Genomic DNA, 47,672 nt, shown 5'->3' with positions numbered 1-47,672 from the left:
TATCAAGGACCCGACGCAGAACATTGTGTGGGTCCCGCCGGAAGGTGGCGGCGGACCCAACTATCCGAATATGTGATTGTTCGGATTTGAGGCTTCAGGAAATGGCGCCAGTTCGTATGCTCAGAACCGGCGCCATTTTATTTGGCGATATGCGCGGCAATATGAGGCGTTGCCGTCACCACGTCGCCGTTCTGCGCGCGATGCCGCAACGCATGATCGATCAACACGAGTGCGAGAAGCGCTTCAGCGATTGGCGTCGCCCGGATGCCAACGCACGGATCGTGGCGGCCGAAGGTTTCGACCGTCGCGGAATGACCGGCTTTATCGATGGATTCGCGCGGCGTGCGGATGCTTGACGTCGGTTTGATCGCGATCGATACAGTGATGTCCTGACCGCTCGAAATACCGCCCAGCACGCCGCCGGCATTGTTCGCCGCGAACCCCTCAGGCGTCATTTCGTCGCCGTGAACCGAGCCGCGCTGCGCGACGCTCGCGAACCCCGCGCCAATTTCAACACCTTTCACCGCGTTGATGCCCATCATCGCTTTCGCGATGTCGGCGTCGAGGCGGTCGTAAAGCGGCTCGCCCAGCCCGGCCGGCACGCCCGTCGCCATCACGCCGATGCGCGCGCCGATCGAATCGCCATCCTTGCGCAGCGCGTCCATGTACTCCTCGAGGCGCGGCACGATTTCCGCGTTCGGCGCGAAAAACGGATTCTCCCGGACGTGTTCCCACGCAACGAACGGAATAGGGATTTCGCCGAGCGCGCTCATGAACCCGCGTGTTTCGATACCCATGCGCTCACGCAGCCATTTCTTTGCTACAGCACCGGCGGCCACGGTCGGCGCCGTCAACCGCGCTGATGACCGCCCACCGCCGCGATAATCGCGGATACCGTACTTCTGCCAGTAGGTGTAATCGGCATGCCCGGGACGAAACGTCTCGGCGATATTGCCGTAATCCTTGCTGCGCTGATCCGTATTCCGGATCAGCAACGCGATCGGCGTGCCGGTTGTTTTACCTTCGAACACGCCCGAGAGAATTTCGACCTGGTCGGCTTCCTGACGCTGCGTCACATGCCGCGACGTACCCGGTTTGCGTCGATCCAGTTCGATCTGGATATCCGCCTCCGAGAGTTCCATTCCCGGCGGGCAGCCGTCGATCACGCAGCCAATCGCGGGACCGTGCGACTCGCCGAAGTTCGTGACGGTGAAAAGCGTACCGAGTGTATTGCCGGACATGAGCGTCGTCCTGAAAAAAGCGAAAGAGCCAATATTATGCCAGCCGGGCGCGCTTTGAGCCCCCTTGAGCCTTCTTGAACCGGCTCTCCAGGGCTTATTTGCGGGCGCCTCGCAGTGTGGTGACCACCTCTTGCAGATGTTCCGGCGTGGCATCGGCAGGATCGATTGGCTCGCCTACCGCCAGCGTCAGGCGGCTCATCACGCCGCGTTGAACGGGACGCGGCCAGCGATTGTCGTCATGGCGTGAAAAAACGCTGCCCCAGAGACCGCGTAAAGCAATGGGTACAACCGGGGCGCAATGGCGCCGGAGAATTTCCGTGATGCCATGGCGGAACGGATTGATATCGCCGGTCCGGGTGAGCTTGCCCTCCGGGAAGATGCACACCAGATCGCCGTCGGCGAGCGCGCGGCCGCAGGCATCGTAGGCTTTTTCCAGCAGTTTTGCGTCTTCGTGAGCCGGTGCAATCGGAATGGCCTTGACGTGACGGAACAGCCAGCCGACCAGCGGCGAGCGGAAAATCCGGTGATCCATCACGAAGCGAATTGGCCGCGGACTTTCCGACATGATCACGATGGCATCGACGAAACTGACGTGATTGCAGACCAGCACAGCCGCCCCGTGCTCAGGAATGCGCTCGGCGTTCACCAGCCTGATCCGGTAGAACGTATGCACGAGAATCCAGGCAAGAAAGCGCAGCAGGAACTCGGGCACAAGCGAATAGATATACGCGGCCACCACGATATTCAGCAACGCCGTGGTGAGAAACAGTCCGGGAATACCCACGCCCGCCGACGTCAGGCCGACCGCCATCAACGCCGACACGATCATGAAAAACGAGTTGAGGATGTTGTTCGCGGCAATGATGCGCGCGCGGTGCGTCGGCTGGCTGCGCGACTGGATCAGCGCGTAGAGCGGCACGCTGTAGAAACCGCCGAACATGGCGAGCAGGAACAGGTCGGCCAGGATGCGCCAGTGCACGCCCATTTGAAGAAACTCGCCGACGCCCATCAGATGACCCGCCGGCGCGATGCGGTGACTGGCAAAAAACAGGTCAATGGCGAAAACGCTGATACCGATCGATCCGAGCGGCACGAGGCCGATTTCGACACGGCGTTTCGAGAGCTTTTCACACATCAGCGAACCGATGCCGATACCAATCGAAAACGTGCCGAGCAGCACGGTCACGACGTCCGGATTCGCCGACAGGACGTCCTTCGCGAAGTTGAAGAACGACGTGAGAAACGTCGCGCCGACAAACCACAGCCACGAAATCCCGAGCAGGCTCAGGAACACGGTCCGGTCCTGACGAGCGAGCGCGAGGTTGCGCCACGTCTCGCTGAACGGGTTCCAGTTGATCTTGAGATCGGGCTGCAGCGCCGCGGTTTTCGGTACGAAACCCGACGCGACACGCCCGATCAGCGCAACTGTCACGCAGCACACGGCAAGCAGCATGGCGCCGTGCTCGGTCAACCCGGCCGCCGCGCCGCCAATGATCGTCCCGATCAGGATGGCGACGAACGTCCCCATTTCGACCAGTCCGTTGCCACCAACAAGCTCCGACGGCTGGAGATGCTGCGGCAGATACGCGTATTTCACCGGACCAAAGATGGTCGAATGGACACCCATGAGGAACGTGCAGGCGTACAACAACGGCGCGCTGTGCAGCATGAAACCCGCGCCGCCGATCAGCATCACCACGATTTCGAACGTCTTCACGAAGCGCGTGAGCGTGGCCTTGTCGTATTTATCGGCGACCTGGCCTGATGTCGCGGAAAAAAGCACAAAGGGGATGATGAAGATGGCGGAGATCAGGAAAGCGGCGGTTTTCGGATCGACACCTGAAAAGCGGGCGGCCTGAAACGTGACCAGCGATGTAAAGCCGACCTTGAAGACGTTGTCGTTGAGCGCGCCGAGAAATTGCGTCCAGAAGAACGGCGCAAAACGACGTTCGCGCAACAGGCGAAACTGACTGTCGCCATGTTGGGCGCCGGCCTTTTTCGCTCGGGTCGATGCAGATGTTTCGCTCATGGATTATTGGAATTGGTAGCTGAGAGAGGATGGATCCGTTGAAGGTACGAAAAAAATGCGCGCCGCTCGGGCGCGCATTTTATGCGTGACGTTGTAATGCGCTTCGACCGGGTCAGCGCGAATCGCGCGACGCCCCGGTCAACGCGCTTCTTCCTGCTGCTCCGGCCAGTCACGGATATAGGCCTTGAGCATCTTGTTCTCGAAACCCTGCTCTTCCACCACGGCCTTGGCCACGTCGTAGAAAGAAATCACACCCATCAACACGTTCTTTTCCATGACCGGCAAGTAACGAACGTGATGCTCAAGCATCATGCGACGCACCTCGTTCACGTCCGTTTCCGGCGTGCACGTGATGGGGTGATCGTCCATGACCTTGCGGATAGTGGAGGTGCCCACGCTGCCGCCGTTCTCGCTCAGCGTGAGGATGATCTCGCGGAACGTGAGCATGCCGGCGAGATCGCCGTATTCGATCACCACAAGTGAACCAATGTCGTGTGACGCCATTGTGTTGATTGCTTCGTGCAGCGGCGTATCGGGTGTTACCGTGAAGAGCGCGTTGCCCTTGACGTTCAAAATGTCGCTGACTCGCATGATTGTCTCCTCGCGAAAAGCCTGAATATCTGTCGATCCTAGCGGAAAGGCAGTTAAAAAGAAAGCGCGCAAGAACCCCGTGTTTTGTCTGCAAAAGCACGCGGGGCGGGCTTTTGCACCGGGTCGGAGCATACCGCGCCAAGGCTGCCCTTGCGCGGCACGGTGCCGCATCGGGCAAACGCCGGCGCTGGCGTCTACCCCAAGTTTATCGGGCCACACCCGATGTTACGATAATTGACTCTTTTCCCATGGTAGCCCGTCCACGATGCCCGCCAACCGCTTCGACACGCTCGTGCTGCACGCCGGCGCAGCGCCCGACCCTGCCACCGGCGCCCGCGCCACGCCGATCTACCAGACCACGTCGTTCTCGTTTCGCGACACCGACCACGCTGCGTCGCTCTTCAACATGGAGCGCTCAGGACACGTTTATTCACGTATTTCGAACCCGACCGTCGCCGTATTCGAGGAGCGCGTAGCCGCGCTGGAAGGCGGTGCGGGGGCAATTGGCACGGCCAGCGGGCAGGCCGCGCTGCATCTGGCGATCGCTACGCTGATGGGCGCGGGTTCGCACGTGGTCGCGTCAAGCGCGCTGTACGGCGGCTCGCACAACCTGCTGCATTACACGATGCGGCGCTTCGGGATCGACACCACGTTCGTGCCGCCGCACGATCCCGACGCTTGGCGCGCTGCCATCCGGCCCAACACGCGGCTGCTGTTCGGGGAAACGCTGGGGAACCCCGGTCTCGACGTGCTCGATATTGAGACGATTGCCGGGATCGCGCATTCGAACCACCTGCCATTGCTGGTGGATTCGACCTTCACCACACCCTATTTGCTGCGCCCCTTTGATCATGGCGCCGACTTCGTCTACCACTCGGCGACCAAATTCCTGGGTGGCCACGGCACGACGATTGGCGGCGTGCTGGTGGACGGCGGCACGTTCGACTTCGCCGTCACGGATCTTTTCCCCGAGTTCACCGAACCCTACGACGGTTTTCACGGCATGGTCTTCGCCGAAGAAAGCACCGTTGCGCCGTTCCTGCTGCGCGCCCGCCGCGAAGGGTTGCGTGACTTCGGAGCCTGCCTGCATCCGCAAGCTGCATGGCAACTCCTGCAGGGTATTGAAACCTTGCCGTTGCGGATGGACCGGCACGTCGCCAACACACGCAAGGTGGTTGAATTCCTGCTCGCTCACCCTGCCGTGGAAGGCGTGGCTTATCCGGAACTCGAGAGCCATCGCGACTACGCGCTCGCTCAGCGCCTGCTGCCGCGTGGCGCGGGCGCCGTATTCAGCTTCGACCTGCGTGGCGACGTAGCGGCAGCGCGGCGCTTCATTGAAGCGTTGACGCTGTTCTCGCACCTTGCGAACGTTGGCGATGCGCGCTCGCTCGTCATCCACCCCGCTTCAACCACCCATTTCCGCATGGATGCCGCGGCCCTCGCCGCAGCGGGCATTGCGCCGGGACGTATCCGGCTGTCGATCGGCCTGGAAGATCCTGACGACCTCATCGATGACCTCAAACGCGGCCTCAAGGCGTCGCAGAAGGCTTCGTCAAGCGCTGCGCGCAGCAGCGACGGGAGCCGCGCATGATGCTCGAAGTCGAGGGCGCTTCAGCCTACACCTACACCGGCGGCCACCCGTTCGAGCCGGATCGTCCGGTAGCCGTGTTCGTGCATGGAGCCAAGCACGATCACAGTGTCTGGGCTCTGCAGACACGCTACTTTGCCCATCACGGCCTGAACGTGCTTGCCGTCGACCTTCCCGGTCACAACCGCAGCGCAGGCCCGGCGCGGCGAAGCATTGCAGCGCTCGCGGACTGGCTTGTCGCTGTGCTGGATGCCGCCAAGGTCAAGGAAGCCATGCTGATCGGCCATAGCATGGGCTCTCTGATAGCGCTCGATTGCGCCGCGCGCTATCCGTTACGCGTCACACGTCTTGCGCTGCTCGCCACTGCCTTTCCGATGACCGTCTCCGACGCCCTTCTCGATGCCGCGCTCAATCGCGAACCCGAGGCCATCGACATGGTCAACCAGTGGTCGCACTCGTCAATCGCCGCCAAGCCGTCGTGCCCCGCGCCGGGCTTCTGGCTGCATGGCGCCAACCAGCGCCTGATGGAGCGCGTGGCCGCACTTGGCGAGCCCCATCTCTTCCATACCGATTTCAGCGCCTGCAACGCATATGCGGACGGACTTGAACGGGCGGCGGCGCTACGTTGCCCGGTACAGATCATTACGGGCCGCCTTGATGCCATGACGCCGCCCCGCGCCAGTCGCGCGCTGACCGATGCGATGAAGCAAGCGGATGTCTCTGTCGAAACAGTCATGCTGGACGCCGGGCATGCACTGATGAGCGAGCAACCCGATGCGACCCTCGCCGCGTTATTCAGTTTCGCGACGCGGCCGGTTTAGGTGACGGATCGCTTTGCGGTACATGCGGTACATGAACCAAGCTCATCAACCAAGCTTACCCGCCCTCTCCTCACTCCGCTATTAGCCGGATGGGAGGGGCTGTCCAGCTGTTTCCGGATCAGAAGTAAACGCAGTTGCACAGCGGGCTCAATCGCCGGAGAATGAATGCTGCCGAGCCAATGCTGCAACCTGCTCGAAGGAGACTGTCATGGCCCAAACCACGCATTCCGATCACTTCGCGAGCTTCGCCGAGTTCTATCCTTACTACCTCGAAGAGCACCGTAACGTGGTGTCACGCCGGCTGCACTTCATCGGTTCGCTGGGCGTAATTGGCTGTCTTGCAATGGCTATCGCCACCGGCGACTGGCTCTGGCTTCCCGCTGCGGTTATTTGCGGCTACGGCTTCGCCTGGGTCGGCCATTTCTTCTTCGAGAAAAACCGCCCGGCGACCTTTCGCCATCCGCTCTACAGCCTGATGGGCGACTGGGTCATGTTCAAGGACATCTGCATCGGCAGGATTTCGCTTTAACGCGCTTCGGGACGCCAGGCGCTTCAGGCGGGTTGATGTGGCATGGACGTCACCCCTTGCGCCGCGCGAGCACCTTCCTGGCGAGAGGCCGCGCGCGCCGCCAGCAGCGTAGCCAGCGTGACTTCGAGTTTCTCGTTGCTCAGCGCGTTCATCAATGCGGCACGGTCAATGTGCGAGGAATCGAGGCGTAACTGATAATCCAGCTCTTCGCGCTCGATCACGAACAAATCGAAGAGGCTCGACACTGTGATCTGTTGCGGATTGGCGATCAGCACATAGCGCGGCACCCTGAGATTCTCCAGCCTCGCAATCCATTCCAGAGAGTCGAGCTTGCGAACCAGGCGCATGGAGGTATCCATGTCACACCGCAGCATCCGTGCAAGCTCGAGGCCGGTGTAACCCGGCAACCCGGCTTCACGCGCCTCCGCAAGTCGAGCGAGCAATTCGAGAGCATCGAGCAGATCGCTCCCCGGAAAATCGTTTCGATGAAACTGGCCGATCCGGATTGCCGGCAACGCCGACGTGAGCATCGCGCCGATGAGCGTGATCATCCAACACAAATAGACCCATAAGAGGAACACGGGCAACGCCGCAAATGCACCGTACACAGCGGTGTATGTCGGAATACGCCGCACGTAATAACCGAAACCGCGCTTCGCCAGTTCGAACGCGATAGCCGCGACGAGTCCGCCAACCAGTGCATCGCGCCACTCGACTTTGCAGTTTGGCAGGAACACATAGAGCATCGAGAACGCAAGCACCGTGAACGGCAGCGATGCGCTGGCCAGCGTCCACTCGACCACCGGCGGCAGGAGATTATGTGAGCCGGCAAATGCAACGGACTGTGCAAACAGGTACGACGAGATCGACAAGCTCACGCCGAACAGAATAGGACCGAGCGTGATGATGGCCCAATACACCAGGACGCGTTGAGCGAACGGCCGCGATTTGCGCACGCGCCAGATCACGTTGAACGCGGATTCGACCGTCATCATGGTCATCACCGACGTGACGAACAAGATGATCATGCCGACCGTGGTCAGCCCCTTCGCCTTCGACGCAAACTGGTTCAGGTACTTGAATATCTGGCTGTTGATCTGCGAGGGCATCAGGTGCGCGGCCAGAAAATCCTGTAACGACATCTGGAACGAAGCGAAGATGGGAAACGCCGTGAAGAGCGCGAACGCAACCGTCGCAAGCGGCACGAGCGACAGCACGGTGGTAAATGTCAGGCTGCCGGCCACCTGAGGCACGCGATCCTCGCCCGTACGACGTGCAACGAAGCTGGCAAGCCGCTTCGCTGTGTCGAGATCGATGGGAAACTTCAGCAAGAATCTCTCTCCTTGAAACACTGCAACAGATCCGCGGCGCGGCTTGAATGGCGGGCTGAAGCATGCCGAACGCACGCCGAAATACACCCCAAAACCCCCGCCCACGTACCCGATCCTTATAATACCCGTTCACCGAAAAGGCTCATGAACGACATTCTCGTGCTCTACTACAGCCGCAACGGCGCCACCCGCGCACTCGCCCAGGCGATTGCTCAAGGCGTCGACAGCGTACCCGGCATGCAGGCGCGCGTGCGCACCGTGCCTCCTGTATCCACTGTTTGCGAAGCCACGCAGCCGGATATTCCCGCCGACGGCCCGCCCTATGCCGAAGTGCGCGACCTGGAAGAATGCGCCGGGCTAGCGCTCGGGTCGCCCACGCGGTTCGGCAACATGGCGGCCCCGCTGAAATACTTCCTCGACGGCACCTCGCCCCAATGGCTGTCCGGCGCGCTGGCAGGCAAACCCGCCAGCGTCTTCACCTCCACGGGCAGCCTGCATGGCGGACAGGAAACCACCCTGCTTTCCATGATGCTGCCCTTGCTTCACCACGGCATGCTGATCGTAGGCATTCCGTACACCGAGACGAAGCTGACCACCACGCAAACCGGAGGCACGCCTTATGGAGCGTCCCATTTCGCGCGTGCTGAAACGGCCGACATCGGCATCTCCGCCGATGAGAAAGCATTAGCCATGGCGCTCGGCGCACGTCTGGCCAAGACGGCGCTCACGCTTCAGCGCGGCGCCTGATTGATGACCACCACCCCCGTCATGGAAGCAGCCGGCACGCAAGCGGGCTTTGCGCGAGGCGCACTGTTCAGCCTGATTGCGCTGATTGCGTTGTCGCTTGCGTGGGAGCTTTGGCTCGCGCCGCTGCGCCCGGGCGGCTCCGCGCTTGCGCTCAAGGCCGTCCCGCTGCTGTTCTCGCTGCGCGGCACGTTCCGTCGCAACGTGTACACGCTGCAATGGGCATCAATGCTCGTGCTGCTGTACTTTGCCGAAGGCATTGTGCGCGGCATGACCGACGGCGGATTGTCAGCGCGCCTTGGCTGGCTCGAAGCGCTGCTTGCCCTTGCGTTCTTCGTCTGCGCGCTTGGCTTTGTCGCACCGTTCAAACGCGCTGCACGCGCCGCTAAGCGAGCGAAGGCCGCTGCAGCGGCGACCACTTCAGCGCCAGACTCAACGCCCGGCGGCAATCATTTGTAGCACGGAATAGTCAGCGTCAACGAGACCTATGCCATCAGGCCAGGGTTCGCCCGGTTCAACCTTGCGCGATACTGTGTCATCCGTCGCCCACGCCACCGCCATTGAAACTCATGACCGCATCCGACCGTTCACGTTACTTCGTTGAAGCCTGCATCGAGGCGATCGGCGCCGCCCATGTGCTGACAGACGCCCATGACACCGCGCCGTTTCTCACGGACTGGCGCAAGCGCTATCACGGCCAGACATGCGCCGTACTGCTTCCCGGCACTACCGAACAGGTCGCGAAGATGGTGCAACTCGCCCGGGAACATCGGGTCCCTATCGTGCCGCAGGGCGGCAACACGGGCCATTCCGGCGGGGCAACGCCAGACGCCAGCGGCACGCAGGTGGTCATCAGCCTGCGCAGGCTGAACCGGATTCGCGACATCGATCCGCTCAACAACACCATCACGGTGGAAGCCGGCGTGATCCTCGCCGATATCCAGGCACGCGCCGAAGAGGAACAGCGGCTCTTTGCGCTCAGCCTCGCGGCCGAGGGCAGTTGCACGATCGGCGGCAATCTTTCAACTAACGCCGGCGGTACCGCCGTTCTGCGATATGGCAACACGCGCGAACTGTGCCTCGGGCTGGAAGTGGTCACTCCGCAAGGTGAAATTTGGGACGGTTTGCGCGGGCTGCGCAAGGACAACACCGGCTACGACCTGCGCGACCTGTACATCGGAGCGGAAGGAACGCTCGGCATCATCACCGCCGCCGTGATGAAACTGCATCCGGCGCCGGTCGCGCGCGTGACGGCGCTCGCGGCCCTCGCCTCACCGCAGGCCGCGCTCGATTTCCTTGCTACCGCACAGCGTTACGCAGGGCCGTTGCTGACCGGCTTCGAACTGATGTCGGATTTTTCGCTTCATCTCGTGACCACGCATTTCCCGCAGATGCGTTACCCCTTCAGCGAAAAACACGGCCAGACCGTGCTGCTCGAATTGTCGGATAGCGAGAGCGAAGAGCACGGCCGCGGGTTGTTCGAACGGCTGATGGAACATGCAATAGAGCAAGGACTGGTCGAGGATGCAGTCGTTGCGGAGAGCTTGTCGCAGTCGCGGGCGTTCTGGAATCTGCGCGAACATATCCCGCTCGCTCAGGCCGTGGAAGGACTCAATATCAAGCACGATATCGCGGTGCCCATTTCCCGCGTCGGGCATTTCATCGAAGCAACCGACGCGCTCATGGCCCGGGCCATTCCAGGCGTACGCATGGTGACCTTCGGCCATCTTGGCGATGGCAATCTGCATTACAACGTGCAGGCGCCGGAAGGCGTAGATCCAGAACGCTTCCTGGCGGAATTCCAGGCACCGGTCAACGCGCTGGTCTACGAAAGCGCGCACGCACATCGCGGCAGTATCAGCGCCGAGCACGGCTTAGGGCAATTGAAGGTGGACGAAGCAATGCACTACAAGTCACCGGTGGAAATACGGCTCATGCGCGCACTCAAGACAGCATTCGACCCCGAGAACCTGATGAATCCGGCCAAGGTCCTGCCGGACATGCGTGCACCGGGTGCGTCGCACGCGTCGTCGTAAATGTACGTAGTAGCGTTGAGGAGATAAGTGCCGTGAAGATTCGCGTTCTGTCCGACCTGCATCTCGAACACGACGAGCCGCTCGCCATTCCCTACGCAGAGGCGGATCTCGTCGTGCTGGCGGGCGACATCCACAATCATGCGGAGGGTCTGCGCTGGGCGGCTGAAAACTTCGGTTCGCAGGTACCCGTTGTTTATGTGCCAGGCAACCACGAGTATTACGACGGCGAATTCGGTGCGCTCGAAAGCGCAATGCAGGACGCCGCGCGCAGCTTGCCCAATGTGCATTTCCTGAACAACACCACCCTCACCGACCGCTACGGCAAATGGCGCGTGCTCGGCACTACTTTGTGGACGGATTTCGCGCTGTTCGGCGCTGGCGATGAGGCAATGCGCGAGTCCATCGAAGCGGCCGAGCGTGTGATGCTCGACTTCCGCGGCGTGATCCAGGTTGCATGGCCGGAGCCCGAAGACGAACCGCGCTCGTTTAGTCCCGGAGACTCACTGGCGCTGCATGAGCAGGCTCGGGCATGGCTGGAAGATGAGCTGGCAAAGCCCTTCGACGGCAAGACGATTGTTGTGACCCATCACGCGCCGCTCAGACAAAGTCTGGCTGAAAAGTTTGCGACGGACCGGGCATCGGCGGGTTTTGTGAGCGATCTGCCCTCGCTCGTGCGTGCACCGGTTGCGCTGTGGGTTCACGGCCACACGCATACCGCGTTCGACTACGTTGCAGAGGGAACGCGCGTGATCTGTAATCCGCGCGGGTATCGCGACCGGCGCACGGGTGCGCCTGAAAATCCGTCGTTCGAATGGGACAAAGTGGTTGAGATCTGAGCGGCCAGGCGCAATGAATCTCTAAAACGCGTTTCCGGTATGGGTACGCAGCGGTAGCGTACTGCCGAAAAGAACACTAACCGGTCATGACGCAAACAACCGGCCTATCAGCGTTATGGGTAAAAAGGGTAAAAACACCCGTTCCAGGCCAAGAAATCTCAGGCGCCGGAGGGGGTTCAGAATCGGTTCAGATGCGGTTTACCCGGCGCAGGGTTAAAACCCACTGCGCCAACTGCAAAAAACAGAAAGACCGATAAATCGGTCTTTTTTTGCTCAACGATCCGACGAATCGCGCGATTGACGGTTTTTACGCTCGTCGATACGGATCGGGATCAGGCGCGCGCGTTTTGCATTCTCGCGGGCCGTACGCAGCAGTTCGCGGGTGGCGGGCACGGCGATCAGAGCCAGCAGTACGTAGATGGCGATCATCAGCGGCGTATTCATAACTTCCTCGGATATTGTCAAATCGGTAAAAGTGAATCGGTGAAGCTAAAGCGCAAACTACAAGCTATCAACATGCGGCCGAAATAACTGTAAGCAAGTGTTGCGTCGCGGCAAATGACAGAAAACGCTATCAGCTTATCCTCATTCTCCTGCTCACAAGCTTACGACGCCACAAATTCCTGCAGTGATTTTTCATCGGCGGCGAGTGCGGCAGGCAACTCAGCCCGCAAATACTCCACCCATGTCCGGATTTTCGCATCCAGGTACTGACGCGACGGATACAGCGCAAACACATTGAGCATCTGCATGGTGTACTGCGGCAAAACGCGCACCAAGGTCCCTGCACGCAATGCAGGCAACGCTGACGACGTGGGCAATATCCCCACGCCCATGCCTTCGCTGATTGCCACGGCCATGGCCTCAGCCACATTCACCGTGAAGGTCGCCGGTCCAAGCGTGACGGTTTCCTGCCCGTTCGGGCCGTCAAAGGTCCATTTGTTCGGAGGAAACGCAGGCGTTATGAGTTGCAAGCACGTATGCCGCACCAGATCCGACAAGACATGCGGCACGCCGTGCTCCTGAATATAAGCAGGCGACGCGCAGGCAATGCTGAAGGCGGTTCCCAGGCGTTGGGAAACCAGCCCTGAATCGGGCAGTTCGGTGCCAAGCACCATGGACACGTCAAAACCTTCATCCAGCAGGTCCGGCACACGCTGCGCAAGCGTCAGGTCGATCTGAACCGACGGATGCAGCCTCTGGTAGCTCGAAATCATCGGCACGATGTAATGCTGGCCGATCCCCGCCATGGTGTGCATCTTGAGCTTGCCGGACGGGCGCGCGTGAGCGTCACCGGCTTCGGCTTCGGCCTGATCCACGTACGCCAGGATTTGCTCGCAACGCTGCAGATAGCGCTCGCCCGCCTCGGTCAGCGCGATCCGGCGCGTGGTCCGGTTGAGCAAGCGAGTGCGCAAATGTGCTTCGAGATCGGAGACGGCGCGCGATGCATAGGCCGTGGTCGTGTTCAGGTGCTGAGCCGCGGCGGTGAAGCTGCCGGCTTCAACAACCCGCGAAAACACGCGCATGTTTTGAAGCGTATCCATGAGCCTTGAGTCTCGTTCGAGTAATGCCGCAGTGTTGCCGCATTGTTTCGTTATGGGCAACGGTGATTACCTCATAACCGGTAACAATGCTTTGCATTTTTACCGGTTACTCGCCAATCAGGGCAAAAATATAATTCTGGTCTGTGTCTCAAACCATTTTGAGAAATAATTTTGCTAGTTCGCACGATCAGAAAGACCATCATTCCGATGGTTCTTACATTTATTTTAACAATAGCAGGCTGCGCGAGCACTAAAAACGTCGGTCCCGAAGATACTCTCAAGGACGCGTCTTCGCTCGATGCCGGCGCGACGCTGCGCGCGGCTAACGCCGACGCTGCCTGGCCGGCGTCCACATGGTGGCGCGCCTACAACGATCCGCAGCTCGATGCGTGGGTCGCACGTGCGCAGGCCGGGAATCCGACGCTGGCGCTGGCCGCCGCGCGAGTACGCGAAGCCCGTTCGATGGCCGGGGTAGCGCAAGCTGCCCTCGCGCCTCAAGTCGATGGATCGCTGGCGATCAATCGCCAGCAGTGGCCGGAAAACGGCTACTACGGCCCTGGCACGTTCAACAACGTCAACACCTGGGACAACACAGGCGCGCTCCAACTTTCGTACAACCTCGACCTCTGGGGCCGCGACGGCAACGCGGCGAAACGCGCGCTGGACGCCACTCACGCCCGCGCCGCCGATGCCCGCGCCGCGCAACTCGAACTCGAAGCGAACGTGGTGCGCGGGTACATTGGTTTATCGCAGGGATTTGCGTTGCGCGACATCGCCCAATCCACGCTCGAACAGCAGCAGAAAATCGCGGCGCGGGCGCGTCGGCGGCTGCAAGGCGGGATCGGCACGCAGCTTGAAGTCGCCCAGGCGGAAGCGTCGTTGCCGGACTACGAGCGTCAGGTGGAGACCTACGAGGAAGCCATCGCGCTCTCCCGCAACCAGCTTGCGGCGCTTGCCGGCGCGGGGCCGGGAGCAGGTGATTCGATCACGCGTCCCGTGCTGTCGCTGGCAACGCCGCTTGGCTTGCCGTCGGCCTTGCCTGCTGAACTGATTGGACGTCGCCCGGATGTGGTGGCGGCACGCTGGACGGTCGCGGCTCAGGCGCGCGGTATCGATGTCGCCAAGGCGCAGTTCTATCCGAACATCAACTTGATGGCGTCGCTTACGCAAATGTCCGCGGGCGGCGCGCTGCTGACGTTCCTTAGCGGCAACGGCAGCGGCTGGACTGCGGGACCTGCGCTGACACTGCCCATTTTCGAAGGCGGCCGGCTGCGCTCGCAACTTGGGGCGGCGTCGGCGCAATACGACCAGGCTATCGATTACTACAACGCAACGCTCGTTGCGGCGTTGCGCGATGTCGCCGATCAGGTCGTGCGGCTCCAGTCGCTCGATCGCCAGCTCGACGCGTCGGGCCGTTCGGTCGCGGCTGCGCAGAAGAGTTATCGGCTGGCTGACGAGGGGTATAAGCGCGGCTTGACCGATTACCTGAACGTGCTGGTCGCACAGACGCAATTGCTGCGCGCTCAGGACGGCGAGGCGCGGGTTCGTGCTGAACGGCTCGCGGTGTATGCGACGTTCTCGGCGGCGCTGGGTGGCGGCATCGACAGTTCCACCGACAGCCCCGCGGACACGCAGATGAAACCCGCGAAACATATCGGGCCGTTCGCGGAGCACAAAGACGCGTCGGCCGGCAACCGGAGCGAGTGAGCATGTCGACGCCCTCCTCCACTCTGAACCGTCCTCATCCGCTGCTCGCAGACTGGGCGGCTACCGACGGCCTCGCGTGGGTCTACATCTTCAAGACGATACTGGCAGCGTTCCTCGCGCTGTGGATCGCGATGCGTCTGGACCTGCCGCAACCCCGCACCGCGATGACGACGGTGTTTATCGTGATGCAGCCGCAAAGCGGCATGGTGCTGGCGAAAAGCTTTTACCGGTTCTGCGGGACGCTCGTCGGCCTTGTAGTGATGCTCGCGCTGATCAGCCTGTTCTCGCAGCAACCGGTTATGTTCTTGTCGGCGACAGCGCTGTGGGTCGGTATCTGCACGGCGGGCGCGGCGCGTAACCGCAACTTCCGTTCGTACGGTTTCGTGCTGTCGGGTTATACGGCCGCGCTCATTGGGATTCCGGCCGCGCAGCATGCGGACGCCGCCTTTCTATCCGCGATGACGCGCGTAGCCGAGGTATCGTTAGGGATCCTGTGTTCGGGTACGGTCGGTGCGCTCGTGTTTCCACGCCTTGCCGGCGCACAGGTCCGGGCCACCGTGCGGCGGCGTTTCACCGCGTTCGTGGATTACGTGTCGAACGTGTTGGGCGGGGGTATCGAACGCTCGCAGATCGAGCGCATCAACGCGGCGTTCGTCGCGGACGTCGTCGGGCTCGAGGCTGCACGCAGCGTGGCCGTATTCGAAGATCCCGACACGCGCATGCGCAGCGGCCGGGTCGCGCGGCTGAACGGCGAGTTCATGAGCGTATCCACGCGCTTTCACGCCCTGCATCAGTTGATGAACCGGCTGCGCGTCAACGGCGCATCCACGACGGTCGACGCGCTGGAACCGTATTTCCGCGAAGTCGCGCCCTTGCTGAGCGCAGCGGGCGCGCCGGTGGAGAAAGCCGCCGATGCCGCCCACGCCGCCGCGCAACTCGACACATTCAAAGCCGCGCTGCCCAAGCGTATCCGCGCAACGCGGCGCGCGCTCGATCCGGCAATCGACCTGCTCGAATTCGATACCGCTGCGGAACTGCTGTATCGCTTCGTGGACGACCTGCATGCCTACACGCTGACTTATGCGTCGCTGGCGGTGCCCTCGCACGAACGCGAGCACCGCATCACGCGTTATGTCCCGAAGACCAGCCTGCTGGCGGCCGGCATTTCCGGCCTGCGCGCGTTCGTCGTGATCCTGGTCCTGAGCGGCTTCTGGATCATGTCGGCATGGCCTAGCGGCGGCACGGCCGTGCTCGACGCGGCAGCGGTGATTGCCCTTGCGTCGTCATCGCCGCGTCCTACGCAAATGGCCTTCCAGATGGCGGCAGGCACCGCCCTCGCGACTCTCGCGGGCATGATCGTGGTGTTTGCGCTGTATCCGCGTATCGATGGTTTTTTGCTGCTGTCGGCTGCGCTCCTGCCGTTCCTGATGCTTGGCGTTTATATCAGCACGCGGCCCGGCATGACGGGCGTTGGCGTCGGTTACTGCATCTTCTTCTGCTTCCTCGCCGGTCCCGACAATGTCATTCAGTACGACCCGTCAGGCTTTATCAACGACGCCATTGCGCTCGTCCTTTCCATGCTTGTCTGTTCAATGGCCTTTGCGGTGCTGCTGCCCACCGACGCGCCTTGGCTGCGCCGTCTGCTGATGCTTGAACTGCGGCGGCAAGTGGTAACGGCGAGCAAGGGCAGCCTGACCCGGCTTGCCATGCGTTTCGAAAGCGGTACACGCGACCTGCTTTCGCAGATCGATGCGCTCGCGGCCGGTCGGGAGGATCTGCAACGCGAAGCATTGCGCTGGCTGTTCGCGGTGCTTGAAGTAGGTCACGCGGTGATTGATCTGCGCACCGAGCTGAGCCGCTCTGGCACAACGGCAGACACGACAACGCGAGCGTCCATCATGCAGGCGCTGCACCAGGTAGCACGTCTCTTCGATCGCCCCACCCCTCGACGTTTCGACGCGGCGTTGTCAGCGACCACGCTGGCTATCGACGATCTGCGGGCGCAGCTCGATACGGTGCACGAGCGTTGCGAAGAACGCCATCGCCTGCAACGCATGTCGAGTCATCTGCATTTTATTCGTACGGCGTTGCTTGATCCGCAATCGCCGTTAGGCCATCTCGGCCAGAGTGAACTCCCGCCCCAAGGAGCGCCCCATGCCGCGTGATATCGCCATTCTCGATGCCTATGTTCCAACGATCCTGCTGCTGTTTATCGCGGGTGGCTTGCTGACCTGGTTCATCGACCGGCTGCTGGCACTGACGGGGTTGTATCGCGTGGTGTGGCATCCGTCGCTCTTTCGCGCGTGTCTGCTCGTGTGTAGCTGCGGCCTGCTCGGGCTTGCGGTGTATCGCTGAATATTGTTGAAGGACTAAAACCGCATCATGATCATCAGGAAAATTTTCGGCATCTTCATGACCGCGCTCATCTTCTGCGCGGCCATCTTGATCGGACGCGTGCTGTGGGTGCATTACATGGACCAGCCGTGGACCCGCGACGGCCGCGTGCGCGCCGACGTCATCAACGTCGCGCCCGATGTCTCGGGCGCGGTCGTGACCATGCCGGTCGCCGATAACCAGTTCGTGCACAAAGGCGATCTGCTGATGGAGATCGATCCGTCGCATTACAGGATTGCCGTCGAACAGGCGCAGGCCACCGTTGCCGCACGCCAGGCGGATTTGCGCATGCGTCGCGACGACGCCGCGCGCCGGGCCGATCTGGACAATGAGGTGGTATCGAAGGAATCACGCGATAACGCCAGCCAGGCCGCATCCGGCGCCGCCGCGAACTTGCAGCAGGCGCAGGCAGCGCTCGACGCCGCCGAACTCAACCTGGCGCGCACCAAGGTGTTTGCGCCGGTGGACGGCTACGTGACGAACCTGAACGTGCATCGCGGCGACTATGCGACGACGGGCTCGGCAAAGCTCGCTATCGTCGATAGTCATTCATTCTGGGTCTACGGATATTTCGAGGAAACGAAGCTGCCGCGTGTGCGTATTGGCGACAAGGCCGAGATGCAGCTGATGAGCGGCGGCGTGTTGAAGGGCCATGTGCAGAGTATTTCGCGCGGTATCTATGACCGCGATAATCCGCAAAGCCGCGAACTGCTCGCCGATGTAAACCCCACGTTCAACTGGGTCCGGCTCGCGCAGCGCGTGCCGGTGCGGATTCATATCGACGAGGTTCCGGCGGACGTTGTCCTGGCCGCGGGGACAACGTGCACGGTGGTCGTGGAGCCTACCGGCAAGCCAAGCAATTCATAGCGAGTTGAACGTTTCCTCAGTCGTATCAATGACCATGAGCCCTGCTCTCAAGCCCGGCTTCACAGTCGGGTTCGGAAACACGATACGCTCCTCGTCGCGCAGCACTTCATACTTGTAATCGCCATCCTCAGCGAGCACGGTGCCGCGCGCAAACGGCGTGAAGTTCGCTACATCACCGGCTACGTGGAGCTTGAACTGCTCGCTCTGTTTATCGATTTGTCCGACGACCGTGAATACCTTCAGCGTATTGTTCGGCGCTGCTGGCGCAAGCCCCGCGATCAGCCGCCGTAACGCAGCGTCGGACGCAACGAAGCGGGACAGATCGTTGTGCCCGAACGCGCGCACCTTGCCAAGCTCCAGCGTGCACGCGAGCGCGCCTGATTGCTCCGCCGTGAAATGCGTGAACGTGTTCGACTTCTCCTTGTGCAGCAACACCGCCGACAACCCTGCGTCCCGCAACCAGTCGAACATCACGCGTGACAGCGGCGCGCCCGTGTACGGCAACAACGCAAACTGCTCGAACACTGACGGGCGGATGGCCGTGTGCATGTCGATGTGCCACTTCGCGTGAGTCGAGTCGGTATCGGCATCGGCATCGGCATCGGCAAAAAACGCCCGCGTCACGTTCTCCAGTTCCGCCGCACGCGGCGATTCATGACTCTCCGCGAGTTGAAGATAGCGCCCGTTGAACAGCCGGTTGAGATCGTCATCGCGATACCGGCTGGCCGCACGCATTGCGTCGATGTTGCCAAAAATAACCAGCACGCGGCTCTTCAACGCCGCCTTGCCGCTCGCGATATCTGCGACAAGCATCGACAGCATTTCGATCGGAGCGGTTTCATCGCCGTGAATCCCGGCCGATGCCACCACGCTTTGCAGCACCGCACCTTCAGGCTCAAAACGAACGATGCCATCGCCGAGCCACGTCCACTTCACGCCACTCGGCAACCGGCCTTCCGTCAGCGCGGGCTTTTTTCCATCGAGTACAAAGTCGAGAAAGTTCGCGAACATGGCCGGCTCAACGCTGGAAGTCATAGATGGCGCCCAGCTTCAGAATGCCGGTCAACGCGTCAAGCGCCGCACGTGATTCATCGAGCAGTTTCAGGTCGGCGAGGTCCCCGGGTGCAATGCGGTCGCGATAGTGCGTGTCGATCCAGGCATCGAGTTGCACGAACAACGTGTCGTTCATCCACACGCCCGGATTCACGGCAACGCGCTCCGCATCGTTCAACACCACGCGCAGGCGCAGGCAAGCGGGACCGCCGCCGTTCTTCATGCTTTCCCGAAGATCGAAGACGAGGACGTCGTCAATGGACGTGCTACGTGCCTGCAACGAATCGAGGTACCTGGCGACACGTGCGTTCTCCCGGCACTCCTGCGGCACGACCAGCACCTGCCGGCCGTCGGGCCGTGTCAACAACTGGCTGTTGAACAGATACGACGATACAGCGTCGGCTACGCTGACTTCGTCTTCCGGCACTTCGATAGCGGTGAACGCGCCGCCATGCGTTTCAAGTTTCGCGCGAAGCTGGTCGTACACGCTGGCCTGATCCAGGAACGCGCGTTGATGGCAAAACAGCGTGTTACGGTTGCCCACGGCAATCACGTCGTTATGAAACACGCCTGCATCGATCACGTCGGGGAGCTGTTGCGCGAAGACAGTGGCATCGTCGGAAAGGCCATGAAGACGCGCAACCGCGCGGCTTGCTTCCAGCGTCTGACGTGCTGGAAAGCGCTTCGGTTCAGCCGAACCCTGACCGTATTCGCTGCGTCCATAGACAAAAAACTCCACGCCCTTCTCGCCGTACTCATTGCAAAAACGCGTGTGGTTGGCCGCGCCTTCATCGCCCAGTGCGGGCGTACCCGGCAGCGCGTGATGAATCCTGAAATGCTTCTCGTCGGAGAAAATGGCCGAGAGCGAACGGCGCGTTTCTTCATGCTCGATCGCACGATGCAACTTCGTGCTGAGATTGGCCGGTGTGAAATGCACGCGGTTGTCATTGGTATCCGCCGATGGGCTAACCGTCGCTGCGTTCGCGGTCCACATCGCCGAAGCGGAACTCGCAGCAGCCAGCAATTCCGGCGCTTCTCGCGCAGCGCGTTCGACTACCGTAGCGTCGTCGCCGGTGAAACCAAGGCTGCGCAGCAACTTGAGCGAGGGCCGCTCCAGCGGCGGCAGCACGCCCTGGTGGAATCCAAGGTCGGCCAGCTGCTTCATCTTGCGCAGGCCCTGCTTCGCCGCGGCCTTCGGATTGGCGGCCGACTTCTCGTTGTTGCGCGACGCGACATTGCCGAACGACAGCCCCGCGTAGTTATGCGTCGGGCCGACCAGCCCGTCGAAGTTCGCTTCGAATGCTTGCATCGTGGTTCCTCAGAACTGAAGGCCGGGCGAGACGCTCGCGGGCATGTGCAACTGGGTGCTTTCGACCGATGCCATAGGATACGAGCAATAATCGGCTGCGTAAAATGCGCTCGGCCGCTGGTTGCCCGAGCGTCCGATACCACCGAACGGCGCCGCCGATGACGCGCCGTTCGTCGGCCGGTTCCAGTTCACAATGCCGGCGCGAATCGTGTGCTGGAAATGGGTCCACGCGGCTTCGTCGTCGGCCAGCAAGCCCGCGGACAAACCAAACGCGGTGTCGTTGGCGCGCTCTATCGCCTGGTCAAAGCTGCTGTAGCGCGTGAGTTGCAGCATCGGGCCGAAATGTTCTTCGTCGGGGACGTTGCGTGCATTCGTCACGTCGATGATCGCCGGCGTAACGAACCCAAGGTGTGCCGAACGTTGTGTCATTTGAAGCAAGGGCTTGCCGCCCGCTTCGATCAACTGCGTCTGCGCCCGCACCAGCTTCGCGGCGGCGCGCGCCGAGATCACGGCGCCCATGAACGGTTGCGGGTCGGCGTCGAAGACGCCGGTTTTTATCTTCGAGGTCACGTCGATCAAGCGCGTGGTGAACTGTTCGCCGAATGCGTTATCCGGAACGAACAACCGGCGGGCGCACGTGCAGCGCTGCCCTGCCGACAAATACGCCGACTGGATCGTGTGATGCACGGCGGCATCAATATCCGCGACCTCAGCCACGACGAGCGGATTGTTGCCGCCCATTTCAAGCGCGAGCACGATCTCCGGACGACCGCCGAATTGCCGGTGCAGCAACGTGCCGGTATCCGAGCTGCCGGTAAAGAACAAACCGTCGATCTGCCGATGATTCGCTAGCGCAATGCCGGTGTCCTTCTCGCCTTGCACGAGATTCAACACGCCGGCAGGCAAGCCGGCGTGCGCCCACAAATCCACCGTCAGCGCAGCCACGGCCGGCGCGAATTCCGATGGCTTGAACACAACCGTATTACCCGCGATCAACGCCGGAACAATATGCCCGTTCGGCAAATGTCCGGGGAAGTTATACGGCCCGAACACGGCCACGACGCCATGCGGACGATGCCGAAGTACCGCTATGCCATCGGCCATTTCCTGGCGCTTCTCGCCGGTGCGTTCATGGTATGACTTGACGGAGATGTCGACTTTGGCGGCCATTGTCGCGACTTCGGTCCGCGCTTCCCACAACGGCTTGCCGGTCTCGAGACCAATAGTGTGAGCCAGCGTTTCCTTGTGCTCGGTCAGCAGCGCCGCGAAACGCCGCGTGATCGCAATGCGTTCGTCGAGCGTCAACGCGGACCACGCAGCGAACGCGCGTCGCGCTGACAGCACGGCCTGGTCAACGTCCTGAGCCGCTGCGCTCGCCCCTTCCCACACCACGTTGCCGTTGCCCGGATTGCGCGATGCGAACGGTGCGCCGGTGCCCTCGCTCCACGTTCCGTCGATAAACAATTGAGTCGAAATCTTCGTCATGTTCGTTATCCTTAACTTGCGTTCCTGGCGCGTGGTTGCGATGCCAGCACACGCACCGTATCACCGGCTTGTACGCGCAGCGCCGCGGCTTCTTCCGGGGTCAGCAGAAAGAAACCGTCTTCGGGCACGCCGAAGGTTGCGCCACAGCGGAAGTCGTCAAGCGATGTATTCGATACCAGGCTGCGAGCCTCGCCGTGCCCGGCACGCTCACCCACGCGCACCGTCACCAGCACGCTCTCGCGCACCGTACGCAGGTCGGCTACGTGACATTCGAGGACGGGACCGGCATCGAAGATATCGACATGATTTTCGTAGCGCAGACCTTCAGTTTCGAGCATCTTGCGCGCGGGCATGGTGTCGCGATGCGTCAACCCGACCGCCGCTTGCGCGTCTTCCGGCAGCATCGCGAGATAGACCGGATACCGCGGCATCAACTCGGCGAGGAACGACTTCTTGCCGTGCGAGCTGAGATAGTCGGCGGCGTTGAAATCGATCTGGTAAAAGTGCGATCCGACCGCCTGCCAGAATGGCGACGCGCCGCTTTCATCGAAGTGACCGCGCAGTTCAGCACACAGGCGTTCCGGGAAACGCTCGCGGAATTGCGCGATAAACATGAAGCGCGAACGTGACAGCAAACCGCCCACGCCCGCCGTGCGATATCGCGGGCTCAGGAACAGCGAGCAGACTTCCGCGTAACCTGTCAGATCGTGCGAGATGTTGAGCAGCGACATCTTGGTCCACACGCCGAGATCCCGGCTGGCATGCACGACTGTCGAAACCCGATAGTTATAAAACGGCTGCTCCAGCCCGACCTCGGTTTCAATACCGCACACACCGGCAATATCGCCTGTCGCGGTGTCTTCCATCGCGAACAGATACCCTGCTTCGAACGCTTCAGCTTCATCGGCGAGGGTGCGTCGTGCCCGTTCAACACGCGCGGTCAGCGCATCGCGATCCGGCTTGAAGGTGGTGAGTCCCGGTCCGGTCTCGTGCGCGAGCGCGACGAGCGCGTCGACATCTCCAGGCTGCACGCAGCGGACAACGATCATTGCAATTCTCCCGAAGCCTGATGAAGCGGCACACAACGCACCGTATCGGAATCTTTCACGCTTAAAACCTTGCAGAGTTCCGCGGACAGCGGTGCACCGGTCGCGCGCGAGGAAGGCAGATTGACTAAAGCGCATCGAAACGCGTGCGCGCCGCCCGCTGCAATCAGGTACGGCGTACCCGACGTGCCCGTGTCATCCTGCGCGGTCCGCACGGCGCGAACTTCGTTCGCCAGCACGGACGCACTGCGATCCACCGCGACGGTCAGGACCGGACCGGCATCGAAGATATCGACGAAACGATCCGGCTCGAAACCTTCTTCAAGGTGGATGTCATACGCGAGCAACGCACCGTCGTCCGGCTCGCCCAGCACTCTTTGCGCTTCAGGCGGCAACAGCGGCACGTAGAGCGGATAACTCGGCATCACCTCTGCAATAAACGTACGGCTCCGGCCGCCCGATTCCAGCTCGACCTGCTCAAAGTCGCGGCCGAAGAACTTGCGCCCGACCGCTTCCCAGAACGGCGATACACCCGCTTCGTCGGTGACGCCGAGCATCAGCGAGAAGACGTCGTCGGAGAAACGCTTGCGGTTCGCGGCCACGTACATCATGCGGGCACGCGAGAGCAGATGCGCGGCAGCATCGTGCGTGGCTTCGCGCACCGATGGGTCAATGTAGAAACCCGTCAGGCGGCTCTTGCCCGTGAGTTCATGCGACATGGTGAGCGCGTGGATCTTGCGGTTCACCTTGAGTTCACGCGACGCGTGAATCAGTGCGTCATTGCGGAACGCGTAGAACGGCTCGGAATATCCCGCCGACGCGACAATACTCGACGTGCCAAGCAGCTCGCCCGTCGCCGTTTCCTCGAGCACGAACAGATAAAACTCCTCGCCCGGAAACTCGACTTCCGCGCGAAACGAGTCTTCGGAGAGCGCAACGCGCGTTTCCAGCACATGACGGTCACGCGGCAGCGAATGCAGCACCGGATGCGCGGCATTCGCCATCCGTTCGAGCGCGTCGAGATCGGCGAGTCTTGCGGGGCGGACGATTAACATCGGCGGTTCCGTTGGTTTAGAGAAGATGCCGAAGTGCGCACGTTCAATGCGCCACGTCGGCGATAGCCTTTTCGATGCGCGCGAAACCTTCGTCGAGATCGGCCATCGGCATGATCAGGGACGGTGCGAAACGCAGCACGTTTGGCCCCGCAATCAGCATGATCACACCGTGTTTCGCGGCGGCGTTGAGCACGTCCTTCGCGCGGTCCTTGTAGGCATCGGCGAGTTCGGCGCCGATCAGGAGACCCTTGCCGCGAATCTCCTTGAACACGGAGAAACGCTCATCGATTCGCTTCAGATGCGCCTTGATCGCAACGCTGCGCTGCTGCACGCCTTCGAGCACGGCAGGGTCGCTGATCAATTCAACCACCTTGTCCGCAATAGCCGCGCCCAGCGGATTGCCGCCGTATGTCGTGCCGTGCACGCCGACCTTGAAATGCGCGGCGATCTTGTCCGTGGTCAGCATCGCGCCGATCGGGAAGCCGTTGCCAAGCGCCTTCGCGGTCGTGAGGATGTCCGGCGTCACGCCGTAGCCCATGTACGCGTAGAACGAGCCGGTACGGCCCACGCCCGTTTGTACCTCGTCAAAAATCAGCAGTGCGCCGTGCTGGTCGCAGGCTTCGCGCAGACCCTGGAGGAACGCGGGATCGGCGGGCAACACGCCGCCTTCGCCCTGCACCGGCTCGACAATCACCGCGCAGGTTTGCGGACCAATTGCAGCACGGGCGGCGGCCAGGTCGTTATAGGGAAGATGCGTGATGCCTTGCGGCGTCGGGCCGAAGCCTTCGGCATATTTCGGCTGGCCGCCCACGCTGACGGTGAACAGCGTCCGGCCGTGGAACGACTGCGTGAACGAAATGATTTCGACTTTCTGCGGACCGGTGTTGTCGATAGCGTAACGGCGCGCGAGTTTCAGCGCGGCTTCGTTCGCTTCGGCGCCGGAATTCGCGAAGAACGCGCGGTCGGCGAAGGTGAGATTGGTCAAGCGAGTTGCAAGCCGCAGCACGGGCTCGTTGGTATAGCCGTTGCCGATATGCCAGAGCTTCTGGCCTTGATCGTGGAGCACTTTCAGCAGTTCGGGATGCGCATGACCCAGCGCCGTCACCGCGATACCGCCGGCGAAATCGACATAGTCACGGCCTTCCGTATCCCACACGCGCGAACCGAGTCCGCGATCCGGCACGAAATTCGCCGGGGAGAAAAGAGGCACCATCACTTCGTCGAACGTACCGCGCGTTACCTTGAGATCCGTCATGAATCGCTCCTTTGCCTGTTCGGGTAGTCAGCTTATGTTCCAGCTTATGTTCCAGACTTACACATCGTTATCAGATGGTAGGCGCGCGCGGGCGCCGCGTCTTGCGGGAACGCGACAAGGTTTCATGGTATTCCAGGGCATTTACGTTTGTAAGTCAGTCGCAAGACACCGGCGTCCGGCCTGCCGCTGCATATTGCACGGGATCGCTCCGCCAGGGTCTCGCAGCCATGCCGGAGCCCGCGCTGATGAGTCCAGCCTTACTTGAGACTACCGGACAGGAATTGCCGCAGCCGCTCGCTATTGGGCGTGCTCAGGACGTCAGCCGGCGCGCCCTCTTCTTCGGTGCGGCCCTGATGCAGAAACATCACATGATTCGATACATTGCGCGCAAAGCCCATCTCGTGCGTCACGACGATCATCGTGCGGCCTTCTTCGGCCAGCTTCTGCATCACTTTCAGCACTTCTCCCACCAGCTCGGGATCGAGCGCGGAGGTGGGTTCATCGAAGAGCATCACGTCGGGATGCATGGCAAGCGCCCGGGCAATGGCGACCCGCTGCTGCTGCCCGCCGGACAGATGTGACGGATATTGCTTCTCCACCTTCGGCGCCAGCCCGACCTTCTCCAGGCATTCGCGGGCGCGTTCGCTCGCCTCCTTCTTCGACAACCCCAGCACGTGCATGGGCGCTTCCATGACGTTTTCAATCGACGTCATGTGCGCCCACAAATTGAAGTGCTGGAACACCATCGCGAGCTTCGTGCGCACGCGCTGCAACTGCTTGTGGTCCGCGACTTCGAGATTGCCCATGCGATCGGTTTTCGTGCGCACCGGCTCGCCGTCGACGATGATCTCGCCGGCGTTCGGCCGTTCCAGGAAGTTGATGCAGCGCAGGAAAGTACTTTTGCCCGAGCCGCTTGACCCGATGATGCTGATCACATCGCCGGCGTTGGCTGCTAGCGAGACGCCCTTGAGCACCTCGTTCTCGCCGAAGCGCTTGTGGATATCGCGTGCGACGAGTTTGACCGCGGCGTTCTGCGCGGCGGCCGATGCAGCATTTTGTGCGGATGAGTCCAACGCGTTCTCCCCGGAAAGTGGGTCTGGCCGGTCTGAAACCCGGCCCTCTGTCGATCATGGCTGCGGATTCTACCGAAAGCTGCCGGCGGGCAGGCATAGGGACAAACGCCCTCGCCCGGCCGCCGAACCAATGGTCAATGCTCAGTCCTTTGCGGCGGGCACGGGCGTGGGCATCACGGCCCGCACTTGCTGCGCCACGCCGCCATTGGCTATCGCAACCTCGGGACTGGTTTGCAGCATCGGCAGGAATTGGGCGTCGAAAGCGGCGTTGCGGCCCTTCGCACCGAACATGGCCGTGACCGCGTGCGCCATGTCTACACGGGCGTCGGGCGTGGCGTCTTTGTCGTCGATGGAGTCGAGTACGTCGTCGAGCGCCGCGATCAGCGTGGACAGCGGGCCAAGCCATTTATAAGCGCTGCCGTTGATCACGATCTGCAGGAACTCTCCGGGCGACACCGCGCCGAATTCGGCTTCGTGACGGGTGCGCAATTCGTCGAGAATGCTACGGTGCAGCGCCAGCAGCGGATGGCGCACGTCCTTGAGAAACGCGGTCGCGACCGGGTCGGTCATCCTGGTGGTCATGGTCATTGCCCTGAGGTGGAAAATGAGCCAAGCCTACACCGTCGCGAGACCACGCCCTACATAGCGAATAAAATCCGGCGCTGTCAGTGGCGCGGAAAAGAGCCAGCCTTGCCCGAATTGGGCGCCGCGCGTGCGCAGGTAACACGCCTGTTCCTCCCGCTCGATCCCTTCGGCCACCACCTGGACTTGCAGCGTCAACGCCATGTCGATAATGTGTGACGCCACGCTGCTGGACGCCGCGTCCTGGCCAACGGTATCGACGAAAGACTTGTCGATCTTCAACGCGTCCACGTGGAAATTCTGCAGGTGCGAAAGGCTCGAATAACCCGTCCCGAAGTCGTCGATATACACCGGATGGCCCGCGTCGCGGAACGCCTGGATCACTTCCTTGGCGGCGTCGGCGTCGAGAAAACAGCGCTCGGTCGCCTCGATCCGGATCTGCTGCGGCGCAATGTTCGCGGCCGCAAGCGCCGGCGTCAGCCGCTCCAGGAACCGCCGCGAAGTCAGGTCCGGCGCGCTCAGGTTGATCGACACGTAGAGCTCGCTGTACTGCTGCAGGAACTCGCCGAGTTCGAGCAGGATAGTGTCGAATACCTGGTCCGTGATGGCCTGGATCAGGCCGCGATGCTCCGCGAGCGGAATGAAGTGATCGGGGCGCACGATCCGGTTCTGGTGCTTCCAGCGGACAAGCGCTTCAGCGCCAATACAGCGGCGCGTGGCAAGGTCGACAATCGGCTGATACGCGACGATGAACTGATGCCTGCGCACGGCGTCGCTAAGCTGGCCGACCGGCGAGAGACGGCGCACCATCAACAGGCCCAGCCACGCGGAGAGCGCCAGGCCGCCCGCCACGCCCGCCAGCAGCCAGGTCCAGGGCAACGCGCGCAGGCGTTCGCCGAAGGTCGCGTCCGACGTGTTCACGACGTTTGCCGCGCTTGCCGCCTTCGCTGATTCGTAGCCGCGACGGGCCGTGTTGGGGTTCGGGAGCATCGCCATGGCGGCGAATCCGGGTACCGGAAACTGGACAAACAGCCTGGACGTTGCGGGCACCGACGTGTTGCCGATCAAGCGGATTGCACCGGTGTCGACCATGTGCACGACATAGCTCTCGAGCGCGGCGGCTTCCCGGGCTGTGGCGACACGTTCGTCCACGCCCGGCGCAAACAGCACGCACAATACCCCCGGCAGCAAAGCGGCGATCAGCACGATGCCCGCCAGGAACGCTACGCGCCCGCTGTGTCTGAACGTGATCATCGTGGGCATTTCATTTCGCGACGCCTTTGCGCCGGATACGCGCTGCATAATAGTTTTGAATGAGGCACCTGATGACATCTGCTGCGTCGTGCGCGGTTTCGTCAAGGCTGGGTTGCTCGCGCCGTTAGTTCGTGGTCCGGTTGTTCGTGCCGTCAATCGTGTCCACATGGCTGACAACCGTATCCCTGTTTTACATCTTGCCTTGCCTGGGTCCGGGGTTAGTTCCGGATCGATGTGGCGTCGCCCCGGCAAACGACTCAGTTTAGCGGCGGGGTGCACCGGGCTTCAATGCTTCGCGGCCCGGGAATTGCCTGCTTTGGTGGGCTGGCGCACGCCGGCTCGATGCTTTTCCCGCGCGAATGCGCAGACGTCTGGCAAATGGCGGATGAGTCCGATACTCGTGAGAAAATCGAACCTGCGGATGATGACCTTTCTCATCATCCGCTCATCGTCCGATCGTCGTCCGATCAACGCCAAAACCATGGAGGCACTCAATGGCATTGAACGAAGCCAGCGCTCTCACAATCCGCGACGCGAAAGCCGCCGATTTCGATACGATCACCCGCATTTACGCCCACTACGTGCAGCATGCGCTGGCGACCTTCGAGGAAATGCCACCGGACGCCGACGAAATGCGTCGCCGGCACGCTTCAATCACCGGTGCAGGCCTGCCTTACCTCGTGGCTGAAATGGATGGCGTGGTGGTGGGTTACACGTATGCGACCGCGTATCGGCCGAGGTCGGCGTATCGGCACACGATCGAGGATTCGGTGTACATAGCCGATGGCTTCGGCGGCCGCGGTCTCGGTCTCGCACTGCTGACGGCGCTGATCGAACGTTGCGATGCGGGACCGTGGCGCGAACTCGTGGCGGTGATTGGCAACAGCGGCAATGCCGGGTCGATCGCGCTGCATGCACGCCTTGGATTCGAGCATGTCGGCGTGCTGCGCAAGGTGGGCTACAAACACGGCCAATGGGTGGACACGGTGCTCATGCAACGGTCGCTCGGCGAAGACAAGGCGTTGATTCCGCAGAAATGAGGCACGCTATCAGGCGCTCGCGGATCATCTCGGGATAGTTCGCGGCCGCAGCGTCCTTTGGCCATACCATTGCATCACGACCTTCCGGTCGCCTCTCTTACAGTCTGAGCTTTAGTTGCCCACTTACACCCTCGCTGCCGCCGTCAGTGCCGAAATCGACATTCGCAAAAGCCGTTTTATCGCACTGGCAATACCCGTCGCCGATCGCGCCGCTGCAATGCTCGAACTCGATACGCTGCGCGCCCTGCACCCCGGTGCCACGCATGTCTGCTGGGCGCTGCTGGCGGGCGGCGAATCCGGCATGTCGGACGATGGCGAGCCTTCCGGCACCGCCGGCCGGCCGATCCTGGAGGTGCTGCGCCACCATGAAGTGGACGGCGTGCTGGCTGCCGTCGTGCGCTACTACGGCGGTATCAAACTCGGCGCGGGCGGTCTGGTGCGCGCTTACACCGACGCCATTGCAACCGCGATGCAACTGGCCGAACGCATCGAACGCGTGCCGCTCGGCCTGCTGGAAGTGGAAGTGGATTACGCCGACGAAGCGCGGGTGCGGCGCTGGGTTGAACAGGAAGGCCATGCACTCGATGAACCCGGCTACGGCATGACCGTCCGCCTGTCAATCCGGATGCCGCTTGCCGTGCGCGATCAGGCGGCTGACATTATCCGTGACCTGACCCACGGCCGTGCGGCCATTGCCAAAACGCCCTGAGTGAGCATCATGAGCACCGCCGACCATCCACCGTCTTTCACGATCACGCTGCTGCCGTCGGGGCGCAGCTTCGCGTCGACCGGGCAGACCACGATCCTCGAAGCCGCCGCGCTTGACCGGCTGCGCTTGTCGAGTTCGTGCCGCAACGGCACGTGCCGCGCGTGCCTGTGCCGCCTGGTCGATGGCACGGTGCAGTATCGGATCGACTGGCCGGGTCTGAGTGCGGACGAAAAAGCCGACGGCTGGATTCTTCCGTGCGTGGCACTTCCCACGTCCGACCTGATTGTCGATCAAGTGGATTTCCTCGAAATTCCAAATTCCACCGACACAAAACCGGGTCGCGGCCGGGGCTTTTGACGTTTCGAATTGGGCTCGGTGCACCTTTGCGCAAACAGCCGATAACCGTAAGCCGCCACCCGGGTAATCCGGGATTGTTGTCTTTTATCAAAGACATACGATGGCATTCCCGAGCGGCGAAGTGCGTCCCATTGTTCACCAGCCTGTAATTAAGGCTCCAAAAAGTGTACAATTGTGTTTTGCCCAATTTTCTGGCAGGGCCAGACCAACTGAGATATCAATGACTAAAGTATTGTTGAAAGAGAACGAGCCTTTCGACGTCGCCATGCGCCGTTTCCGTCGCACCGTCGAACGTACCGGCCTGATTCAGGAACTGAAGTCGCGTATGGCTTATGAAAAGCCGACCACCGAGCGCAAGCGCAAGAAAGCTGCTGCTGTTGCTCGCCTGCGCAAGCAGATCCGTCGCGCGCAGTTGCCCAAGAAATTCTATTGATGGTGTTGTACGTCTGAACGGCGGCTTGCAGGTCGACCCGGTTCGATCGAAGCGCCGAATAAGCCGGGGGCGTGTTGGAACCGTCCCGGATACAGGCCGGACTCTCAGTACCAGCCCTTGCGCCCCAGCCCGGCGGTTGATTTGCGGCTCGATTAGCCGATCAATTCAAGGTGCAGCGAACTGAATCGACTGCGCCCACACATCCAGAATTCGAAAGCCTGCATGATTCATATCGTGCGGGCTTTTTGCGCTTGCCTTGCTTGAATTCAACTCGATGAATTCAACTGAGTAAATTCAGCCGCACAATGAATTCAGCCGCATAAATTCAACCACATAAATTCAACCACATAAATTCATACGTCCGCTCGACGCATGCATGATGCTTCCATGCGCGCTGCACGACTGCTTATCAAAGCGTCTTCGCGCCATTCGCAGCCGTAAACGCATAAAGCCCGGATAGACCGGGCTTTATGCGTTGAATCTCTGGTTGCGGGGGTAGGATTTGAACCTACGACCTTCGGGTTATGAGCCCGACGAGCTGCCAGACTGCTCCACCCCGCGAAAAAGATTATAGCGCTAAGGGTATGTCAGGTCAAACCGAATCGAAGAATATTGATGATGAGTGTGAGTGCGTTGACGTCATTGCAGCGATGCCGGCTTCGCCGGAGCGAACGGATCAGTGCCAGACCGTACCGCGTCCACACAACGCCTATGTTCTCGTGACAGGCGATTCAACAACGGCAGCAGGATGATTGCCACTGCTGCCCCGCCTGCCGCAAGCCAGCCGAGCCCAAAAAAGAGCTTGGTATAAAGCGGCAGGGATTGCAGCGAATCGAGATCGTTCGACGGCATGCGCGCGAAGTTGGCGACCACACTGCCCAGGTATTGCGACACCCCCGTCGCGACGTAATACGCTCCCATCATGAAACCGCTCATGCGTGCGGGCACGTAGTGGGCGATCACCGCGAGGCCGAGTCCGGACACCAGCAGTTCGCCGAGCGAATATAGCCCGTAGCCTCCGACCATGAACCACGAAGACACGCGGCCATCAACCGCATAACGGCCGCTGAAAGCGAACACAAAAAAGCCCAGCGCGACCACCATGAAACCCAGTGCGTACTTCACCGCAATGGGAATGTCGTGGCCGCTATTCGCGAGCCTCGCATACGCGATCGCGAGAAAGGGACTCAGCAGCATGATCCAGAGCGGATTCAACGCCTGGAATTGCGCCGCGCTCCATGAGAACAGGGTCACGTTGAAGAACGTGAATGACGCATTCACGTTGCGCAGCGCGAACAAGGTCAGTGACGTGGACATCTGCTGATAAAAGATGAAGAACAAGATGACCTGCAACGTAAGGATTAACGCGGCAAGCAGGCCGGCGCGTTCGCTTCGATCACTTTTCAGCAGCATCCAGCCGAAGATGGCAAGTACGACGAGACCCGCTCCGTACACGCAGATTGCCGCCACGCGCTCGTTCTGCAGCACGAATACCGTCGCAAGGCCCAGGGCCACCGCCCCCGCCACGACCGCACCAAAGTACCCCCAGTTCATGGGTTCATCGTCAGGGGCCGAACCAATGCGCCCGACCGTCCTGCGCATCAGCATGAAATTGACCAGCCCGAGCACCATTCCGGCGAAACATACGGCAAAGGCTGTGTGCCAGCCCCAGTGATCCTTGATCCACGGCGTTGCGAGCATTGAAATGGTCGAGCCGATATTGACCGACATGTAGTAGATGGTGAACGCGCTGTCGAGGCGTGCGTCGTCGCCCTCGTAAATGCGCCGCACGAGATTCGCCGCGTTCGCCTTGAAGAGGCCGTTGCCGACCACGATCACCCCAAGCGCCGCATACAGGTAGCCCAATGAATCGAACGGAATGGAGAGCATCAGATAACCCGATGCCAGAACACACGCGCCGAAGATCATCGTGCGGCGCGCACCCAGCACCTTGTCGCCGATCCATCCGCCGATTGCCGGCGCGGAGAACACGAGCGCGGTGAACGCGCCCCATGTTAGGTTCGCGTGGGAATCGGCGAAACCGAGCTTGTCGATCATGAACAGAACGAGCAACGCGGCCATGCCGTAATAGCCGAAACGCTCCCACATCTCGATCAGGAAAACGGTCGTGAACGAGCGCGTCTGAGACGTGCCGGACGGATGTGGTGTCATGGGTATGTCCGATAAGGTGAAACGCTCGCTGCATCAAAGCCCGACAGCTGACAAGGGGAAAAACAATGCGGGAGATTCATTAATACAGGAGTCCGATACATGTAGAGTCGCGATTATCACAGCACCGCCTGAAAATGTGTGACAAAGGCTTGCACATACAGCGTTCAGTTTTTTGACACTAAAGCGGGAACTGGAAATTGAACGATGCGCCGGAGCGCTTTTACGACGCTATTGTTTGATTCGCGTCAACTCTCATTCTGATTGGATCGATTTTTGTTTTATGCATTCTTTATATTATTTCGCATAACGATCTATTTGTTGAAATCGTCCTCGTCGTCAGCCTTTCTGAAACTCGTGGTAACTTTATGTCCTCAATTAACCTTCAGGTTGCATGGACATGAACACGATCAAGGCGATTCTCACCGGTCATACACGCGGCCTCGGTGCGGCGCTCGCCCACCTCATGCAGTCACGCGGCATTGCGGTGCTCGGGGTGTCGCGTACCGGCAGCAACACACCCGCCTCGCCCCTGCTGCAGGAAGTCGAACTCGATCTCGCAAATCCCGCTGCGCTCGGCGGATGGCTCGAAACTGAAACGCTCGCCCGGTTTATCGATGGTGCGCATACCGTGCTGCTGATCAACAACGCCGGCATGCTGCAGCCGGTGGGCGGAATTGAAGGGCAGAATGTGAGCGCGATCGGGCGCGCGGTGAGCCTGAACGTGGCAGCGCCGTTGATGTTGGCAGCGGCAGTGGCAGCCGCAAGCCCGACGGCTTCCGACCGACGGATCGTACATATCTCGAGCGGCGCGGCGCGTAACCCGTACCCTGGCTGGAGCATCTATTGCGCGACCAAGGCGGCGCTCGATCATCATGCCCGCGCAGTCGCGCTGGATAACAACCGGGCGTTGCGAGTGTCCAGCGTCGCGCCAGGTGTTGTCGATACGGACATGCAAGCCGAGATTCGCGGCACGGGTCTCGAGCATTTCCCGTTGCGGGAAAAATTCGATGACCTCAAACGCAACGGCCAGCTTTCTACACCGGCCGACGCTGCACGAAAAGTACTCGACTACGCGTTGGGCGATACGTTCGGCGACTCGCCCGTGGTAGACGTACGCGACCTGTCCTGAGGATCTGCATGGGCGCCGCCGCGAATGGCGTGCTGCGACAGCGCGTCGGCGGCTGCGTTGCGGGCGCGCGGAATCCACTGCAGGCGAACATCGGCGAGTTGCGCGATCAGACTGCGTGCCTGCGTGGCGTATGAACTTAGCGCGGGCGCGCTGCTGGCTTCGTCCCGAAGCACGTCTTCAATCACGACCTGACTGTCGCCGTGGATCACCAGTCTGGCCGGCGCCGGCCTGCGGGACACGGCCGCTTCGAGCACCGCGATCAGCGCAAGATATTCCGCCTCGCAGCTGTCGCCATGGCCGGCCAGCGTACTGATCTTCACAACGTCGCCGTCCGGGCTCTCCAGCACACCGCCAATGCCAATCTTGCCGGGATTCGGATGCGCCGAACCGTCGAACCACGCGTGCCATGCCGCGGCATCGCGAATGGCGGGTCGCACCTTTCCGGCCTCGCGCGCGGCCGCCCGCGCTTGCTCACGGTGGCCTCGCGCGTGTTCTGTTGCGGCCCTTTCCCGATGTCGCGCGCTCACAAGCTCCGCGAGCGTCTGCGCGCCGGCGGCTTTTTCCAGTGTCCGGGTCAAAGCGGCGTGGGCAGAGAGCGAGGTGAGCTTCGACAACCGCCGGCTCATCGTGCGCTCCTTCTTGTAGGCAATCAGCAATAGCTCTTCGAACTCGAACATGCCGGGCGTTAAAGTGATCGAATGCGGAGCTTAACAAGTTTTTTGCAGCGCGCCCGAAATTGGCGGCGCTGAGGCGCCGGGCCATGTCACGAGATCACGCGCCTATGGCGATGACGCCGCGATCACCACGCTGGCGCGCCGATTCTCCAATCCCCGGGCGTCGCTTCGTCCGCTCAGATCGGGCCCTCCGGCTGTCGAAGCGATTCGTGCCTCCACCTCAACCTGCTGATGCGCCGACAGCGTGTCGCTTGCATTGATCGCAAGCGAATCATCGAGAACAATTGTCGTGGGAAGTGCGCCCGCAGCCAACCGGCGTTCGGCGAGCAACGTGTTCGTTGAGTTCGTCGTAGCCGGGACGTCCTCTGTACGAGCCTCCACAATCACTGCCGCGTCGGAGGCGACGTGCGCGTCATCGGCCATTCGAATGTCCACGGTGACCGCACTCAAGCTCACCGCCTCGTCGATATTCTTGCGCACCTGGACGGCCATCGGCGAATCGGTCTTGAGCGTCGCGAGCAGCCGGTGCCAATAGCCGATCGCGCCGGAGTAGCTCCGCGCCTGGAACGCCGCCGATGCCGCCAACGCAAGCGCTTTAGGATCAGCGGGATCGATGGCGAGTGCCGCGGCGATTTCCTCCTCCGCACGTCCCTCGAGACGGCCGTCGTTCGCGCTGCCGATAGCATCGGCAAAATCGGCCCGCAGCGGCGCATCACGCGGCTCGAGCGCGACCGCCTTCGCGTAGGCCGCGACCGCGTCCGCCGGCCGCTCGAGCACCGAATAGGAGCGCGCGAGCGTGGCCCAGCCGGCGGCATCGCGGGAATCTGGCGCATGATCACGCAAACGAAACGCAAGCCGCGACACCATCATCTCCACCGAGAACGACGACATGTCGTGCGAGACGCCTATCGAGTCGTCCAGCTTGAGCGCAGCCGGTTGCCCCAGCTTCAGATACAGCAGACACGCAACGCTCGGGAAAAATGCGATCAGCAACGCACAGGTTACAGCGCGTGCAACTGCGCTCGGCGTGGACCGGCGAGCGCGCGACGGCGTAGCGGAGGTGTCGCCAAGCACGCGCTGTTCGATATCGCCACGCAGGCTTGCATACTGATCCTGCGACAACGCGCCGGTACGCAGATCGGCAGCGGCCTCCGCCAATTCCCGCCGATACAGCGACACGGTCAACGCCCGGGCCTTAGGCGCACCGGTTGCACTTTCCTCCTGCATTAACGGCACGATCGCGCACAAGATAGCCGCGATCAACATCACGGCGGCAATGATCCAGAAGGTGATCATGACCGGGTTCCAAGCAGACGTCGGGCGCGTTGCCGCTGGAGGTCGGTGAGCGGTGGCGCTGTGAGATTCCTACGGTGGATAACAATGCCGATGAGCACGCCGAAGGCAAGCGCAAGGAGCACAAATGGACCGAGCCACAGCACCCAGGTCAGCGTCTTGAACGGCGGATCGTAAAGAACGAAATCTCCATAACGCGTGACCATGTACTCGCGAATCTGCGCATCGGTTGCGCCCTGCTGCACTTGCTCGTGAATGTTCATACGCAGATCGGCGGCGAGATCGGCGGTGGAATCCGCGATGGTTTCGTTCTGGCACACGAGGCAACGAAAGCTCGACTCGAGCCGGCGGATGCGCGCAGCGACTTCAGGGTTGCCGCTGGCAGTCTCGATGATTCCCGCACTCGTACTGGCGCTGCCCTCGCCCTTTACCGACACGCACCACAGCACGACCAGCAACCCGACCACGATCCTATTCATCGCTACCCTCGCCCTGAAGCGTGCGTACCAGCGGGAGTATCTGGGTATCGAGCGCGGCTTGCGTCAGCGGTCCCGAACGTTTGAAGCGGATCACGCCACGCCGGTCGACAATAAACGTTTCCGGCACGCCATACACGCCATAGTCGATACCTGTCTGCCCCGAGTGATCCACCATCGTGGCGATATACGGATCGCCCGCCTGCTTGAGCCATTGCTGCGCCGCGTCGGGATTGTCCTTGTAGTCGAGTCCGTAGATCGGCACGATATTCCTGCGCGCGAGCGCCACGAGCGCCGCATGTTCATCACGGCACGACTCGCACCACGACGCCCACACGTTCATCACCCACACCTGGCCGCGCAACGCTTCCGGCGACAACCGCCGGTCGGCGGCATCGAGACGTGGCAGGTCGAACGCGGGTGCCTGCTTGCCGATGAACGTCGACGGCAGGCGTCTTGGATCGTTGGATAGCGACGCCGCCAACACCACGCTCAAGCCGGCGAAGAAAATCAGCGGGAGCAGGAAGCGTTTCATGATCCCGTCTCCTTTACGTTCGCCGCCGCAATCGCCGCTTGAGTCCGAACCCTTGCGCGAACCGCGCTCGACGCAAGCTCTCGCTTCTCCCGCTTCTCCCGCTTCTCTCGCACGGCTAGCCGATACCGACGGTCGCTCGCCGCCAACACGCCGCCAAACGCCATCAACAGGCAACCGGCCCAGATCCAGTCGACGAACGGCTTGATCTGCACGCGCACCGTCCATGCGGTGTTGCTGTTTTCAGCTGCGTCGCCGAGTGCGACGTAGAGATCGCGGAACAGACCCCGGTTGACGGCAGCTTCGGTCATTGTCGTTTTCTGCACAGGGAAGAAACGTTTCTCCGGGTGCATCAACGCAACCACGCGTCCTTCGCGGCTCACGATCACGTTCGCTCGCAACGCGCGATAGTTCGGACCGGCGATCTCCTTCGTGCCGTCGAAGCGGAAGCTGTAGCCGCCCGCTTCAATCGATTGCCCGGTATCGAGCCTGGCGTCGCCAGCGGTTTCATAACCTTTGACCAGCGTCACCCCGGCGATAAAAATCCCGATGCCGAAGTGCGCAACCAGCATGCCGTAGAAGCCGCGCGGCACATGGAAGAATCGCATGATCCAAGGTCCATGCTGCTCTCCTATACGTCCGGCCACCGCAGTGAGCATGCTCGCCGCGCACCACACAGCCAGCAGCATGCCCAACGCGACCAGTGGCTTCCACTCGCCCGTGAGCCACGGCAACACGGCCGCCGAGGCCACACTGACCAGCGCCGCCCAGCACAAACGCACGGCGATGTCAGGCAAGCGCGCGGACTTCCATCGAGCGATCGGTCCAATGCCCATCAGGAACACGGCGGGCGTCATCAACGGCACGAAGACCGTGTCGAAATACGGCGCACCCACGGAAATTTTCCCGAGCCCGAGCACGTCGAGCAGGAGCGGATACAGCGTACCGAGCAGCACGGAAGCGGCTGCGACCATCAACAACACGTTATTCGATAACAGCAGCGACTCACGCGATACCAGCGCGAACCCCGGACCCAGTCCGATCTTCGGTGCGCGCCATGCGAACAGCGTCAATGCGCCACCGGTCACTATCGACAGGAACACGAGGATGAAAATGCCGCGCGTGGGATCGCTGGCGAATGCATGCACCGACGTAACGACTCCCGAGCGTACGAGGAACGTGCCAAGCAGGCTCAACGAAAACGCGCAGATCGCAAGCAGCACGGTCCATGCGCGAAAACTGCCGCGTTTGTCCGTGACGGCGAGCGAGTGCATCAGCGCGGTGCCGACAAGCCACGGCATGAACGACGCGTTCTCCACCGGGTCCCAGAACCACCATCCGCCCCAACCCAGTTCGTAATATGCCCAGCCGCTGCCGAGCATGATGCCAAGCGTAAGGAAGGTCCACGCGGCCGTGGTCCAGGGGCGTGACCAACGCGCCCAGGCGGCGTCGAGCTCACCTGACAACAACGCCGAGACGGCAAACGAAAACGCTACGGCGAAGCCGACATACCCCATGTAAAGAATGGGTGGATGCGACACCATGCCCGGGTCTTGCAACAACGGGTTGAGATCGCGGCCGTCCATGGCAGGCGGCAAGAGGCGCGTGAACGGATTGGAAGTCCAGAGCAGGAACAGCAGGAAACCCACGTTGATCCAGCTCATCACGCCGAGCACGCGCGCGACCATTGGCATGGGAAGCTGTTTGCTGAATACGGATACCGCCATCATCCACCACGTCAGCAGCACGATCCAGAGCAGCAGTGAACCTTCATGACCACCCCAGACGGCCGCCAAGCGGTAGATGAGCGGCAGCATCGAATTGGAGTTCGAGGCGACATACACCACCGAGAAATCGTTGCCCATGAACGAAACCGCCAGACAGGCGAATGCCATCGTGACGAACCCGCATTGGGCTCTTGCAAGCGGCCAGGCGCTTCGCATCCAGCCGGTAATCCCTCGAGCAGCACCGACAAGCGGCAACACGCCGGTCGTGACCGCGAGCAGCAGCGCGACGATCAACGCGAACTGGCCGAGTTCGGGGATCATCGGGCGACTCCCGCAGGAGTGCGTACGCTGTCGGACACCCGCAGCGTGGAACGCGTGCGTTTGATGGCTTCGGCGGCATCCGGCGGCATGTAGTTCTCGTCGTGTTTGGCGAGCACCTGATCCGCCAGGAACACACCGTCCGGCAACAACCTGCCCTGCGCCACCACCCCCTTGCCTTCGCGAAACAGGTCAGGCAGCACGCCGCGATACAGCACCGGGATCTCGCGTGCCGTATCGGTGATCATGAAACGCACGGTCAGCCCGCCGGCATCGCGTTCTACCGAACCGCGCGCAACCAGACCGCCTACGCGCAGTCGTGCTGCGTGTTTCATGTTCCCCGAGACGAGCTGCGTAGGCGTGACGAAAAACATCACGTTAGCGTTGAACGCGTTCAACACGAGCGCCGCTGCGCCGCCGAGCGCCACAAGCCCGGCGGCGACGCCGCACGCGCGCCGCGTGCGCCCCTTCACGGTTTCTCCGTCAATGTGCTGCCGCGCGGGCGCGACTGGCCCTCATGCCCGCGCCTGCGCTGCCGTCTGTTCGAACCAACGGTGATCGCAATCTCGATGGCAAGCACGAGGAAAGTGATATCAAACGCAACCCACAGGTACCAGAGATCGCCGTCACCACCGGTCAAGCTGTTCATGATGTTCATCACGCTGCCCCTCGTTCATCGATAATCCGCCGCACCCGCACAAGCGCCATCGCAATCGCGTAACACCAGAACGCCAGCGTCATCACGACGAGGCCGGCGAGCATCGTGCTGTCCATTGATACCCCGCTGCCGAACGAAAGCGATGCACCCTGATGCAGCGTGTACCACCACTGCACCGAGAAATAGATCACGGGCACGTTGACTACGCCAACGATCGCCAGCACGGCGCATGCGCGATCGGCACGGCGGATGTCGTCGATGGCGCCATGCAGCGAAATAAAGCCCAGGTACAGGAACAGAAGGATCAGTTCAGACGTGAGCCGGGCGTCCCAGACCCACCATGCGCCCCATGTCGGGCGGCCCCACAACGCGCCCGTTGCCAGCGCGAGGACCGTGAAGAGCGCGCCGGTCGGAGCGATCGCCCGAGCCATCATTGCGGAGAGACGTGCGTTGAGGATCAGGCCTAGTGCCGCATAGACCGCCATCACGACGTACAGCAGCATCGACATCCAGGCCGCCGGCACATGCAAGAACATGATGCGATATACGTCACCCTGCACAGCGTCAGTGGGTGCGACGAACAGCGCAATCTGGATGCCCGGCATCACGAGTAACAACGCGGCAATCGCGAAGCCGGGAATCATTTTCCCAGCCAGGCGATAAAACGGTCTCGGCGATGCATAGCGCAACCAGCCGGTCAGCGCGATAGATGAGCCCATGATCGATGTGTCCTCATTGCGCCGATTCATTCGGTGGAGATACGTAACGCCGCGGCCGTCGCGAGCGGACACAGTGTGAGCGCCGCCAGCAAGCTCGCACCAAGCAATGAAAAATTGGCCTCTGACCAGACGCCCGCACGTGATGGATCAGCGGCGTTGGCGCCGAAAATCAGCACCGGCGTTTCGAGCGGAAGCACCAATACCGCGAGCAGCATGCCGCCGCCTCGTACACCGAGCGTCAGCGCTGCGCCCATTGAGCCGATGAGACTAAGAACAGGTGTCCCCAGCAATAATGCGGCCGTCAGGCGGCAGACGGCATCGAAGGAAACGCCGTATTGAAGCGCCAGGACAGGTGCAAGCAGCACCAGTGCGAAACCGCTCGTGAGCCAGTGAGCACCGATCTTCGCCATGACGATGGTTAGCAGCGAGCGCGGCGAAAGCAGCATCTGGTCCAGCGCGCCATCGGCGAAATCAGGGCCGAATAAACGCCCGAGCGAAAGCATCGCTGCGAACAGCGCGGTCACCCACAACACGCCCGGCGCGATTGCCCGTAGCAGCGCCGGGTCCGCCCCGACCGCAAGCGGAAACAGGCTCGCTGCGATCACGAAAAACAGCAGGCAGACGAGCGCGGCGGTGCGTCGCCGCCACGTCAGGGCCAGTTCGCGCTGGAAGATGCCGGCCGTCAGTCGGAACATCGGCCGCTCGGTTCGAAGTAAAGATTGCGTGTGGCGGAAGGCGCGGTGGCAATGAGCTTGTGCGTAGTCATCAAGACGATTCCGCCGCGTTCGATATGTCCCGCGATACAGCGCTCGAGCACGCCGGAGGACTCCGCGTCGAGTGCGGCGGCGGGTTCGTCAAGCAACCACAGCGGCTTGTGTTCCAGCAGCAGCCGCGAGATGGCGAGCCGGCGCTTTTGCCCCTGCGACAGGCCACGCACGATCGCATGCCGGTAGCGATCGAGCCCCACGCTCTTGAGCGCTTCCTCCTCGACCTCCACACGCTCTTCGGCAACCTCGCCGAGCACCGAACTGAAACTGAGGTTCTCTGCGGCGGTCAGGTCGTCGCTAATACCGTTCAGATGCCCGAGATACGCAAGCGATTGCCGCCACACGTCGGGACGGGCGTGGGCGTCCTTGCCACGCCATCGCACCGTGCCCGCGCTTGGTTGCAACAGCCCTGCGAGCACGCGCAGCAGCGTGGTCTTGCCGCTGCCGTTAGGGCCATGGATCTGCAGCACCTGACCGGCCCCGACGTCGAACGCGATGTCTTTGAAGAGCATCTGTCCGGCGCGGTCGAAGGCCAGCTTGTCAACGGATAGAAGTGCGTCGCCAGAGCTTGCCGGCGAGCGTTCCGACGGAACAAACGAGTTCTGATTCATCGATAGACCTCTCAATTTGAACGCGCTTCGCGCAACTGTTGATCCCGCATTGCCTGAGTCATGTTTGGCAATTCGTGTGCAATATCCTTGTGGCAATCAATACACGTCTTCTCGCCCGTAGCTAGAAAGCGCTGGTGCGCGTTCTGCGCACGCGGGCTCTGGCGCGTGAAGTCCATGGACTCGAAAGAGTGGCAATTGCGGCACTCGAGCGAATTGTTCGCTTTCAGGCGGCGCCACTCGTGTTCGGCGAGTTCGAGCCGTTTGTCGTGGAACTTCTCGCGCGTGTCGACCGAGCCGAACACCTTCGCCCACACTTCCTTCGACGCCTGCATCTTTCTCGCAATCTTGTCCGTCCAGTTGTGCGGCACATGGCAATCCGAGCAAATGGCACGCACGCCGCTACGGTTGCTGTAGTGGATCGTGCTCTTCAGTTCGGCGAAGGTGTTGTCGTGCATCTCATGGCAACTGGTGCAAAACGCTTCCGTGCTGGTCACTTCCAGCGCCGTGTTGAACGCTCCCCAGAACACCACGCCCGCGATAAAACCGCCGAGCGTCAGGAAGCCCAGGCTGTAGTAGGTGCTCGGGCGGTTGATCGTCTGCCAGTAGCGCTTTATCAGGCCGAACATCGCACGCTCCTATTTCTTCCCGGCCGCGTTCGGCCCAGCAGGCCCGGGCGCAACGCGCACATCTTCCGCATCCTTGAACGTGTTGCCGACAAGCGGCTTCGCATCGGCTTGCGGGACATGACACTGCGTGCAGAAATAGCGCCGTGGCGAGAGGCTTCCGAGCGTGGCGTTGTCTCGCGTGAGGTAGTGCGACACGCCGATGGGCACGGCTCCACTCTCGGCCGCGCGGCTCCTCGCATGGCACGCAAGGCAGCGGTTGGCGTTCTTGTCGAGTTGATAGCCGTCGATCTTGTGCGGGATCGTCGGCGGCTGCTGTGCATAAGCGCGGCCACGGATGACATCCTTGTTTTCGATAGGTGCAATCAGCGGCGGTTTCGCCTCTTCATCGATCGGCGTGGTGCCGCGCATGGCGTCGTGAAACGGCTCGGCGGGAATCACCGGTTGCGTCGACGCCGCATGGGAAAAAACACAAAGACTTGCTGCAACCACCACGGTCCACGCTCGCATGGCCGCCTCCTCAGACTCTGACAATCTTGACGGCACACTTCTTGTAGTCGGTCTGCAGCGAGATCGGGTCGGTGGCGTCGAGCGTCACCTTGTTGATCAACTGACTTGCGTCGAACCACGGGACGAACACGAGGCCGCGCGGCGGTTTGTCACGACCGCGTGTTTCGACCCGCGTGCGGATAAAACTGCGCCGCGACATCACCTTGATTTCATCGCCACGGCGCAGGCCGAGCGTTTTTGCGTCATCCGGATGCATGAAACAGACGGCGTTCGGGAACGCCCGATACAACTCCGGCACACGCCGGGTCATTGACCCGGAATGCCAGTGCTCAAGCACACGTCCTGTTGCGAGCCAGAACGGAAAATCCTTGTCCGGTGCTTCGGCCGGCGGTTCGTACGGCAGCGCGAAAATCACCGCTCGGCCGTCCTTGTTGCCGTAGAACTGATAACCGGTACCCGCCTTTACGTAGGGATCCGATCCCTCCTTGTAGCGCCAGCGTGTCTCCTTGCCGTCGACTACCGGCCAACGCAAACCGCGCGCTTCGTGATAAGCGTCGAACGGGGCAAGATCGTGACCATGACCACGGCCGAAGGTCGCGTATTCCTCGAAAAGCCCCTTCTGCACATAAAAACCAAAGGCCTTAGACTCATCATTCTGGTAATTCGGATTGCTATCTTTATTTGGAAATTTGTCGACTTGTCCGTTGCGATAGAGCACATCGAATAGCGTCTTGCCCTTCAACCCCGGGCTTTTCGCAATCAACTCGGGCGGCCAGACTTCCTCGACCTTGAAGTGCTTCGAGAACTCCATCAATTGCCATAGGTCGGAGCGCGCGCCGGTGGGCGCTTCCACCAGCTGGTGCCAGAACTGCGTCCGGCGCTCGGCGTTGCCGTACGCACCTTCCTTCTCGACCCACATCGCCGCGGGCAGGATCAGGTCGGCGGATACCGCCGTGGCGGTCGGATACACATCCGACACCACAATGAAGTTCTCAGGGTTCCGATATCCCGGCAGCGTTTCTTCATTCAGGTTCGCGCCTGCCTGGACGTTGTTGTTGCACATCACCCAATACGCGTTCAGCTTGCCATCCTTCAGCATGCGGTTCTGCATCACCGCGTGATAGCCGGGCTTCTCGGGAATCGTGCCCGCCGGCAGCCGCCAGATCTGTTCTGCGTGCGCCCTGTGCTCGGGGTTCGTGACCACCATGTCCGCCGGCAGCCGATGCGAAAATGTCCCCACTTCCCGCGCCGTGCCGCACGCCGACGGTTGCCCGGTCAGCGAGAACGGACTGTTGCCCGGCGTGGCGATCTTGCCGGTCAGCAGATGCAGGTTATAGATCATGTTGTTCGCCCACGTGCCGCGCGTGTGCTGGTTGAAACCCATGGTCCAGAACGACATCACCTTGATGTCCGGATTGGCATAAAGCTCCGCAAGCTGGTCGAGCTTTGCCTTCGGCACGCCCGAAAGCTTCGTCACATAATCCGCGTCGTACTTCGAGACGAAATGCGCGAACGCGTCGAAATCCATCGGCTTCGAACCATTCGGATCGCCCGCGTTCTTGGCGGCTTTCTGCAACGGATGATCAGGGCGGAGCCCGTAACCAATATCCGCGTTGCCTTCGTTGAACGTCACGTGCTTCGCAACAAAGTCCTTGTTCACGCGATTCGTCTTGATGATCACGTTCGCGATGTAGTTCATGATCGCGAGGTCGGACTGCGGCGTGAAGATCACCCGATAGTCGGCGAGATCAAAGCTGCGATGCTCGAACGTGGACAGCACCGCCACCGTCGTCTTCGGGACGCTCAGCTTGCGGTCCGTCACGCGGGTCCACAGGATCGGATGCATCTCCGACATGTTCGATCCCCAGAGCACGAAGGCGTCGGCTTGCTCGATGTCGTCGTAGCAGCCCATGGGTTCGTCCATGCCGAAGGTGCGCATGAAACCCGTCACCGCCGACGCCATGCAATGCCGCGCGTTCGGATCGAGATTGTTGGTGCGAAACCCTGCCCTTCATGAGCTTCACGGCCGCGTAGCCTTCGAACACTGTCCACTGGCCCGAGCCGAACATGCCGACCGCGGTCGGCCCCTTCTCTTTCAGCACTCGCTTGAATTGTTCGGCCATCGTGCTGAAGGCCTGGTCCCACGAAACCGGGGTGAACTCACCGTCCTTCGCGTACTTGCCGTCCTTCATGCGCAGCAGCGGCGTGGTGAGACGGTCCTCGCCGTACATGATCTTCGAGAGGAAATAACCCTTCACGCAATTCAGGCCGCGGTTCACTTCGGCCAGCGGGTCGCCCTGCGTCGCCACGACCCTGCCCGCTTTCACGCCCACGGTTGCGCCGCATCCTGTCCCGCAGAAGCGGCATGGCGCTTTCGACCAGGTGACGTCAGCTTCCGCTATCGCGACAGCGGCCTTGTTCGCGCCAGCGGCGATAACGGGCAAAACGACACCGGCCGCCGACGCAGCGGTAGCCGCTGCCGTCTGTTTAATAAAGCTTCGACGCGTCAGGCTCATCGCGAATCTCCTGGTCGAGCGCTTCGATATCCTCGTGATGCTGATAAACGAGTGATGCTGAATAAACGCCTGGAAGCGCGTGAATGGCATTCAGTTGATGGACAATGTCAACTGAGCGGCGCGCCTCCAGCGTCACGATTATTTTTCCCTCGGGACTTGTCATGTGAATCTCTGAACCCGGCAGAAGTGAAATTGCCTGCTTGATATTTTCAAGATTCGATTGACTCGCATGCACGACGATTCCCGCGATATGTGCTTCGGGAATTGAAACGAATTCAACGAATGCATTTTTCAGACGTGCAGACATGAGTCGGCTCCTGCCGCTTTCAATTACATGAAACGAATTAATCCGCGCGTTAGTGTTAGTCAGTGAGGCGGACCGCCGATCAGCATTTGATAGAACCACACGCTGAAGCCATAAATGGCAACGAACATGATGGTTAATACAGGAACCATGATAATGGTCCGGAAGAGGAAGCTCCGGAGCTCTTCCGTCTTTCGAAGGCGAGTTTCAGTTTCCGTCACGATTATGAAATACGAGAGGCGTTCCGATTAAGAACCGGTTTTTTGAGATGCTCTGGGAGTGATTGTTGGCGCACGCAGGGAAAGCGTCAAGGGATTTATTATTTTGTGGACACACAGGAAACGAGCGATTGTTGCAGTTAAAACGGACTAATAAAAGTAAGCATCTTTATATCTATATTTATAGAAACTCAACCGAAATACCCTGCAATCCAGAACCTCGATCCTTGAAAATCAAGTGACGAGCGCGCCGCGAAATGTTATTAACCAATGCTTGAATAAACAAAGGCAGCGCGCGGCTGCCTTTGTCGCAAAAACACCTACCTCACCCTCATCCCCGCTTCGGAATATCCAGCCCTCTCACCACCGCCGGCCTGGCGACGAACGCATCGAGTGCACGCCTGACATTCGGGAAATTCTCGATGCCCACCAGCCCGCCCGCGTCATAGAACCCGATCAGGTTGCGGATCCACGGAAAACTCACTATGTCGGCGATCGTGTAGTCGTTGCCCATGATCCACTTGCGCTCGGCCAGCCGCTGCTCGACCACGCCCAACAGACGCTTCGACTCGGCGACATAGCGGTCGCGAGGGCGCTTGTCTTCGTACTCCTTGCCGGCGAATCGGTGAAAGAAACCAACCTGGCCGAACATCGGGCCAATACCGCCCATCTGGAACATCACCCACTGGATGGTCTCGTAGCGGCCCGCTGCATCTTGCGGGATGAACTGGCCGGTTTTGTCGGCGAGATAGATCAGGATGGCGCCCGATTCGAAGAGCGCGAGCGGCTTGCCGCCCGGGCCATTGGGATCGATGATCGCCGGAATCTTGTTGTTCGGGTTCAGCGATAAAAACGCCGGCGACATCTGGTCGTTGGTCTCGAAGCTCACCAGATGCGGCTCGTACGGCAGCCCGGTCTCCTCCAGCATGATCGAGACCTTCACGCCGTTGGGCGTCGGCAGCGAATAGAGCTGAATCCGGTCGGGATGCTGCGCAGGCCATTTTGCCGTGATGGGGAAAGCGGACAAGTCGGTCATGGATATCCTTTTGAACGTTCAGACTTTAAGACTCTGGAAGAGCGTGCTCGGCGATACAAGGCGACGGCTCGCCTGATCGGGCGTTGGGTTGTCCGGGTGTACAGGACGACAAATATAGACATTCCGGGGGCGTTTGTCTTTTCACGCGGCACCGCGACGCGGCCAGATCGGATCGGATCGATAAAGAAGCGTTAACATGGTGGTTATATCGAATGTCGAATACACCGCATGCGGCTACGCGCAATTGCACCGAATACAAACAGAGCTGGAGTTACCCATGAGTCAGATGATCAAGCGAAACGGATTACAGGTTGCAGCCGAGCTCAGCCAGTACGTCGATGATGAAGCGCTGTCGGGCATCGGCATTGAGAGCGAAGCGTTCTGGAAAGGTTTCGACGCCCTTGTCCACGACCTCGCGCCGAAGAACCGCGCGCTGCTCGCCGAACGCGACCGGCTGCAAACGGAGCTGGACCAGTGGCA

49 protein-coding genes, 1 tRNA gene and 1 pseudogene are annotated in these 47,672 nt (G+C 61.2%); 18 read left to right on the top strand and 33 right to left on the bottom strand.

The annotated features are described in order from the left end of the window. Positions 1–76: 4Fe-4S dicluster domain-containing protein (locus tag AWB69_RS50950; protein ID WP_156529089.1), on the top strand; the 76-nt coding region annotated here is incomplete at its 5' end. A 61-nt stretch (positions 77–137) separates the two neighbouring features. Here the strand turns inward: AWB69_RS50950 and aroC are convergent. From aroC to AWB69_RS36610, 3 genes are all read right to left on the bottom strand, one after another. After that, entirely contained in the window at positions 138–1,241 is a 1,104-nt protein-coding gene (gene aroC / locus AWB69_RS36620; protein ID WP_062091671.1) for a chorismate synthase, read from the bottom strand. A gap of 94 nt (positions 1,242–1,335) precedes the next feature. Beyond that, positions 1,336–3,270 (bottom strand): MFS transporter, encoded by a 1,935-nt coding sequence (locus AWB69_RS36615; RefSeq protein WP_062091670.1) that lies wholly within the window; start codon positions 3,268–3,270, stop codon positions 1,336–1,338. A 138-nt stretch (positions 3,271–3,408) separates the two neighbouring features. Further along, a complete protein-coding gene (locus AWB69_RS36610; RefSeq protein WP_031359018.1) occupies positions 3,409–3,861 on the bottom strand; it encodes a CBS domain-containing protein in 453 nt (150 codons plus the stop codon). Positions 3,862–4,126: 265 nt separating this feature from the next. Here AWB69_RS36610 and AWB69_RS36605 point away from each other — a divergent pair, with 265 nt between their 5' ends. The 3 genes from AWB69_RS36605 to AWB69_RS36595 all read left to right on the top strand — a co-directional run bounded on the left by AWB69_RS36605 (position 4,127) and on the right by AWB69_RS36595 (position 6,799). Then, a complete protein-coding gene (locus AWB69_RS36605; protein WP_062091669.1) occupies positions 4,127–5,452 on the top strand; it encodes an O-acetylhomoserine aminocarboxypropyltransferase in 1,326 nt (441 codons plus the stop codon). Beyond that, positions 5,449–6,270: an alpha/beta fold hydrolase gene (locus tag AWB69_RS36600; RefSeq protein WP_062091668.1), complete on the top strand. Its 822-nt coding sequence runs from the start codon at positions 5,449–5,451 to the stop codon at positions 6,268–6,270. The genes AWB69_RS36605 and AWB69_RS36600 overlap by 4 nt, the downstream gene beginning before the upstream one ends. Before the next feature lie 208 nt (positions 6,271–6,478). Continuing rightward, a complete protein-coding gene (locus AWB69_RS36595) occupies positions 6,479–6,799 on the top strand; it encodes an Mpo1-like protein (protein WP_062091667.1) in 321 nt (106 codons plus the stop codon). Between the two features lie 23 nt (positions 6,800–6,822). Here the strand turns inward: AWB69_RS36595 and AWB69_RS36590 are convergent, their stop codons facing one another. Beyond that, the gene (locus AWB69_RS36590) at positions 6,823–8,130 is read right to left on the bottom strand and encodes a YihY family inner membrane protein (RefSeq protein ID WP_062091674.1); all 1,308 of its coding nucleotides are present in this window, start codon (positions 8,128–8,130) and stop codon (positions 6,823–6,825) included. Positions 8,131–8,274: 144 nt separating this feature from the next. Here AWB69_RS36590 and wrbA point away from each other — a divergent pair, with 144 nt between their 5' ends. The 4 genes from wrbA to AWB69_RS36570 all read left to right on the top strand — a co-directional run bounded on the left by wrbA (position 8,275) and on the right by AWB69_RS36570 (position 11,746). Next, a complete protein-coding gene (wrbA, locus tag AWB69_RS36585) occupies positions 8,275–8,877 on the top strand; it encodes an NAD(P)H:quinone oxidoreductase (RefSeq protein ID WP_062091666.1) in 603 nt (200 codons plus the stop codon). A gap of 3 nt (positions 8,878–8,880) precedes the next feature. Continuing rightward, on the top strand, positions 8,881–9,333 hold the full coding sequence (locus tag AWB69_RS36580) for a DUF2069 domain-containing protein (protein WP_231937352.1): 453 nt from the start codon (positions 8,881–8,883) through the stop codon (positions 9,331–9,333). 110 nt (positions 9,334–9,443) lie between these two features. After that, on the top strand, positions 9,444–10,910 hold the full coding sequence (locus AWB69_RS36575; protein WP_062091665.1) for an FAD-binding oxidoreductase: 1,467 nt from the start codon (positions 9,444–9,446) through the stop codon (positions 10,908–10,910). A gap of 32 nt (positions 10,911–10,942) precedes the next feature. Then, a complete protein-coding gene (locus AWB69_RS36570; protein ID WP_062091664.1) occupies positions 10,943–11,746 on the top strand; it encodes a metallophosphoesterase in 804 nt (267 codons plus the stop codon). A gap of 273 nt (positions 11,747–12,019) precedes the next feature. On the opposite strand, the gene AWB69_RS48220 is transcribed toward AWB69_RS36570, so the two are convergent. Both AWB69_RS48220 and AWB69_RS36565 read right to left on the bottom strand, forming a co-directional pair. Then, a complete protein-coding gene (locus AWB69_RS48220; RefSeq protein ID WP_156529088.1) occupies positions 12,020–12,190 on the bottom strand; it encodes a hypothetical protein in 171 nt (56 codons plus the stop codon). Between the two features lie 161 nt (positions 12,191–12,351). After that, entirely contained in the window at positions 12,352–13,290 is a 939-nt protein-coding gene (locus tag AWB69_RS36565) for a LysR family transcriptional regulator (protein ID WP_062091663.1), read from the bottom strand. Between the two features lie 207 nt (positions 13,291–13,497). Here AWB69_RS36565 and AWB69_RS36560 point away from each other — a divergent pair, with 207 nt between their 5' ends. From AWB69_RS36560 to AWB69_RS36545, 4 genes are read left to right on the top strand one after another with little or no spacing between them, the layout of a single operon-like run. After that, positions 13,498–14,997, top strand: coding sequence for an efflux transporter outer membrane subunit (locus AWB69_RS36560; RefSeq protein ID WP_062091662.1), 1,500 nt, complete (start codon positions 13,498–13,500; stop codon positions 14,995–14,997). A 2-nt stretch (positions 14,998–14,999) separates the two neighbouring features. Then, on the top strand, positions 15,000–17,162 hold the full coding sequence (locus AWB69_RS36555; protein WP_062091661.1) for an FUSC family protein: 2,163 nt from the start codon (positions 15,000–15,002) through the stop codon (positions 17,160–17,162). Then, positions 17,152–17,352, top strand: a complete 201-nt coding sequence (locus AWB69_RS36550; protein ID WP_031359030.1) for a DUF1656 domain-containing protein — start codon at positions 17,152–17,154, stop codon at positions 17,350–17,352. The genes AWB69_RS36555 and AWB69_RS36550 overlap by 11 nt, the downstream gene beginning before the upstream one ends. Before the next feature lie 27 nt (positions 17,353–17,379). Next, on the top strand, positions 17,380–18,258 hold the full coding sequence (locus AWB69_RS36545) for an efflux RND transporter periplasmic adaptor subunit (protein ID WP_062091660.1): 879 nt from the start codon (positions 17,380–17,382) through the stop codon (positions 18,256–18,258). On the opposite strand, the gene astE is transcribed toward AWB69_RS36545, so the two are convergent. The 9 genes from astE to AWB69_RS47290 form a co-directional block, all read right to left on the bottom strand. Further along, positions 18,253–19,293, bottom strand: a complete 1,041-nt coding sequence (gene astE, locus AWB69_RS36540; RefSeq protein ID WP_062091659.1) for a succinylglutamate desuccinylase — start codon at positions 19,291–19,293, stop codon at positions 18,253–18,255. The two genes, AWB69_RS36545 and astE, sit on opposite strands and share 6 nt — an antisense overlap. Continuing rightward, a complete protein-coding gene (gene astB / locus AWB69_RS36535; protein WP_062091658.1) occupies positions 19,277–20,620 on the bottom strand; it encodes an N-succinylarginine dihydrolase in 1,344 nt (447 codons plus the stop codon). Before astB ends, astE begins: the two co-directional genes overlap by 17 nt. 9 nt (positions 20,621–20,629) lie before the next feature. Further along, the gene (gene astD / locus AWB69_RS36530; RefSeq protein WP_062091657.1) at positions 20,630–22,105 is read right to left on the bottom strand and encodes a succinylglutamate-semialdehyde dehydrogenase; all 1,476 of its coding nucleotides are present in this window, start codon (positions 22,103–22,105) and stop codon (positions 20,630–20,632) included. 11 nt (positions 22,106–22,116) lie between these two features. Beyond that, positions 22,117–23,154, bottom strand: coding sequence for an arginine N-succinyltransferase (gene astA, locus AWB69_RS36525; protein ID WP_062091656.1), 1,038 nt, complete (start codon positions 23,152–23,154; stop codon positions 22,117–22,119). After that, positions 23,151–24,206 (bottom strand): arginine/ornithine succinyltransferase subunit alpha, encoded by a 1,056-nt coding sequence (aruF, locus tag AWB69_RS36520; RefSeq protein ID WP_062091655.1) that lies wholly within the window; start codon positions 24,204–24,206, stop codon positions 23,151–23,153. Before aruF ends, astA begins: the two co-directional genes overlap by 4 nt. Positions 24,207–24,249: 43 nt before the next feature. Beyond that, positions 24,250–25,461 (bottom strand): aspartate aminotransferase family protein, encoded by a 1,212-nt coding sequence (locus tag AWB69_RS36515; protein ID WP_062091654.1) that lies wholly within the window; start codon positions 25,459–25,461, stop codon positions 24,250–24,252. A gap of 257 nt (positions 25,462–25,718) precedes the next feature. Then, on the bottom strand, positions 25,719–26,534 hold the full coding sequence (locus tag AWB69_RS36510) for an ABC transporter ATP-binding protein (RefSeq protein ID WP_062091653.1): 816 nt from the start codon (positions 26,532–26,534) through the stop codon (positions 25,719–25,721). A 141-nt stretch (positions 26,535–26,675) separates the two neighbouring features. Beyond that, on the bottom strand, positions 26,676–27,116 hold the full coding sequence (locus AWB69_RS36505) for a hypothetical protein (RefSeq protein ID WP_062091652.1): 441 nt from the start codon (positions 27,114–27,116) through the stop codon (positions 26,676–26,678). 33 nt (positions 27,117–27,149) lie between these two features. Further along, entirely contained in the window at positions 27,150–28,379 is a 1,230-nt protein-coding gene (locus AWB69_RS47290) for an EAL domain-containing protein (protein WP_231937351.1), read from the bottom strand. 485 nt (positions 28,380–28,864) lie between these two features. Between AWB69_RS47290 and AWB69_RS36490 the strand changes: the two genes are divergently transcribed. From AWB69_RS36490 to rpsU, 4 genes are all read left to right on the top strand, one after another. Then, complete coding sequence (locus tag AWB69_RS36490; RefSeq protein ID WP_062091650.1) at positions 28,865–29,410, top strand: GNAT family N-acetyltransferase; 546 nt, start codon at positions 28,865–28,867, stop codon at positions 29,408–29,410. A 115-nt stretch (positions 29,411–29,525) separates the two neighbouring features. Further along, positions 29,526–30,119, top strand: coding sequence for an IMPACT family protein (locus tag AWB69_RS36485; RefSeq protein WP_062091649.1), 594 nt, complete (start codon positions 29,526–29,528; stop codon positions 30,117–30,119). A gap of 9 nt (positions 30,120–30,128) precedes the next feature. Next, positions 30,129–30,476 (top strand): 2Fe-2S iron-sulfur cluster-binding protein, encoded by a 348-nt coding sequence (locus tag AWB69_RS36480; protein WP_062091648.1) that lies wholly within the window; start codon positions 30,129–30,131, stop codon positions 30,474–30,476. A 220-nt stretch (positions 30,477–30,696) separates the two neighbouring features. Beyond that, positions 30,697–30,909 carry a 30S ribosomal protein S21 gene (gene rpsU / locus AWB69_RS36475; protein WP_006999077.1) on the top strand — a complete coding sequence of 71 codons (213 nt, stop codon included), beginning with the start codon at positions 30,697–30,699 and terminating at the stop codon, positions 30,907–30,909. Positions 30,910–31,393: 484 nt separating this feature from the next. Here rpsU and AWB69_RS36470 read toward each other — a convergent pair. Next, positions 31,394–31,470 (bottom strand) — tRNA-Met (locus tag AWB69_RS36470). Positions 31,471–31,548: 78 nt separating this feature from the next. Further along, entirely contained in the window at positions 31,549–33,081 is a 1,533-nt protein-coding gene (locus tag AWB69_RS36465; RefSeq protein WP_062091647.1) for a peptide MFS transporter, read from the bottom strand. A gap of 397 nt (positions 33,082–33,478) precedes the next feature. Between AWB69_RS36465 and AWB69_RS36460 the strand changes: the two genes are divergently transcribed. Beyond that, the gene (locus AWB69_RS36460; RefSeq protein WP_062091646.1) at positions 33,479–34,210 is read left to right on the top strand and encodes an SDR family oxidoreductase; all 732 of its coding nucleotides are present in this window, start codon (positions 33,479–33,481) and stop codon (positions 34,208–34,210) included. Here AWB69_RS36460 and AWB69_RS36455 read toward each other — a convergent pair. From AWB69_RS36455 to AWB69_RS36380, 16 genes and pseudogenes are all read right to left on the bottom strand, one after another. Then, positions 34,150–34,887, bottom strand: coding sequence for a ribonuclease HI family protein (locus AWB69_RS36455; RefSeq protein WP_063977981.1), 738 nt, complete (start codon positions 34,885–34,887; stop codon positions 34,150–34,152). The genes AWB69_RS36460 and AWB69_RS36455 overlap by 61 nt on opposite strands. A 102-nt stretch (positions 34,888–34,989) precedes the next feature. Beyond that, a complete protein-coding gene (gene ccmI, locus AWB69_RS36450) occupies positions 34,990–36,180 on the bottom strand; it encodes a c-type cytochrome biogenesis protein CcmI (protein WP_062091645.1) in 1,191 nt (396 codons plus the stop codon). Further along, on the bottom strand, positions 36,177–36,656 hold the full coding sequence (locus AWB69_RS36445) for a cytochrome c-type biogenesis protein (RefSeq protein WP_062890668.1): 480 nt from the start codon (positions 36,654–36,656) through the stop codon (positions 36,177–36,179). Before AWB69_RS36445 ends, ccmI begins: the two co-directional genes overlap by 4 nt. After that, positions 36,649–37,188 carry a DsbE family thiol:disulfide interchange protein gene (locus AWB69_RS36440; RefSeq protein ID WP_062091644.1) on the bottom strand — a complete coding sequence of 180 codons (540 nt, stop codon included), beginning with the start codon at positions 37,186–37,188 and terminating at the stop codon, positions 36,649–36,651. Before AWB69_RS36440 ends, AWB69_RS36445 begins: the two co-directional genes overlap by 8 nt. Continuing rightward, positions 37,185–39,233: a heme lyase CcmF/NrfE family subunit gene (locus AWB69_RS36435; protein ID WP_082913749.1), complete on the bottom strand. Its 2,049-nt coding sequence runs from the start codon at positions 39,231–39,233 to the stop codon at positions 37,185–37,187. The genes AWB69_RS36440 and AWB69_RS36435 overlap by 4 nt, the downstream gene beginning before the upstream one ends. Further along, entirely contained in the window at positions 39,230–39,703 is a 474-nt protein-coding gene (gene ccmE / locus AWB69_RS36430) for a cytochrome c maturation protein CcmE (RefSeq protein WP_062091643.1), read from the bottom strand. The genes AWB69_RS36435 and ccmE overlap by 4 nt, the downstream gene beginning before the upstream one ends. Next, positions 39,700–39,888 (bottom strand): heme exporter protein CcmD, encoded by a 189-nt coding sequence (gene ccmD / locus AWB69_RS36425; protein ID WP_062091642.1) that lies wholly within the window; start codon positions 39,886–39,888, stop codon positions 39,700–39,702. The genes ccmE and ccmD overlap by 4 nt, the downstream gene beginning before the upstream one ends. Beyond that, positions 39,888–40,607, bottom strand: a complete 720-nt coding sequence (gene ccmC, locus AWB69_RS36420; protein ID WP_156529087.1) for a heme ABC transporter permease CcmC — start codon at positions 40,605–40,607, stop codon at positions 39,888–39,890. Before ccmC ends, ccmD begins: the two co-directional genes overlap by 1 nt. A 26-nt stretch (positions 40,608–40,633) precedes the next feature. Continuing rightward, positions 40,634–41,302 carry a heme exporter protein CcmB gene (ccmB, locus tag AWB69_RS36415; RefSeq protein WP_062091640.1) on the bottom strand — a complete coding sequence of 223 codons (669 nt, stop codon included), beginning with the start codon at positions 41,300–41,302 and terminating at the stop codon, positions 40,634–40,636. Next, positions 41,290–41,985, bottom strand: a complete 696-nt coding sequence (gene ccmA, locus AWB69_RS36410; RefSeq protein WP_062091639.1) for a cytochrome c biogenesis heme-transporting ATPase CcmA — start codon at positions 41,983–41,985, stop codon at positions 41,290–41,292. Before ccmA ends, ccmB begins: the two co-directional genes overlap by 13 nt. Before the next feature lie 11 nt (positions 41,986–41,996). Further along, positions 41,997–42,611, bottom strand: coding sequence for a NapC/NirT family cytochrome c (locus tag AWB69_RS36405; RefSeq protein ID WP_062091638.1), 615 nt, complete (start codon positions 42,609–42,611; stop codon positions 41,997–41,999). Between the two features lie 9 nt (positions 42,612–42,620). Further along, positions 42,621–43,118, bottom strand: a complete 498-nt coding sequence (locus AWB69_RS36400; protein WP_062091637.1) for a nitrate reductase cytochrome c-type subunit — start codon at positions 43,116–43,118, stop codon at positions 42,621–42,623. 10 nt (positions 43,119–43,128) lie between these two features. Beyond that, positions 43,129–45,634, bottom strand: a pseudogene (gene napA, locus AWB69_RS36395) (periplasmic nitrate reductase subunit alpha). Next, positions 45,606–45,941: a chaperone NapD gene (locus AWB69_RS36390; RefSeq protein ID WP_062091636.1), complete on the bottom strand. Its 336-nt coding sequence runs from the start codon at positions 45,939–45,941 to the stop codon at positions 45,606–45,608. The pseudogene napA and the gene AWB69_RS36390 overlap by 29 nt, the downstream one beginning before the upstream one ends. A gap of 59 nt (positions 45,942–46,000) precedes the next feature. Next, positions 46,001–46,159, bottom strand: a complete 159-nt coding sequence (locus AWB69_RS36385) for a periplasmic nitrate reductase, NapE protein (protein ID WP_062091635.1) — start codon at positions 46,157–46,159, stop codon at positions 46,001–46,003. Positions 46,160–46,487: 328 nt separating this feature from the next. Next, on the bottom strand, positions 46,488–47,192 hold the full coding sequence (locus tag AWB69_RS36380; RefSeq protein ID WP_062091634.1) for a glutathione S-transferase N-terminal domain-containing protein: 705 nt from the start codon (positions 47,190–47,192) through the stop codon (positions 46,488–46,490). A gap of 277 nt (positions 47,193–47,469) precedes the next feature. On the opposite strand from AWB69_RS36380, the gene AWB69_RS36375 reads away from it, so the two are divergent. Next, positions 47,470–47,672: hypothetical protein (locus AWB69_RS36375; RefSeq protein ID WP_156529086.1), on the top strand; the 203-nt coding region annotated here is incomplete at its 3' end.

This window comes from Caballeronia udeis, from assembly GCF_001544555.2.
GTDB lineage: Bacteria > Pseudomonadota > Gammaproteobacteria > Burkholderiales > Burkholderiaceae > Caballeronia > Caballeronia udeis.
Note: the sequence above shows the minus strand (reverse complement) of the source record. Positions and strands in the feature narration are given on the sequence as shown.

Bases quoted from the DNA above. Each gene is read 5' to 3' on its own strand.
- aroC (WP_062091671.1), bottom strand. From the start codon at position 1,241: ATGTCCGGCAATACACTCGGTACGCTTTTCACCGTCACGAACTTCGGC.
- AWB69_RS36615 (WP_062091670.1), bottom strand. From the start codon at position 3,270: ATGAGCGAAACATCTGCATCGACCCGAGCGAAAAAGGCCGGCGCCCAA.
- AWB69_RS36610 (WP_031359018.1), bottom strand. From the start codon at position 3,861: ATGCGAGTCAGCGACATTTTGAACGTCAAGGGCAACGCGCTCTTCACG.
- AWB69_RS36605 (WP_062091669.1), top strand. From the start codon at position 4,127: ATGCCCGCCAACCGCTTCGACACGCTCGTGCTGCACGCCGGCGCAGCG.
- AWB69_RS36600 (WP_062091668.1), top strand. From the start codon at position 5,449: ATGATGCTCGAAGTCGAGGGCGCTTCAGCCTACACCTACACCGGCGGC.
- AWB69_RS36595 (WP_062091667.1), top strand. From the start codon at position 6,479: ATGGCCCAAACCACGCATTCCGATCACTTCGCGAGCTTCGCCGAGTTC.
- wrbA (WP_062091666.1), top strand. From the start codon at position 8,275: ATGAACGACATTCTCGTGCTCTACTACAGCCGCAACGGCGCCACCCGC.
- AWB69_RS36580 (WP_231937352.1), top strand. From the start codon at position 8,881: ATGACCACCACCCCCGTCATGGAAGCAGCCGGCACGCAAGCGGGCTTT.
- AWB69_RS36575 (WP_062091665.1), top strand. From the start codon at position 9,444: ATGACCGCATCCGACCGTTCACGTTACTTCGTTGAAGCCTGCATCGAG.
- AWB69_RS48220 (WP_156529088.1), bottom strand. From the start codon at position 12,190: ATGAATACGCCGCTGATGATCGCCATCTACGTACTGCTGGCTCTGATC.
- AWB69_RS36565 (WP_062091663.1), bottom strand. From the start codon at position 13,290: ATGGATACGCTTCAAAACATGCGCGTGTTTTCGCGGGTTGTTGAAGCC.
- AWB69_RS36560 (WP_062091662.1), top strand. From the start codon at position 13,498: ATGGTTCTTACATTTATTTTAACAATAGCAGGCTGCGCGAGCACTAAA.
- AWB69_RS36555 (WP_062091661.1), top strand. From the start codon at position 15,000: ATGTCGACGCCCTCCTCCACTCTGAACCGTCCTCATCCGCTGCTCGCA.
- AWB69_RS36550 (WP_031359030.1), top strand. From the start codon at position 17,152: ATGCCGCGTGATATCGCCATTCTCGATGCCTATGTTCCAACGATCCTG.
- AWB69_RS36545 (WP_062091660.1), top strand. From the start codon at position 17,380: ATGATCATCAGGAAAATTTTCGGCATCTTCATGACCGCGCTCATCTTC.
- astE (WP_062091659.1), bottom strand. From the start codon at position 19,293: ATGACTTCCAGCGTTGAGCCGGCCATGTTCGCGAACTTTCTCGACTTT.
- astB (WP_062091658.1), bottom strand. From the start codon at position 20,620: ATGCAAGCATTCGAAGCGAACTTCGACGGGCTGGTCGGCCCGACGCAT.
- astD (WP_062091657.1), bottom strand. From the start codon at position 22,105: ATGACGAAGATTTCGACTCAATTGTTTATCGACGGAACGTGGAGCGAG.
- astA (WP_062091656.1), bottom strand. From the start codon at position 23,154: ATGATCGTTGTCCGCTGCGTGCAGCCTGGAGATGTCGACGCGCTCGTC.
- aruF (WP_062091655.1), bottom strand. From the start codon at position 24,206: ATGTTAATCGTCCGCCCCGCAAGACTCGCCGATCTCGACGCGCTCGAA.
- AWB69_RS36515 (WP_062091654.1), bottom strand. From the start codon at position 25,461: ATGACGGATCTCAAGGTAACGCGCGGTACGTTCGACGAAGTGATGGTG.
- AWB69_RS36505 (WP_062091652.1), bottom strand. From the start codon at position 27,116: ATGACCACCAGGATGACCGACCCGGTCGCGACCGCGTTTCTCAAGGAC.
- AWB69_RS47290 (WP_231937351.1), bottom strand. From the start codon at position 28,379: ATGCCCACGATGATCACGTTCAGACACAGCGGGCGCGTAGCGTTCCTG.
- AWB69_RS36490 (WP_062091650.1), top strand. From the start codon at position 28,865: ATGGCATTGAACGAAGCCAGCGCTCTCACAATCCGCGACGCGAAAGCC.
- AWB69_RS36480 (WP_062091648.1), top strand. From the start codon at position 30,129: ATGAGCACCGCCGACCATCCACCGTCTTTCACGATCACGCTGCTGCCG.
- rpsU (WP_006999077.1), top strand. From the start codon at position 30,697: ATGACTAAAGTATTGTTGAAAGAGAACGAGCCTTTCGACGTCGCCATG.
- AWB69_RS36465 (WP_062091647.1), bottom strand. From the start codon at position 33,081: ATGACACCACATCCGTCCGGCACGTCTCAGACGCGCTCGTTCACGACC.
- AWB69_RS36460 (WP_062091646.1), top strand. From the start codon at position 33,479: ATGAACACGATCAAGGCGATTCTCACCGGTCATACACGCGGCCTCGGT.
- AWB69_RS36455 (WP_063977981.1), bottom strand. From the start codon at position 34,887: ATGTTCGAGTTCGAAGAGCTATTGCTGATTGCCTACAAGAAGGAGCGC.
- ccmI (WP_062091645.1), bottom strand. From the start codon at position 36,180: ATGATCACCTTCTGGATCATTGCCGCCGTGATGTTGATCGCGGCTATC.
- AWB69_RS36445 (WP_062890668.1), bottom strand. From the start codon at position 36,656: ATGAATAGGATCGTGGTCGGGTTGCTGGTCGTGCTGTGGTGCGTGTCG.
- AWB69_RS36440 (WP_062091644.1), bottom strand. From the start codon at position 37,188: ATGAAACGCTTCCTGCTCCCGCTGATTTTCTTCGCCGGCTTGAGCGTG.
- AWB69_RS36435 (WP_082913749.1), bottom strand. From the start codon at position 39,233: ATGATCCCCGAACTCGGCCAGTTCGCGTTGATCGTCGCGCTGCTGCTC.
- ccmD (WP_062091642.1), bottom strand. From the start codon at position 39,888: ATGAACATCATGAACAGCTTGACCGGTGGTGACGGCGATCTCTGGTAC.
- ccmC (WP_156529087.1), bottom strand. From the start codon at position 40,607: ATGGGCTCATCTATCGCGCTGACCGGCTGGTTGCGCTATGCATCGCCG.
- ccmB (WP_062091640.1), bottom strand. From the start codon at position 41,302: ATGTTCCGACTGACGGCCGGCATCTTCCAGCGCGAACTGGCCCTGACG.
- ccmA (WP_062091639.1), bottom strand. From the start codon at position 41,985: ATGAATCAGAACTCGTTTGTTCCGTCGGAACGCTCGCCGGCAAGCTCT.
- AWB69_RS36405 (WP_062091638.1), bottom strand. From the start codon at position 42,611: ATGTTCGGCCTGATAAAGCGCTACTGGCAGACGATCAACCGCCCGAGC.
- AWB69_RS36400 (WP_062091637.1), bottom strand. From the start codon at position 43,118: ATGCGAGCGTGGACCGTGGTGGTTGCAGCAAGTCTTTGTGTTTTTTCC.
- AWB69_RS36390 (WP_062091636.1), bottom strand. From the start codon at position 45,941: ATGTCTGCACGTCTGAAAAATGCATTCGTTGAATTCGTTTCAATTCCC.
- AWB69_RS36380 (WP_062091634.1), bottom strand. From the start codon at position 47,192: ATGACCGACTTGTCCGCTTTCCCCATCACGGCAAAATGGCCTGCGCAG.